47 protein-coding genes (1 of these 47 running past the window's edge) are annotated in these 57,671 nt (G+C 37.3%); 23 read left to right on the forward strand and 24 right to left on the reverse strand.

The genetic code is table 11. The annotated features are described in order from the left end of the window. The 10 genes from MM236_RS12995 to MM236_RS13040 form a co-directional block, all read left to right on the forward strand. The coding region (locus MM236_RS12995) for a T9SS type B sorting domain-containing protein (protein WP_241275417.1) at nucleotides 1-1,334 on the forward strand (1,334 nt) is incomplete at its 5' end. Between the two features lie 151 nt (nucleotides 1,335-1,485). Further along, nucleotides 1,486-2,175, forward strand: coding sequence for a hypothetical protein (locus MM236_RS13000; protein ID WP_241275418.1), 690 nt, complete (start codon nucleotides 1,486-1,488; stop codon nucleotides 2,173-2,175). Nucleotides 2,176-2,226: 51 nt separating this feature from the next. After that, the gene (locus tag MM236_RS13005) at nucleotides 2,227-4,665 is read left to right on the forward strand and encodes a heavy metal translocating P-type ATPase (protein ID WP_241275419.1); all 2,439 of its coding nucleotides are present in this window, start codon (nucleotides 2,227-2,229) and stop codon (nucleotides 4,663-4,665) included. A 2-nt stretch (nucleotides 4,666-4,667) separates the two neighbouring features. Then, nucleotides 4,668-4,850 (forward strand): cbb3-type cytochrome oxidase assembly protein CcoS, encoded by a 183-nt coding sequence (gene ccoS / locus MM236_RS13010; RefSeq protein ID WP_241275420.1) that lies wholly within the window; start codon nucleotides 4,668-4,670, stop codon nucleotides 4,848-4,850. A gap of 2 nt (nucleotides 4,851-4,852) precedes the next feature. After that, the gene (ccoN, locus tag MM236_RS13015) at nucleotides 4,853-6,985 is read left to right on the forward strand and encodes a cytochrome-c oxidase, cbb3-type subunit I (RefSeq protein WP_241275421.1); all 2,133 of its coding nucleotides are present in this window, start codon (nucleotides 4,853-4,855) and stop codon (nucleotides 6,983-6,985) included. Nucleotides 6,986-6,996: 11 nt separating this feature from the next. Next, nucleotides 6,997-7,188, forward strand: coding sequence for a cbb3-type cytochrome c oxidase subunit 3 (locus tag MM236_RS13020; RefSeq protein WP_241275422.1), 192 nt, complete (start codon nucleotides 6,997-6,999; stop codon nucleotides 7,186-7,188). After that, nucleotides 7,175-8,119, forward strand: coding sequence for a cbb3-type cytochrome c oxidase N-terminal domain-containing protein (locus MM236_RS13025; RefSeq protein ID WP_241275423.1), 945 nt, complete (start codon nucleotides 7,175-7,177; stop codon nucleotides 8,117-8,119). The genes MM236_RS13020 and MM236_RS13025 overlap by 14 nt, the downstream gene beginning before the upstream one ends. Nucleotides 8,120-8,131: 12 nt before the next feature. Continuing rightward, nucleotides 8,132-9,550, forward strand: a complete 1,419-nt coding sequence (gene ccoG / locus MM236_RS13030; protein WP_241275424.1) for a cytochrome c oxidase accessory protein CcoG — start codon at nucleotides 8,132-8,134, stop codon at nucleotides 9,548-9,550. Between the two features lie 210 nt (nucleotides 9,551-9,760). After that, nucleotides 9,761-10,186 carry a FixH family protein gene (locus MM236_RS13035; RefSeq protein ID WP_241275425.1) on the forward strand — a complete coding sequence of 142 codons (426 nt, stop codon included), beginning with the start codon at nucleotides 9,761-9,763 and terminating at the stop codon, nucleotides 10,184-10,186. Continuing rightward, a complete protein-coding gene (locus MM236_RS13040) occupies nucleotides 10,187-10,891 on the forward strand; it encodes a sulfite exporter TauE/SafE family protein (RefSeq protein ID WP_241275426.1) in 705 nt (234 codons plus the stop codon). A 490-nt stretch (nucleotides 10,892-11,381) separates the two neighbouring features. Here the strand turns inward: MM236_RS13040 and hemN are convergent, their stop codons facing one another. The 3 genes from hemN to yidD form a co-directional block, all read right to left on the reverse strand. Further along, nucleotides 11,382-12,740 (reverse strand): oxygen-independent coproporphyrinogen III oxidase, encoded by a 1,359-nt coding sequence (hemN, locus tag MM236_RS13045; protein WP_241275427.1) that lies wholly within the window; start codon nucleotides 12,738-12,740, stop codon nucleotides 11,382-11,384. Between the two features lie 318 nt (nucleotides 12,741-13,058). Continuing rightward, nucleotides 13,059-13,589 carry a hypothetical protein gene (locus tag MM236_RS13050; protein ID WP_241275428.1) on the reverse strand — a complete coding sequence of 177 codons (531 nt, stop codon included), beginning with the start codon at nucleotides 13,587-13,589 and terminating at the stop codon, nucleotides 13,059-13,061. A gap of 24 nt (nucleotides 13,590-13,613) precedes the next feature. Continuing rightward, on the reverse strand, nucleotides 13,614-14,732 hold the full coding sequence (gene yidD, locus MM236_RS13055; RefSeq protein ID WP_241275429.1) for a membrane protein insertion efficiency factor YidD: 1,119 nt from the start codon (nucleotides 14,730-14,732) through the stop codon (nucleotides 13,614-13,616). A 164-nt stretch (nucleotides 14,733-14,896) separates the two neighbouring features. On the opposite strand from yidD, the gene MM236_RS13060 reads away from it, so the two are divergent. Beyond that, nucleotides 14,897-15,454, forward strand: a complete 558-nt coding sequence (locus MM236_RS13060; RefSeq protein ID WP_241275430.1) for a pentapeptide repeat-containing protein — start codon at nucleotides 14,897-14,899, stop codon at nucleotides 15,452-15,454. 63 nt (nucleotides 15,455-15,517) lie between these two features. After that, the gene (locus tag MM236_RS13065) at nucleotides 15,518-16,891 is read left to right on the forward strand and encodes a Gfo/Idh/MocA family protein (RefSeq protein WP_241275431.1); all 1,374 of its coding nucleotides are present in this window, start codon (nucleotides 15,518-15,520) and stop codon (nucleotides 16,889-16,891) included. 94 nt (nucleotides 16,892-16,985) lie between these two features. Here the strand turns inward: MM236_RS13065 and MM236_RS13070 are convergent, their stop codons facing one another. The 4 genes from MM236_RS13070 to MM236_RS13085 form a co-directional block, all read right to left on the reverse strand. Then, a complete protein-coding gene (locus tag MM236_RS13070; RefSeq protein WP_241275432.1) occupies nucleotides 16,986-17,849 on the reverse strand; it encodes an ROK family protein in 864 nt (287 codons plus the stop codon). 92 nt (nucleotides 17,850-17,941) lie between these two features. Further along, a complete protein-coding gene (locus MM236_RS13075) occupies nucleotides 17,942-20,269 on the reverse strand; it encodes a glucosamine-6-phosphate isomerase (protein WP_241275433.1) in 2,328 nt (775 codons plus the stop codon). A 148-nt stretch (nucleotides 20,270-20,417) separates the two neighbouring features. Continuing rightward, nucleotides 20,418-21,875 carry a DUF294 nucleotidyltransferase-like domain-containing protein gene (locus MM236_RS13080; protein ID WP_241275434.1) on the reverse strand — a complete coding sequence of 486 codons (1,458 nt, stop codon included), beginning with the start codon at nucleotides 21,873-21,875 and terminating at the stop codon, nucleotides 20,418-20,420. A gap of 345 nt (nucleotides 21,876-22,220) precedes the next feature. Then, entirely contained in the window at nucleotides 22,221-22,412 is a 192-nt protein-coding gene (locus tag MM236_RS13085; RefSeq protein ID WP_241275435.1) for a cold-shock protein, read from the reverse strand. Nucleotides 22,413-22,501: 89 nt separating this feature from the next. Here MM236_RS13085 and MM236_RS13090 point away from each other — a divergent pair, with 89 nt between their 5' ends. Continuing rightward, nucleotides 22,502-22,993 (forward strand): SixA phosphatase family protein, encoded by a 492-nt coding sequence (locus MM236_RS13090; RefSeq protein ID WP_241275436.1) that lies wholly within the window; start codon nucleotides 22,502-22,504, stop codon nucleotides 22,991-22,993. A gap of 347 nt (nucleotides 22,994-23,340) precedes the next feature. Here MM236_RS13090 and MM236_RS13095 read toward each other — a convergent pair whose 3' ends face one another. The 10 genes from MM236_RS13095 to MM236_RS13140 all read right to left on the reverse strand — a co-directional run bounded on the left by MM236_RS13095 (nucleotide 23,341) and on the right by MM236_RS13140 (nucleotide 37,651). Further along, nucleotides 23,341-24,084, reverse strand: coding sequence for an SDR family NAD(P)-dependent oxidoreductase (locus MM236_RS13095; RefSeq protein ID WP_241275437.1), 744 nt, complete (start codon nucleotides 24,082-24,084; stop codon nucleotides 23,341-23,343). A 123-nt stretch (nucleotides 24,085-24,207) separates the two neighbouring features. After that, complete coding sequence (hslU, locus tag MM236_RS13100) at nucleotides 24,208-25,611, reverse strand: ATP-dependent protease ATPase subunit HslU (RefSeq protein ID WP_241275438.1); 1,404 nt, start codon at nucleotides 25,609-25,611, stop codon at nucleotides 24,208-24,210. A 93-nt stretch (nucleotides 25,612-25,704) separates the two neighbouring features. Beyond that, the gene (locus MM236_RS13105) at nucleotides 25,705-25,941 is read right to left on the reverse strand and encodes a hypothetical protein (RefSeq protein ID WP_241275439.1); all 237 of its coding nucleotides are present in this window, start codon (nucleotides 25,939-25,941) and stop codon (nucleotides 25,705-25,707) included. Next, nucleotides 25,938-28,415, reverse strand: coding sequence for an endopeptidase La (lon, locus tag MM236_RS13110; RefSeq protein ID WP_241275440.1), 2,478 nt, complete (start codon nucleotides 28,413-28,415; stop codon nucleotides 25,938-25,940). Before lon ends, MM236_RS13105 begins: the two co-directional genes overlap by 4 nt. 130 nt (nucleotides 28,416-28,545) lie before the next feature. Beyond that, the gene (locus tag MM236_RS13115; RefSeq protein WP_241275441.1) at nucleotides 28,546-30,600 is read right to left on the reverse strand and encodes a Kelch repeat-containing protein; all 2,055 of its coding nucleotides are present in this window, start codon (nucleotides 30,598-30,600) and stop codon (nucleotides 28,546-28,548) included. A 4-nt stretch (nucleotides 30,601-30,604) separates the two neighbouring features. Continuing rightward, nucleotides 30,605-31,780 (reverse strand): outer membrane beta-barrel protein, encoded by a 1,176-nt coding sequence (locus MM236_RS13120; protein WP_241275442.1) that lies wholly within the window; start codon nucleotides 31,778-31,780, stop codon nucleotides 30,605-30,607. An 11-nt stretch (nucleotides 31,781-31,791) separates the two neighbouring features. Further along, complete coding sequence (locus MM236_RS13125) at nucleotides 31,792-33,813, reverse strand: Kelch repeat-containing protein (RefSeq protein WP_241275443.1); 2,022 nt, start codon at nucleotides 33,811-33,813, stop codon at nucleotides 31,792-31,794. Continuing rightward, nucleotides 33,810-35,057 (reverse strand): hypothetical protein, encoded by a 1,248-nt coding sequence (locus tag MM236_RS13130; protein ID WP_241275444.1) that lies wholly within the window; start codon nucleotides 35,055-35,057, stop codon nucleotides 33,810-33,812. Before MM236_RS13130 ends, MM236_RS13125 begins: the two co-directional genes overlap by 4 nt. A 104-nt stretch (nucleotides 35,058-35,161) precedes the next feature. Next, nucleotides 35,162-36,481, reverse strand: a complete 1,320-nt coding sequence (gene rseP, locus MM236_RS13135; protein WP_241275445.1) for an RIP metalloprotease RseP — start codon at nucleotides 36,479-36,481, stop codon at nucleotides 35,162-35,164. Between the two features lie 3 nt (nucleotides 36,482-36,484). After that, complete coding sequence (locus tag MM236_RS13140) at nucleotides 36,485-37,651, reverse strand: 1-deoxy-D-xylulose-5-phosphate reductoisomerase (protein ID WP_241275446.1); 1,167 nt, start codon at nucleotides 37,649-37,651, stop codon at nucleotides 36,485-36,487. A 223-nt stretch (nucleotides 37,652-37,874) separates the two neighbouring features. Here MM236_RS13140 and MM236_RS13145 point away from each other — a divergent pair, with 223 nt between their 5' ends. From MM236_RS13145 to tnpA, 8 genes are all read left to right on the forward strand, one after another. Continuing rightward, nucleotides 37,875-39,317: a S1C family serine protease gene (locus tag MM236_RS13145; protein WP_241275447.1), complete on the forward strand. Its 1,443-nt coding sequence runs from the start codon at nucleotides 37,875-37,877 to the stop codon at nucleotides 39,315-39,317. A 372-nt stretch (nucleotides 39,318-39,689) separates the two neighbouring features. After that, the gene (locus tag MM236_RS13150) at nucleotides 39,690-40,103 is read left to right on the forward strand and encodes a nucleotidyltransferase substrate binding protein (RefSeq protein WP_241275448.1); all 414 of its coding nucleotides are present in this window, start codon (nucleotides 39,690-39,692) and stop codon (nucleotides 40,101-40,103) included. Between the two features lie 103 nt (nucleotides 40,104-40,206). Then, nucleotides 40,207-41,493: a hypothetical protein gene (locus MM236_RS13155; RefSeq protein WP_241275449.1), complete on the forward strand. Its 1,287-nt coding sequence runs from the start codon at nucleotides 40,207-40,209 to the stop codon at nucleotides 41,491-41,493. Further along, the gene (locus MM236_RS13160) at nucleotides 41,494-42,093 is read left to right on the forward strand and encodes a hypothetical protein (protein WP_241275450.1); all 600 of its coding nucleotides are present in this window, start codon (nucleotides 41,494-41,496) and stop codon (nucleotides 42,091-42,093) included. Between the two features lie 50 nt (nucleotides 42,094-42,143). Further along, nucleotides 42,144-42,857 (forward strand): ABC transporter ATP-binding protein, encoded by a 714-nt coding sequence (locus tag MM236_RS13165; RefSeq protein WP_241275451.1) that lies wholly within the window; start codon nucleotides 42,144-42,146, stop codon nucleotides 42,855-42,857. Continuing rightward, nucleotides 42,850-44,496 (forward strand): putative ABC exporter domain-containing protein, encoded by a 1,647-nt coding sequence (locus tag MM236_RS13170; RefSeq protein ID WP_241275452.1) that lies wholly within the window; start codon nucleotides 42,850-42,852, stop codon nucleotides 44,494-44,496. The genes MM236_RS13165 and MM236_RS13170 overlap by 8 nt, the downstream gene beginning before the upstream one ends. Before the next feature lie 304 nt (nucleotides 44,497-44,800). Then, nucleotides 44,801-46,168, forward strand: coding sequence for a cystathionine beta-synthase (locus MM236_RS13175; RefSeq protein ID WP_241275453.1), 1,368 nt, complete (start codon nucleotides 44,801-44,803; stop codon nucleotides 46,166-46,168). A gap of 1,382 nt (nucleotides 46,169-47,550) precedes the next feature. Continuing rightward, the gene (tnpA, locus tag MM236_RS13180; protein WP_241275454.1) at nucleotides 47,551-48,003 is read left to right on the forward strand and encodes an IS200/IS605 family transposase; all 453 of its coding nucleotides are present in this window, start codon (nucleotides 47,551-47,553) and stop codon (nucleotides 48,001-48,003) included. 1,066 nt (nucleotides 48,004-49,069) lie between these two features. Here tnpA and MM236_RS13185 read toward each other — a convergent pair. The 3 genes from MM236_RS13185 to MM236_RS13195 are packed head-to-tail and all read right to left on the reverse strand — an operon-like array spanning nucleotide 49,070 to nucleotide 51,876. Beyond that, nucleotides 49,070-50,116 (reverse strand): vWA domain-containing protein, encoded by a 1,047-nt coding sequence (locus MM236_RS13185; protein WP_241275455.1) that lies wholly within the window; start codon nucleotides 50,114-50,116, stop codon nucleotides 49,070-49,072. Beyond that, a complete protein-coding gene (locus MM236_RS13190) occupies nucleotides 50,103-51,005 on the reverse strand; it encodes a hypothetical protein (protein WP_241275456.1) in 903 nt (300 codons plus the stop codon). Before MM236_RS13190 ends, MM236_RS13185 begins: the two co-directional genes overlap by 14 nt. Further along, nucleotides 50,998-51,876, reverse strand: a complete 879-nt coding sequence (locus MM236_RS13195) for a DUF58 domain-containing protein (protein ID WP_241275457.1) — start codon at nucleotides 51,874-51,876, stop codon at nucleotides 50,998-51,000. Before MM236_RS13195 ends, MM236_RS13190 begins: the two co-directional genes overlap by 8 nt. A 90-nt stretch (nucleotides 51,877-51,966) precedes the next feature. Between MM236_RS13195 and MM236_RS13200 the strand changes: the two genes are divergently transcribed. Together MM236_RS13200 and MM236_RS13205 are read left to right on the forward strand one after the other, a co-directional pair. Continuing rightward, nucleotides 51,967-52,329, forward strand: coding sequence for a DUF4296 domain-containing protein (locus MM236_RS13200; protein WP_241275458.1), 363 nt, complete (start codon nucleotides 51,967-51,969; stop codon nucleotides 52,327-52,329). Continuing rightward, on the forward strand, nucleotides 52,313-54,700 hold the full coding sequence (locus MM236_RS13205; protein WP_241275459.1) for an endonuclease MutS2: 2,388 nt from the start codon (nucleotides 52,313-52,315) through the stop codon (nucleotides 54,698-54,700). Before MM236_RS13200 ends, MM236_RS13205 begins: the two co-directional genes overlap by 17 nt. A 92-nt stretch (nucleotides 54,701-54,792) precedes the next feature. On the opposite strand, the gene MM236_RS13210 is transcribed toward MM236_RS13205, so the two are convergent. The 4 genes in view from MM236_RS13210 to MM236_RS13225 are tightly spaced (at most 51 nt apart) and all read right to left on the reverse strand, a layout consistent with a single transcriptional unit that may run on beyond the window. Then, on the reverse strand, nucleotides 54,793-55,290 hold the full coding sequence (locus MM236_RS13210; RefSeq protein WP_241275460.1) for a hypothetical protein: 498 nt from the start codon (nucleotides 55,288-55,290) through the stop codon (nucleotides 54,793-54,795). 51 nt (nucleotides 55,291-55,341) lie between these two features. Further along, the gene (locus tag MM236_RS13215; protein WP_241275461.1) at nucleotides 55,342-55,977 is read right to left on the reverse strand and encodes an ABC transporter ATP-binding protein; all 636 of its coding nucleotides are present in this window, start codon (nucleotides 55,975-55,977) and stop codon (nucleotides 55,342-55,344) included. A gap of 3 nt (nucleotides 55,978-55,980) precedes the next feature. Next, the gene (gene lpxA, locus MM236_RS13220; protein ID WP_241275462.1) at nucleotides 55,981-56,760 is read right to left on the reverse strand and encodes an acyl-ACP--UDP-N-acetylglucosamine O-acyltransferase; all 780 of its coding nucleotides are present in this window, start codon (nucleotides 56,758-56,760) and stop codon (nucleotides 55,981-55,983) included. Beyond that, nucleotides 56,757-57,671, reverse strand: the 3' portion of a protein-coding gene (locus MM236_RS13225; protein ID WP_241275463.1) for a bifunctional UDP-3-O-[3-hydroxymyristoyl] N-acetylglucosamine deacetylase/3-hydroxyacyl-ACP dehydratase. The gene runs 480 nt beyond the window's last position; 915 of the gene's 1,395 nt are visible here — the last part of the coding sequence; its start codon lies off the right edge, out of view; its stop codon occupies nucleotides 56,757-56,759. Before MM236_RS13225 ends, lpxA begins: the two co-directional genes overlap by 4 nt.

Consider the following 57,671-nt stretch of genomic DNA (forward strand, 5'->3'; position numbering starts at 1 on the left):
GCACCGCAACAGTTTCCTTTACCGAAACTAGGGCAGATGGAGCATGTTCAAACAGCTATATCCTAACCAGAACTTGGACAGCAGTGGATGAATGTGGCAACGAAACCACGCACGTTCAGACCATCACGGTAGAAGATGTCACAGCGCCAGTCTTCAACGAGACCTTGCCGACAGACATCACTGTTTCCTGTGAATCAGTACCTGCGGCGGTTGTACTTACGGCTAGTGACAATTGTGGTGAAGTAAAAGTTGAGTTTAGAGAGGAAGTTAAAGGTGAAGGATGTGGTAATGAGATCATAAGGACATGGGTTGCAATAGATCTATGTGGTAATTCAGTTGAACATATTCAAACCATTACTATATTGTCTCCTGCCATCATTGCCAATGATGATGATTTTGGTGTACTTCAATTTGATTATAGTGGTATTGTAGGGAATGTGTTTATAAATGATTCACTAAATGGAAATTCAATAGACCCGAGTTTAGTAGAAGTTAAGATTGTCGATTTTGGAGGTCTAAATGATATTACGATCGACTCTAATGGTATCTTAATGTTGGTTTCAGCAGGGACAAATACTCCTGGAAATTACATTGTAGAATATAGTGTTTGTGAGGTGGCAAATACTTCAAACTGTGATACTGCTTTGGTCTATTTGAGCATAGATACACCAAAGGTTGATATATCGGTAGAGAAAACTTCCAATAATGTAGTGATTTGGGAAGGAGATGAATTTGACTATCAGATCACTGTGAAAAATATAGGTGGGACGATTGCAACAGATGTAGTGCTTGAAGATGTTTTGCCTGTAGGTGTTTCGTTAATCAGTCAGGAAATTGAATTTGCTAATTTTGAGGTTGATTACAGCTTTGATGTTCAAGGGTCAAGGATCTTGTGGAGTATTTCAAAATTGCCAGTTGAAGCTGAGGTCGTTTTCAAGGTTAGAGTTAAGGCACTTCCATTGTATGGTGAAGAATCATTAATCATCACTAACCTTGTGACAGTATCATCAAAAGAGGAGGATATAGACTTGGCAAACAACACAGATACAGATGTCAATACTATTAGTTCCTTCTTTATTCCGAATGTTATCACTCCAAATGGAGATGGAAGCAATGATAGTTTTGTGATTAAAGGCTTGGGAAAATATGTAAGTCACTCATTGGTTTTGTTCAATAGATATGGAGATAATGTCTTTGAATCTGAGAATTATCAAAATAACTGGAGTGCAGAAGGCCTTCCTCCGGGTACTTATTATTACATTCTAAAAGGAACTGATGATAATGGAAGGGAACACATCTTTAAAGGTTGGATTCAGGTTATTAAAGAGTTTTAATTGAAACATTAGTTTGATTCTAGTAATTTTAAACAGTATCGAGATCGTCTCGGTACTGTTTTTTTTTGACTATTTATAAGGAGGGTTAAATATGTAATTGAAAAGAAATGCATGATACAAATATGATAATAATCATGTTTTGAACTTATTCATGTCATTAATTAGTGAAGTGACAGAGATTAGCTTTGTACAAAATAATACAAAAGCTATGCAACTAAAAGAAGGTGTTGATTTGAAGCTTGCAATCCCTGAAGCATTGATTGAAAAATTTTATTGCAATCATTTACCTTTTGATTTTATTGGATATCTGGGTTCGTGTGGTGGATTTCTATGCAGTGAAAGCCAATACCCAAGTCTTATAACAGCACATCTTCCAAAAGTATTGGATTGGTTGCACGAGATTGACATGCCACGAGTTTTTGAAGAGACTCCCTGTGGGATACCAGTGCTTTTGTTTGATGGTGAGTTTTCAACTGAATCGCTTCTTTTTCATTATGATGGAACTACAGCATCGGCTGATTTGATCAAAAAATTCATAGAGCTCTTCCAAAACAATATTAGAGGTAGTAAGGCTACCATCATTTCACCATCATTTATCCCAAAGTCAAAGCAAAGAGATGAGCAAGAGCTCATCCAATTGATCACTGAGCACACTTGCGAAACATCTTTCATCAAGTTTAATTTTACAAGGATTGGCGATTTTTGGTCTTATGCTGTCAAGCATAAATGCACAGTGCTAGTGACATCCAAAAACTATCAAGCAGACTTGGCAGAAGTTCTTTTCCATTTCTACAAAGGAGGGATGTGGTATAATAACCTATCGTTTTATTTATCCTATTGATTTTTTCTATTACAAGGAGCATGATCCAAATTATCAAATCAAGACACCAAAATGGGTAAGGCAAGTAAAATATATACTCCAATAGCAAAAGCAAACTGCTACCACTGCGGAGAAAGTTGTGTAGATGAAGTCTTGCATTTTGATGAAAAAGAGTTTTGCTGCTCTGGTTGCAAGCTTGTATATGAGGTTTTGAATGAAAATGACTTGTGTGCTTACTATGAAATAGCCGAAGCTCCAGGTACTAGTTTGGGGAAATCAAAAGCAAAGGATAATCGCTTTGATTATTTGGATGATCAGGAGATTATTGACTGCTTGATTGATTTTCAAAACGATTCGGAAGTTCACATCACATTCACTATTCCATTGATCCATTGTGCATCCTGCATTTGGTTGCTAGAAAATCTTCAAAAGCTTCACAGTGGTGTGATCTCTGGACGAGTTGACTTTATCAAAAAGAAAGTTCAGGTAAAATATTCAAAAGGTGAGATTAGCCTTAAAGAACTGGTTCAGTTGCTTTCAAGAATAGGATATGAACCTTCACTCAACTTAGCTGACATTGACAAGAAAAATGCTTTGCCTACAAATAGAAAATTGATTTTCAAATTGGCAGTAGCTGGATTTTGCTTTGGAAATATGATGCTTTTCAGCTTGCCAGAATACTTCGCAGAGGCAGAGTTGCTAGGGCAAGGTTTCAAAAAGACATTCAATTATCTAAATGTACTACTTTCTTTGCCTGTGTTTTTTTATGTCGCCACAGACTATTACAAATCTGCCTGGCTTTCCTTGAAAAACACTGCCGTAAATATGGATGTACCAATAGCTTTGGGCATAGTTACACTGTTTTTTTATAGTCTGTATGATATTTTTCTTCTTGGTAATGAAGGGTATATGGACACCTTGGGTGGGTTGTTATTCTTCTTGTTGATTGGGAAATATTATCAACAAAAGACTTATGACACCTTATCATTTGACCGTGACTATAAATCATATTTTCCTGTAGCAGTCACCAAGCTGGTCAAAAACGAAGAAGAGGTAATTCCCCTGATCAAATTGAAGGTTGGAGATATCATCAGGGTTAGAAATGAGGAGTTGATCCCTGCGGATAGTATTTTGTTGGATGGTGAAGCTTATATAGACTACAGTTTTGTAACCGGTGAAGAAGTGCCAGTGGCCAAAAAACAAGGAGAGCTTATCTATTCTGGAGGAAGGCAAAAGGGAACTGTCTTGACTTTGACAGTCCAAAAATCTCCATCTCAAGGATATTTGACAGATTTATGGAACAATGAATCCTTCGAAAAAGAGAAGGTAAACAGTCTTGAAAATTTAGCAAATAAGGTTTCTGGAAAGTTCACTATAGTTGTTTTGCTTTTAGCAATATCAGCTTTGATTTATTGGGTACTCCAAGGACAAGTTAGTTTGGGAGTTTTGACATTCACATCGGTTTTGATTATTACATGCCCTTGTGCTTTGGCAATGTCCACTCCATTTACTTTGGGAAATACGCTCAGGGTGTTTGGAAAAGGGAAATTTTACTTGAAAAATTCTCAGACGATAGAGAAAATCGCAAAAGTTGATACGTTAATTTTTGATAAGACAGGCACCTTGACTGATCCTAATAAAGCAAAGGTTAAATATATAGGAGAATTGCTTTCTGATGAATCTAAGCAAATCATTAAGGCCATGGTCATGCACTCTACGCATGCTTTGAGTAATAGAATCAATTCATATTTGGATAAAATTACTCCAGTGCAGCTTCAAAGCATAGACGAGACTCAAGGAAAAGGTTTGGTTTGTCAATACAAAAGCCAAGAGTTTCGCTTGGGGTCCATGGAGTTTGTAGGAGCTTCAAGTAATGGATTGCCTGAAGGGGGAAACTTAGTGTTTTTTGCTGTAGAGGATTATGTTTTAGGTTATTTCTTTATCCAAAGTGGTCTTCGTGAAGGAATCCAAAATGTGGTTTCAGAAGTGCGTCAAGAAAGGGCAGTACATCTTCTTTCAGGAGATCAGGATCATGAAAGGGTTAATTTGAACAATATTTTTGGTGAAGGCATATCCATGAATTTCAATCAAGGACCTAGTGACAAGCTTGCTTACATCAAGCGATTGAATAACAAAGGAGCGAACACCATGATGGTAGGTGATGGCTTGAATGACGCTGGGGCACTTCGAGAAAGTCATGTAGGGATAGCAGTAACTGATAAGGTGACAAACTTCTCTCCTGCATCAGATGCGATTATGGATGCATCGGTCATTTCTAAGCTTCCTGCTTTTCTTGATTTCGCAAAGACTAGCAGAAGTATTATCAAAGCAAGTTTTGGGTTAAGTTTTACCTACAATGCGGTTGGGGTTTACTTTGCTGTGCAAGGTTTGGTAAGCCCTGTTTTCTGTGCGATTCTAATGCCTATCAGCAGTATTTCGGTGGTGATTTTTACAACAATCACTACGAATTATCTAGCATATAAGCGCGGTCTAAAAGATAAAATCTGGTAAACATGGAAGTCATATTCATCTTAATAGCAATCAGTTTAATCCTGGCCGGTTCATTTCTCTACCTATTCTTCAGAGCGATGAAAGATGGTCAGTTTGATGACAATCATACTCCAGCGATTAGAATTCTATTTGAAAATAAACAGTCAAAAATCGATAAAAAAGTACCAACAAATAAAATAAAGTAAGTATGTCAGGGACAACATTGGAACAGTTCAGTTACGACAATAAGATCGTAAAATACTTTGGCGTAGCCACAATTGCTTGGGGTATCGTCGGAATGTTGGTCGGGGTATTGGCAGCTACCCAGCTGTTTTTGCCCGAAGCCAATTTAGGGAATCCTTATACTACATTCGGTAGGATTAGGCCATTACACACCAATGCGGTAATTTTTGCATTTGTGGGTAACGCAATTTTTGCTGGAATTTATTATTCCATGCCAAGGTTGTTGAAAACACCCATGTGGAGCAAAGCACTTAGCTGGTTTCATTTCTGGGGGTGGCAACTGATCATTCTTTTGGCAGCGATTACCTTGCCTTTAGGGCTGACAAGTTCCAAAGAATATGCCGAATTGGAATGGCCAATTGATATCTTGATTGCAGTGGTTTGGGTTGCTTTTGGAGCAAATATGATTGGTGCTTTGATCAAGAGGAGAGAGAAGCATATGTATGTTGCGATTTGGTTTTATCTGGCTTCCTTCATTACTGTAGCAGTACTCCATATTTTTAACTCGCTTGCACTCCCTGTTTCTTTTTTCAAAAGTTACTCTGCGTATGCAGGGGTTCAGGATGCTTTGGTTCAGTGGTGGTATGGGCATAATGCAGTGGCATTTTTCTTGACCACACCATTCCTTGGCTTGATGTACTATTATTTACCAAAAGCGGCAAACAGACCTGTTTATTCCTATAAACTATCGATTATCCATTTCTGGTCTTTGATTTTCCTTTATATCTGGGCTGGACCTCACCATTTGCTTTACACAGCTTTGCCAGAGTGGGCTCAGATTCTAGGTGTGGTATTTTCAGTGATGCTGATAGCACCTTCTTGGGGAGGTATGGTCAATGGTCTTCTGACTTTGAGAGGAGCTTGGGACAAAGTACGAGTTGATCCTGTTTTGAAATTTATGGTAGTGGCTGTGACAGCCTACGGTATGGCCACTTTCGAAGGCCCATTGCTTTCTTTGAAAAATGTAAATGCTATCGCTCACTATACTGATTGGATTGTAGCACACGTGCATATTGGAGGATTGGGCTGGAATGGTTTCTTCACTTTTGCGATGCTTTATTGGTTATGGCCAAAAATGTGGAAGACCAATTTATACTCGACTAAGCTCGCTACCACGCACTTTTGGTTGGGCACAATAGGGATTTTATTCTATGCACTTCCAATGTATGTAGCAGCCTTGACTCAATCATTAATGTGGAAAGAATTCTCAGATGCAGGCAGATTGGTTTATCCTAACTTCTTGGAGACAGTGGTGCAGATTGTACCAATGTATATGCTCAGAGCGTTTGGTGGAGTGTTGTATTTGTCTGGTGTATTCTTGATGGTGTACAATATGTTCAAGACAGCCAGCCAAGGGACTTTCGTGCCAGAAGAAGCAGACGAAGCTCCTGCTTTGGTACCTCACAAAGAAGAAAAAGGAGAGTTTTGGCACAGAGCATGGGAAAGGAAACCTATTTTCTTCACAGTCCTTGCTACAATCGCAATTTTGATTGGAGGTGCGATTGAGATAATCCCTACCATTTTGGTAAAATCCAATGTGCCTACTATTTCTAATGTAGAACCTTATACACCTTTAGAACTTCAAGGAAGAGATCTTTACATATCACATGGTTGTGTAGGTTGTCATTCTCAGATGATTAGGCCTTTCAGATCGGAGACGGAGCGTTATGGAGAGTATTCTAAAGCGGGCGAATTTGTCTATGACCGTCCATTCTTGTGGGGTTCCAAACGAACAGGTCCAGATTTGCATAGAGTGGGAGGCAAGTACCCTGATAGCTGGCATTATCATCACATGGTAGATCCTCGAAGTATGTCACCTGGTTCTTTGATGCCACCATATCCATGGTTAGCCACCAATATGATGTCGCATAATGATGTTCCTGCTAAAATCAGGATCTTACAAAAATTGGGTGTCCCATATTCTGAGGGGTATGATCAACAAGCAAATGCGGACTTGGATGCTCAGGCAGATCAGATTGTAGCAAACCTGCAGTCTGCAGGAGTGGAAGTATTGCCACAATCAGAGATCGTTGCTTTGATAGCATATCTACAACGATTAGGTACGGACATTAAAAAGACAACAGCTTCTAACCCTTAATCCACAGAACTATGAAAAAAGATATCTTAAGTTCCATCGAGAACATAGAAATCTACCCCATCATCTCCCTCTTGATCTTTGTACTCTTCTTTGTAGGGATGTTTATTTGGGTAGTCAAAGCAGATGAAAACTACATCGACCACATGAAAGATTTGCCTTTCGATGACGAAACACAAAAGAAAAGCGGCTATGAAAAAGTTTAAAATCTTATTAACTGTCCTGATAAGCTTCTTTACAACGCTTTCAGCATTTGCTCAGACTAGTGAAATGTCCTGGGTAAATAAATTCCGAGAAATGGATAGTAGCCAACTAACACTTTTAGTGATTTTGGCAGTGGTACTAGGAGTTATTTTATTGCTTTTGGTTTTAATGATTTACCTCATGTCATTTATGGTGACTGTTTTGAAAAAGGATAGTCCTCAGACAGAGCCAGAGCCATCTTGGTGGGATGAGTTTAAGCTAAAGTACATCGTAGGTAACATGAAGCCTGTGGGTGGTAAAGAAGAGAAAGAAATGATGCTTGACCACAGCTATGATGGCATTGTGGAGCTTGATAACCACATGCCGCCTTGGCTTGCTAATGTGTTTTATGTAACGATCGCTTTTGCTATAGCCTATTTTACATATTATTCAGTATTAGGACTTGGTAAGACTCAACTAGAGGAATATAAGGAAGAATTGAAAATTGCCGCTTTTCAAGCTGAAGAATACAAACTCTTGGCCTTGAGTTCTATTGATGAAAATACAGTGGTGTTCGACTCCTCGACTCCAGCTATCAATTCAGGAAAATCTATCTATGATACTAACTGTATCGCCTGTCATGCTGCTGATGGTGGTGGTGGAATAGGTCCAAATTTGACAGATGAATATTGGATTCATGGTGGAAGTATTTCGGATATATTCAAGGTGGTAAAGTATGGAGTCGTCGAAAAAGGTATGGTTCCTTGGCAAGATCAATTGAGCCCAGAAGAAATGCAAAATGTGTCCAGCTACATTTTGACACTAACTGGATCTACTCCTGCAAATCCAAAAGAACCTCAAGGCGAGAAGTATGAGCCTGCTATTGAAGAGCCATTGGATGCTTTGACTAAAGATGAGCTGGAATTGGTACCAGTAGAGGAAGAAGAAAATTAGATATAAAAGAAGATGAATAACAAAAAAGGGACTTTCGACCCAAACAGCTTTAGGGATTCTCTGGGGACAGTTCAGGAGGATGGTAAAAGGAACTGGATTTACCCGAAAAAGGTATCTGGGAAATTTTACCGTTGGAGAACCTACCTGTCTTGGGTTTTGCTGGCAATATTCTTTGCTGGTCCATTTATCCAAGTTGGCGGAAGACCTTATATGCTATTCAATATCTTCGAAAGGAAATTCATCATCTTCGGTGCAGCATTTTGGCCACAGGATACTCACTTACTGATCTTTCTGCTTCTTATTTTCTTTGTATTTATCATTCTATTTACTGCTGTTTTTGGACGGGTCTTCTGCGGGTGGGCCTGTCCACAAACGCTCTTTATGGAAATGGTTTTCAGGAAGATTGAATACTGGATAGAAGGTGATGCCAATCAGCAGCGTAAACTCAATGCAATGCATTGGAATTCAGAGAAAATCTGGAAGAAAGGTTCTAAAATGGCGATTTTCACTTTCATTTCCCTATTGATCTCCCACACTGTCATGGCTTATTTGATAGGAGTGGATCAAGTGAAAGAAATCATAAGCCAACCGCCTTCAGCACATTTGTCTGGCTTTATTGGTTTGATGGCATTTACAGGAATCTTTCTATTCGTTTTTTCATGGTTTAGAGAGCAAGCTTGTATCGTGGTCTGCCCTTATGGAAGGTTACAGGGTGTGTTGCTTGATGCGAATTCGATCAATGTCACTTATGATCATATCAGAGGGGAGCCAAGAGGGATGATCAGAAAAATCAAATTGGAAGAAACACCAAAAGGTGATTGCATAGATTGTAGTCTTTGTGTGCAAGTCTGTCCTACCGGGATTGATATAAGAAATGGTGTTCAGATGGAATGCGTAAACTGTACCGCTTGCATCGATGTCTGTGACGAAGTAATGGTCAAAGTGGACAGGCCAAAGGGTTTGATTCGTTATGCCTCAGACAATAGCATATTGAAGCAAACACAAAAATTATTGACACCAAGAGTGAAGATTTATTCTTTCCTTTTGATCATTTTGATGGGAGCTTTTGTGGCGCTGATCGCGACGAGAGATGATTTGGGAGCGACAATTACAAGGTTCAGGGGAATGACTTATCAGGCGAGAGATACTGGTGAGATTAGTAATTTGTATGAAGTTTCCTTTATCAATAAAACATTCGATGCGCAGCAAATAGAATTGAAAGCTGAAGATCCCCTATATCAAGTAGAAGTAGTAGGAGATCAGAACTGGACTTTGGAAGGGCAATCTAAGTTTGACGGAAGATTCTTTCTTGTAAAAAATCAAAAAGATGTACTAGTAAACCAAGATAATGTGGTGCTACTGCTGCTTCAAAATGGAGAAGTTATTGACAAGATCAAGACAAGCTTTGTAGGGCCGATTTCAAGAAATTGATACTTTGGTGTTTAAGCTAGTGTCATTTTAAAAGTCAAATGATGGCTGGACAGAACGTTCTAAGTTAAATGTTAATTGTGGCTTACGCTAAATCCATTGAGACGGACAAGCTGATTTAACATTCAATACTTTTAATCAACTGATTATTTGGAATAGGAACCCAGCTCACCCTAATGTAAATTATCAATAAACATATTAATCAAGAAAAAAATGGATTGGGGAAAAGGAATAGTTATAGTGATTGCTGTCTTTGTAATGCTCATGGCAGGATTAGTTACAATCTGTGTGAAACAGGATGATATACATTTGGTTACGCAAAATTATTACGAAGAAGAAATCAAGTATCAAGATCAAATTGATAAAATTGTCAATGCAAACACATTGGACTATGAAGTATTGACCTACAACACACAGGTCAAAAGAGTGGTGATGAACTTGCCTTTAGGCTCAAAAGGCACATTGCACCTATTCAGGCCATCAGATGCTCGGCTTGATAAGAAAATTGAATTTCAATTGATTAACCTTGATGAAAACACAGTGGATGTTTCTTCATTGAAGTCAGGCTATTGGAAGGTAAAGTTGACTTGGGAGGAGAATGGAATAGCGTATTATGAAGAGAAAAAAATCAATATCTAAATGATTTGGACTGCATTTTTACTGGGGTTTTTGGGTTCTTTCCATTGTCTTGGAATGTGTGGACCTATAGCTTTGGCGGTTTCTGCCAAGGATAATGCTCCTTTTCTCCGCAACAAAATCATCTATAATCTTGGAAGAACACTCACCTATTCTGTATTGGGTGCAGTCATAGGTATGATAGGATTTTCTTTGGCTTTGGCAGGAATACAGCAATGGGTTTCAATCATAATGGGAGTTGTTATTTTGTTAATGGCATTTTTTTACAAACGTTCTGAGCAGATTATTACACAGTCGGGATTGTTTGGAGCTGTATATAAGCTGAAATCTTCCTTGGGGTATTTTTTGAAAAAAGGCGGAAGCACAGCCTTTTTTGCATCGGGTTTGTTAAATGGGCTTTTGCCTTGTGGGATGGTTTATATTGCACTGATTGCTTCATTGGCTTTGCAAAGCCCATTGCTAGGTGCAGTTTATATGTTTTTCTTTGGATTGGGAACCATTCCAATGCTGATTGGAGTGATGGTTTCTGGAAAAATCCTTTCCTTAAAAATTCGAACCAAACTCACTTCTGTCTTGCCATACTTCGCAATGTTTATAGGTATTTTGTTTATTGTCAGAGGTTTGGGATTGGGGATTCACTATGTGAGTCCGAAGTTGCAGGTCTTTGATTATGGAAGTGATCAAGTGGAGATTACAATGTGTCGATAATCATCGAAATCTTAAACTTTATTTTCTCGCAAAAACCTGTTCCGTAGAATTCACGTGAGACGCCTAAAAAGGAAAGGTTTACAAAGAAATTTACTATAACAAGATCCTTTTTTTAAACTTTAAGGTGAAAAATCTTTGATAACCCGCAGCGTATCAAACGTCACTTTACTTGCTCCTTTCAATTCTTTAAATGATTGTCTTGTCGCGTCATGAAAATAGTTGACACTTTATTTATACATTTCTCTTTATTCTCTATAGCTATTCAATTGCCCCGTCAGGGCAAAAGTGAATCAGGCATTTACCATTGCATTGGGTTTCAACCCAATGTTAGTGTCAGTTGCCTCCCGAAATTATCGGGACAGGCTCTACAGGGCATGTTTTCATTTCTTTATCAGGACATGACACTAAAATCTAAAATCTAAAATTTAAAATCTACAATCTAAATTCTACAATCTACAATCTAAAATCTAAAATCTAAAATAACTTCCCCCTAAATCGCTTTGCTAAAACCAAATAGTTTTACCTCATTTTCCTGCATGCGTTTGTCAAACACATTGCAAATGTTTCTTTGGAAAGGAAAACCAGCAGGTAGGATCCTCAGACCGGTTGTGTTGAATTTCAAAAGACCTTCTTTTTGAAAGGTGTTGAGCTTGTTGAGGTTTGTTTTTCCGAGTTTGCAATAGAAGCTAAAATCCCATGCTACAACCTGATTGCAAATCAATTCCAAGATCAAATTTCTAATATTCACATCTTCGTTACTCATTGAATGGGCTTTTTTGACATCAATAAGTCCATCGAGGGTTTGTTTTTTATATGTTTCTATGTCTTTGGCGTTTTGCCTGTAACCATAATAGACATCTGAGATAGCACTGTTTCCCAACCCAATAAGGATTTTTGATGGTGAGGTAGTGTAGCCCATAAAATTACGATGTAGTGTTTTCTTGTTTTTTGCTTGATACAATGGGTCATTGCTCAATGCAAAATGGTCCATTCCTACTTCTTTGTATGCCATTGAAGCCAAGATTTCTTTCCCTTTTTCATAAAGTTCTCTTTTTTCGGTTTCCAATGGAAGGTCTTTTTCGAAACTCTTTTGTGCAGGAAATGCTGTAGGTAAATGTGCATAACTGTAATAAGCAATTCTATCCGGTTTCAATAGAGATACTTTTTCGAAAGTATCCTTAATCGTATCGGAAGTTTGCATCGGAAGTCCATAGATCAGGTCAAAATTTATTGAATTGTAACCTATTTCCCGTGCGGTTTCTGTAGCTTCTTTGACCCGCTCAAAAGGCTGGATTCTATGGATGGCTTTCTGAACGTCTATATCAAAATCCTGGATTCCGTAGCTTACTCTCCGAAAACCTAAATCAAATAGTGTCTGCAAATGCGCTCTTGTAGTATTATTTGGATGACCTTCAAAACTTAGTTCTGCATTCTTCATCAATATAGAAGTCTCAAGGATAGATGAAATCATCCAATTCAATGATTCTGGAGAAAAAAATGTAGGGGTGCCACCACCTAAATGGATCCCCGCCAGTTTAGGAGATTTTTCCAATACAGCTAGGTATGCTTGCCATTCTTTGATGACAGTTTCGATGTATGAAGTCTCCACAGTGTGGTTCTTTGTGATTCGCTTGTTGCATCCACAGTAGGTACAGAGACTTTCACAATAGGGAAGGTGAATGTATAAGGTTAATCCTTCTGAATCCCCAAAATCTTCATATGCCAATTTGACAAGTTTTTTCCATTTGTCCTGATCCAAATCATTAGCCCAAAGTGGTACAGTGGGATAAGAAGTATATCTTGGGACTGGCACATTGTATTTTTTGAGAAGGAGGGACTTGCTTTCCATATTTGATTTAGATTACTTCACAAATCTCTCGGAATTCTGCTAGTCTTTCAATGATCAAAATTTGATGGAAAACTGATAAAAATCATATTTTATGAGTATCCGCAATGTTGCACGGAGAGTAAGAAGTAGCTTTGTAAGTTGCGGATACTCGTCAGCGGACAACAGCTCACAGTCAACATAGAAATCGTTCATCCGAGAATCTATTGTTTGGTTTCGTGCAAGAAAGCGGATACTCATATCATATTTATAATAAAATCAGATAAACAAAAAAACCTGCCAAAAACTGGCAGGTTTTATTAATGTACCATTTCGAATGATTTATTCTACTGAAATTTGAACATCTGAAGCGACTCTACCATCAACAGAGAATCCTGGAGGTATCACTGCATTTTTTCCTTTTTTGGTCAAAAACAAAATGCAAACCAATACACCTAACAAAATTGCTGCGGTCTGTCTGTCTTCGCCTTCTTCATATACTCTTGCGCTAGTAAGTCTTACTTCAGAACCATCAACAGCCTCTACGGATTTGATTTCTACTTCTACAGAACCTTCTTTTCCAAGACCTTTTGCTTTGTTTACTCGTGTAACTTGTGCTTTAGCTTTTGCTCCCCTTCTGATAACAGTCTTGTTGTTTACTTTGACATCATCAACTACGAAGAAATCCAAGGTTTGACCAGCGATTAAGTTTTCGGAATTGATTTCTGTTGCATTTTCAACCGAAATAACTGTTCCTGCCTTTAATGAAAGAGTTTCCATGTTCTTTGAGGCAAATGACATGGTAAGCATAGAAATTGATAGCATTACGCTAAAAACTTTAACGAATCTTGAGTTTTGGATAAATTTTATCATAGTTTTCTTTTTAAGGGGTTTGATTTAATTGAAAGAGTACATTAATTTTTTTCTTTGATTGTTTTTTTGGTTTTTGTTGTATCGTTTGGCTGCTTTATAACCACCAGAAATATTTCCTATATAAAAAGCGGTAGAAAACATCCCAGTCAGTATCCCAATGCCATAATTTTCAGTTTTGAAACTTGTGTAGGTTGCATAGCCTAAGAGTCCGTTGAGCACAAGTGAAGAAATCCCCGTTGTGGTATGTCCAGAATAAACATACCCTGCTCCTGGAATAATCCCCAAAAGTCCTGCTACTACCGGTTTCTTTTCCTTTAGATTGGACATCGATTCGATCGTCTGAAGGTTTTTTGTCAAATATTCTCTATAGAGGTATGCCTCCGAAACCATAGAGTAATTTGTTTTTACTTGATCAAAATCTTCCAATTGTGCATAAATATATCCTCTGAAAGCATACCTTCTATCTGATAATTCCTCCCAGTCCATTTCTTTTTCTAAGACTTGCAATGCTTTTTCCGGTTGGTTCAAATTGTACCAAGCTTCGCTTAGCTTCAACAGTATATGAGGGTTGTTTTCTAATTCCGTCCCAACAAGATTGTCATATTCGAAAATTATTTTCTCGTACTCTTCCAAAGACATAAGCGCCTTGAAATAATTGTATTCCAGCGTAAGGTCAAGCGAAGGGTCAAAAAATTTGATCCTATTGTATTCAATAATTGATTCTTGATACAAGTTATTGTCAATCAAGTGAAGAAAAAACCTTACTGTATCATTGACTGCTTTGGTTTGGAATTTTTTGGAAAATTCAATCTCTTTTTTGATTAAAACTTTATTTTCAGGGTCTTCTACAAGGTCTACAAGTTTATAATCCTCAGTAGAAATTGTTAAATCATACAATTTATGTTCATGACCGCACCTCATTAACCTATCTGAGGTCATTATCAATCCTTGACCGAATCCTTTTTCTCGAAAAGCCTGCATGGAGTATTTGGAGCAACTAGGATACATTGGGCAGCTTTGGCTTCTAATGTCACTGATGAATTTTTGATAAAAATTATACATATCTCCAGGACTTTCATCTTGAGAATAAGAAAAATTCAAAACGAAGAAAAATGATAAAAAAAAGATAATCTTTTTTGACATTATACTGATGCGTTTTGTTTAATTAATTTCGAACAAATATAAAACTATTCTTCTCTTTTAATAAGGTTTGAGATAAGAATTCAATATTATTTTAAATTAAAAATAATTGCAAATATTTTAACATTGCCATTAAAATTAATAATCATTTACCTAAGGAATGCATCATGTACCAAAAGAATTTTATCCAAAAAAATTATACAAATCAACAGATAGAAAAAGGGGAATACGAAAACTGTGTTTTCAACAATTGTGAATTTTCCAACGCAGATTTGTCGGGCGTTGTATTTATTGATTGCCAGTTCATTGGGTGTAATCTTAGCATGGCCAAACTTTTCAAAACTTCCTTACAGGATGTTACATTTAAAGATTGTAAGCTACTAGCCTTGCGGTTTGACAAATGCGAACCTATCGGATTGGCTTTTGAGTTTTCGAATTGTGTAATTGACCATGCATCTTTTTACCAATGTAAAATCAAGAAAACAAAATTTCAAAAGTGCAGATTGATTGAGGTTGACTTTGTTCAAGCCGATCTTGCGGGTTCAATTTTCGACAATTGTGATTTGTCTGGAGCTATCTTTGAGCGAACGAACTTGGAGAATTCTGATTTCAGATCCGCATTCAACTTTAATATGAACCCGGAAGCAAACAGAATGAAAAAAGTAAAGTTCTCTTTGGAAGGAGTCAAAGGACTATTGGGGAAATACGGTATAGAGATTTCCTAAACTACAGGATAGTTTTTTTGGATGAAATTGATATTTTAGGAAATCCATTAAACCCAAAATGATATGAAATCCAATCAATCAGATGCTTCTCGAAGAAGTTTTCTATTAAAATCATCTACGTTTCTCACAGGTTCTGTATTCTTGAATAGTATTGCCGAAGCCTTGGCCATGCATGACAATCCCAATGAAAAAATGCGGATTGCGCTAGTTGGCTTAGGTGTGAGAGGTGTCAATATGTTTGGAAAACAAGTAAAACAGGACTATGATGATGAAATTGAATTTGTAGGCTTCTGTGATATCAACCCCGGTAGACTTGAATTTGGTAAAAAATATATCGGAGCGAGCTGTCCTACTTTTGCAGATTTTGACAAGATGCTTGTCGAGACCAAACCTGATGTAGTCATCGTCACCACTGTAGATAATACCCATCATACATTTATAGTAAAGGCACTGGATTTTGGTGCAAATGTCATCACTGAAAAACCAATGACTACAGATGAAGACAAATGCCAACAGATTTTGGATGCAGAGCGGAGGACTGGAAATAAGGTGATTGTAACATTTAACTACAGGTACTCACCCCACAGACAGCGGATTTATGAAATTCTTAGAAATGGTGAAATTGGAGATGTGACTTCAGTAGATTTTCATTGGTATTTGGACACTTCCCATGGGGCTGATTATTTCAGAAGATGGCATGGGTTCAAAGAAAAGGGAGGGACATTGCTAGTTCATAAATCAACCCATCATTTCGATTTACTCAATTGGTGGCTAGACTCTGATCCTGAGGAAGTTTTTGCTTATGGAGATCAGGAATTTTATGGAAAGAATGGGCCATTCCGTCATACCAATTGCCGACCATGTCCCCATAAGAATAAATGTGATTTTTATTGGGACATTACCAAAAGCGAACACATGGTAGACCTTTATGTGAACAATGAGCATCATGATGGCTACCTCAGGGATGGATGTGTATTTAGGGAGGAATTAGATATTTATGACAAGATGGCTGTGCAGATTCGGTACATGAATGGAGTCCAAGTGAGTTATTCCCTCACTTCCTATTCTCCATATGAAGGTTACAGGATTGCATTTAATGGAACCAAGGGAAGAGTAGAGGCTTGGATAAAGGAAAAGCAACCATGGGAAGAAAAGGAAGTGGATGAACTCAGGTTGACCAAAAACTTTGGAGAAACAGAAATCATCAGTATTCCTCACGGTAAAGGTGGACACGGTGGAGGTGATGTCAGGTTGAAAGATAAACTATTCAAAGATCCTTCTATGGAGGATCCTTATCGTCAATCTGCAGGGACTAGAGATGGAGCACTTTCTATTTTGGTCGGAATCGCTGCTCGAAACAGCATCGAATCCAATAAGCCAGTGAAAATTGCAGACTTGACTGATATCAAATTGAAAAAAACAGGTCGAGGAGCTTAAGGTTTCTTGCGGTTTTTTTTACAAGAGTGCTGAATAATTTTCAAACCTTCAAATCAATCAATAATTCTTGATTGATTTGAAGGTTTTTTTTTGGTTAGGAATCAAATTCTATATATTCTTCTACAAGCGCTACAGCACCCGAAATCCCAGTTTCATCTAATTCAGAAATCACGATTTTCAGGTTTTCCTTTACCGAAGGATAGAGAAACGAATCTAATGTTTCAAACATGCTATCTTTAAAATAAGGGAAAGCTTTTCTGATTGAACCCCCAAAAACAATTGCTTCAGGAGCTAAAGTATATAGGATGTTTTTGACAAGCTCACCTAGATGTTTTCCATATTGTGCAAAAGCATCCAAAGCCATTTGATCACCAGCCTCAGCCAATTTGGCCATTGATTTTGGCTTTTTGCCATATGCGGTAATGAAAAATTTACTACTGCAATAATCTTCAAACGTATTGTCTAGATATTTCACTGAGCACCATTCTCCAGCCGCGGAATTGACACCATTGTAAAGATGATTGTTTACGATTATCCCTGAACCTAACCCAGTTCCTAGAGTGATTCCTACCAGATGTTTAAATTTTTTGGCAGAGCCAAACCTGTGCTCACCCAAAATAAAGCAGTTTGCATCATTGTTGATAGTCACTGGTAGATTGAATCTGTTTTCCAAAAAATCTTTCAGATTTACTTTTTTAAATGAAGGGATGTTGCAGAGATTCAGGACAATCCCTTTTTCAATGTCAATTAACCCAGGAATCCCGATACCAATTGCTCCTATACCATGGTGATGGTAAGTAGCTATAAAATCAGCAATGGCTTCCAAAACTACCTCCTGACTTCCATTTGCAGGAGTGGGTACGCTTCTGATGTCTAGAAGTGTCTCTCCAATAAGGACTCCTCCTTTGATATTGGTACCACCAATATCTAATCCCAAAATAGGTTTATCGAATTTCATCAGAATTAATTTTTGTAAACAACAAGTTTGAATTAAAAGGAGAAAGTGAAAATCCACCTTCTCCTTTTGAAATAGGTTTGAGGTTAATATTGTTATAAAAATCCTTCAATAGATTTTTCCAACTCGCGTGCATGTGCAAGGAATTCTTCCACATTCATGTCTTTGAAGAATATCAATCCATGGCTTGAACGGACTTTTGCAGTCTCATGGAGGTAGAAATAATTCTTGCCCAAGAGCAATTGTATATCCTGTAGTTGATTTACCCAGATTCTTTTTGCGACAGTGCTGAATTTGCCGTTATGAGAATAGCTAGGAAAAGAAGCATTTACCTGGCTGAGATAACAGTTGCTAAAAGAGTCTTCCATTACTGACATGTCTCCCAACGATACAGGGACGATGACATTTGCCTCGTGAGGCTCGAATTTGAACCATACGTTTCTATATCCGAGGATTCGTAATTTGCTCAAATCTTCTTCTTGACTCCACTGTCTCACTGCCTCAGCAGTTGCTTGCAATACCTTGTAGTGAGTATCTGGGCCAGAACCTTCCGGGTCTAATGTAAGGCTGAGTTTGGTTGGTCTTACTTTTCGGAACATTTCCAAAATAGGCTCTACATCCCTCTTTTTGTCAGGCTGCTCTGTGAATATATCTCCCGTATAGAATCCCAATCTTAGGTGGTGCACGTTTTTTACTTGGACACCAAAGTGAGCCCACACCAACTCTTCTTCAAACTCACGGATCATCCCTTTGAGTTTTTGGATTTTTGGCGGATTCTTTTCCCCGTCATATGAATTCCTCAAAATGCTGATGATATCATTGATGGTTTCTCTAAGCTTTTGCTTGTTTTGTACTTCAAAGATTGTAACTATGGCTCTGATCACACGATGGCATAATCCACGCAACCTTTGGCTTAGGTTTTCTGAAGCTACATTTGTCAAGAAGTGATAAACATCTTTATCAGTTTTTAGTTTGTATCCAGACTCGAAAAAGTCTTCATAATGTACCATTTGGATCTCACCACTGTCCAAGAGTTTTTTGGTGTGCAGCAATGTGTCTATTACGAATGAATTCGTCACAGCGGTAAATCCTGAAGTCAATACCGAGAAATGTGCTTCGTTTGAGTTTTCTTGAAGCTGATTCGTGATATGCGGGAGAATTCCCAAAGATATATCATCATGGTGAGGGCCTGTGTGAAGCAATACTTCATCTTGCTCCTTTGCTGTGCCTCTGTTGAGTTTCTCGACCATACTTTCCATCACTTTACTGACAGTATCGTCTGATAGGTCTGGGATCAAGGATGCGTATTTATCATTTTTGAGATCTTCTACTTTTAGACGATGCCCGTATTTTTTCAATTTTTTACAAAGGTCAATTACCGCTCGCTCGGTCTTCTCCCATGTCCATTCTCCTTGCTGATAGTAAGCGTCTATTGAGTCTGTAAGTTTTGTGGCGGCACCTTTGGTCAGGTAAAACCTTCCGTTTTTTAATTTTTGCAGAGAAGTGGCTGGATAGATATTGTCCAGTGGGGTTTCCAATGATTCTTTGACAATCTGTGCTTTGGCTTCTCCGGCAGCGATGACTATGGCTACGGAGTCTGGATTATAGGTAATGGTTTCCAAACCAATGGTAATAACCAGCCTGTTTGCAGAAACTTCTATTCCTCCAAGGTCACCTGCTGCCACGGCTTGCGTTTCGAAATTAGTCTCAGTTAATCTTGTTGTCGAAAAAATATGTGATCCACGAGTATTGAAAGCAATATGTCCATCAGGACCAATCCCTCCCAAAAAGAAACCAATGCCCCCTTTATCCCTTATTTTTTGTTCGTAATCTCCACACCATTTGTCTATAAGGTATATAGATTCTTGTTGGATTTTCTCTTCTGTTGTAATAGGTTCCCTAAATCTAAGGGAAAGGTCAACTTTAAGATCTGGAAATACTTCTTTAAAGTTTTTACCTCCTGAAAGTGGTATTTCATTCGAGTTGATCAGGATTGCATTTTCTTTACTCAATCCAAAGCCCTCAAGATAAAACTTGTTTACATAATGGTAAAAACTGTTGTTTTGGCTTGAAGAAATTGGATAAAACTCGTCAATCTGTACAAATGTCAGATCTTTCAAAACTGGCTTGCTTACTTTATCAAGTCCATATTTTTCCCTTACATCTTTTCCTTTTTTATTATCCCAATTATCTAACAAGAATTTTGTCCATTTGATAAAATACTCGGGGGTTTTTCCCGTAGGTAGACTTATGACTCCTTGTGGGTTGTAAGAGACCCATTCTAAAAATCTACAGGCAGTAATTAAACCTAGTTTAGGGAAATTATCGACCATCAGATATGGAATCAATGTAGAATTATTGATTTGTCCAGATTCTTTCTGAAAGGCTTTTTCTACGTCGGATAGTGGGTAATTGCGAAGCATATGCTAAAAGGATTTTTGGTTTAAAGCTTGTTATGATTTTTCACTATAAGAATTATTATTCCTTAGTGGCTTAATCATGATGTAAATAAACAAAAAAATCATTGATAAAAATAAAGTTTTATAAAAAAATTATAAAAGTTAATTGATTTTAGAAGATGTTTTTCGTAAATTCTACTTTGATTTTGAGTTGAAATTCTTTAATCACCTTAAAGATTTCAACGAGTGTGACCATTTGAACTTTTGTGAGTTTATTGAGACTTACGAAATTTTCAGGCTTTTTCTTTTCTTCAATGATCATCAATGCCTGTTTTTCGAGTCGAAGAGACATTAGGTAGTAATAAGCATGTTGGAGCTCTTGAGCTTCTCTTTCAGTGAAGATTCCTGCTTGTTGTAGTGCTGTGATCCTTTTTCCGGTATTTGTTTCGAATATTCGATTTTTCAAAGCGAATATTCGTGCCAAGTCAACAATAGGCGTCATAGTCTTTTTAATGTCAAAGAATTTCTCCCCCTCTATTTTGAATGTTCTGATATTTTTCAAAAAAGTAAGGGGTGGCTCAAAAAGCAAAGCATTTGTCCCCATGTTCATAAAGAATCTTTCTGTGGGATTTTGAAGTTGCTGATCCATGAAGTTTTTTAATTCCTGCAAAATACCAAAATCTCCATATATGGGTCTGCAATCAAAAAAAGTCGAATATTTCATAACTGTCTCCTGAGTGGATTCTTGAATCCAGCTTTCATAGTTTCTTTTCCAATGGGAAAGAGAGTGAGTCCATTTGGGGTTTTTGGCCATAAATCCACCAAGACAGAAACTGAATCCGATATGATCCAAATCAGTAGAAACACGATTTGAAAAATCAAGAAAATAATCTCTCACCAGTTCTCTTTGCTCGTTTGCTTTATCTTCATATATGATTGCATTATCTTGGTCGGTCTTTAGCGTCTGTTCGCCACGACCTTCACTTCCCATTACGAAGAATACAAACTTTGCAGGTGGATTTCCTACTTCAGAGATTACATTTTCGATTACACGCAAAGCAATGGTATCGGAAACTGTAGTGATGATTTGATTGATGATTTCAGATTTGAGGCCATTCTGTACAAGTTGATGGATGATCTTCGGGACTAGGCGCCACTTTTCCCTCAATTCATCGACATTCATGGCTTGTTTTACAGATTGGATAAATATAAAAGGTCCTTGAGACTGTTCTGTTAGAATCTTTGTCCGGCTGATCCATCCAAAGTATGAGCTTTCGCTTTTTACCAACAAATACCTGGTCTTGGTTTGAAACATCAAGAGCAAGGCTTCATAAAGATATGCATCTCTGGAAATTGCTACTATTCCCTTATCCATAATATCTTGGATAGGATTTGAAGGGTTCATTTGCTTCGCGATTACTTTGTCACGCAATGTAATGTCCGTCACAAATCCTTGGATTTCCTCATTCGAATCACCGATGAATAAGCAGGAAATCTTTTCTTTGGCCATGATTTGGGCAGCTTGAAAAATAGGGGTGTCTAGCTTACAGATCCTTAAGTTCCTATAATGTAGGTCACCTACTTTTTTGGAATAGAAGCTGTCTGTGCTGATTTCTGTAGTTTCTATCATTACTTTTTTCTTGCTTAGGTGAAAATACTCAAAATAATTAAATTTGACTAAGCTTTATTCTTTCTTTCGGCAGTAAAAAATAAGGAAGTCTTTCGGTATGAGAACTTTTGGAATTATGGAATATGATTATACGCTTCTTTGCCAGTAGCTTTAATTCCAATGTTGACTGCTTGCTTATGTTCAATATCTATGAGTATCTAATATCAATTAATATCGGATCTAAGCTAAATCAGGCTTTTTTTTAGTTAGTGGCAAAGTTCCGTATATCCGTATTATGGAAATAAAAAAAGAGCGATGAATCTTCTTCATAGCTCTTTTTTTTCAACCTAATGCTGGGTATTAAATCTATGCTTTTTTTACATTTATAGCATTCAGGCCTTGTTTGCCCTCCTTAACATCATAGGTCACTTTGTCATCTTGTGCAACTTTGTCAACTAATCCAGTTGCGTGCACAAACACGTCTTTTTGCGATTCGTCATCGACTATAAAACCGAATCCTTTCGCATCATTGTAGAATTTTACTGTTCCAGTAAGCATAATAAATTATTAAAATATGTGGTTAAATGTTCAATAAATGTAATTAAACCTATTTTAAAAACAAAAAAATATTTTGCTAAATTGGCAAAATGAAAAAGCTTATAATAATAAGGCATGCAAAATCATCTTGGGATGACCCTTTTTTGGATGACCACCAAAGACCTTTGGCAGAGAGAGGCTTGAGGGATTGTCCTCGTATGGGACAGCGTTTGAAAAGGCGAGGGGTGATGCCTGATTTGATAATATCTTCTGACGCTGAGAGGGCAAAATCCACCGCTTTGATTATCTCCGAGCAGCTTCAATTACCTAAAAATCAAATCCAATTTACACGAGAACTTTACCACGCAAGTTCTTCGGAAATAATGAACGTTATTAAGAAAGTGAACAATGATTATGACACATTAATGATTTTTGGACATAATCCTGGACTCAATGATTTGATATGGGATTTGGGGAAGGAGATTGAAAACCTTCCCACCTCAGGGCAGTTTGGATTTATGTTTGAAGTTGATTCTTGGGATAGAGTAGGGAAGTGCAGTGCTAAAATGTGGTTTTATGACTTCCCGAAAAATCAAGAATGATTATCCGCAACTTTGCCAGTAAGAAAATTTAATAAGGCATAATCAAGCGGATAATCGTCAATAGTCGGCCGTCATCAGTCAACAGATTGGATATATCTCCTTTTAGGCATATTTATAATGGTTAGTGTAGCAAGAAAGTGTATATACATAAACGGATATATGATTATACGCTTCTTTGCCAGTAGCTTTAATTCCAAGGTTGATTGCTTATGTTCAATATCTATGAGTATCTCATATCAATTAATATCGGATCTAAGCTAAATCAGGCTTTTTTTTAGTTAGTGGCAAAGTTCCGTGTATCCGTAAACGGATAAAAAGAAATCTGACTTCTTTCCTCTTTTGAAACTTTATTTCTCAAATACAGAATCCCTCACATCTTGAATGACTTCTGGGAACTTGCTATGGTTTTCTATCAGAAAGAGAATTTTTTCTGCTACATCGATCGCAGTGTTTAATTGACCATTTTTCTTCAAATCCAAAAAATTAGGCAAGGAGGTGAAGCTTTTTTCTGAAGAAGCCCTTATGGCTGATTGCATTTCAGTATCTACCACACCAGGTGCCAAGGCATAAAACTTGATTCCAGTTTTGTTGATTTCAGCTTCTCTTTGAGCTGTTTGTGTCATCATATTGAGGGCTGCTTTAGAAGCCGAATAACCTGACCAACCATCGATTGCTTTCTTGGCCGCACCTGAGGTTATGTTTACTACCATTCTTTCAGCGTTTTTCAAATCGCTGTATTTGTGAACAAATTCGTTCATTAAAAGTGCAGGAGCGATCGTGTTGATATTGAAAATATCTCTGATGTTTTTTGATTTCAATTTTCCAAAATGTTCAATCTGCCCAATCCACCCAGCATTGTTTATCAATACATATCGATCAAAATCTCCCTCAGTAAAAATTTCATCAAAACTTTGCCGAACCATATCAAAATTGTTGAGATCGAGAGGGATATTTTTGAAATTTGAAGATTTTGATTTGACTTCTGATCTTGATATTCCTATGATCTGATTCTCTGAATTTATAGAAAGCAATTCAACGAGGGCTTTTCCAATCCCCTTGCTGGTGCCTGTTATGATGAAGAGTGATTTCATTTTTTTGAATTTAGAACTGAAGTTATGAATATTCACTTAAAGAATAAACAGGCTGCCAAAAATATTGACAGCCTGTTTTGACCTTGATTTACAAGAATTGGTTTGTGCTATCAGAAAAAGATATCACAGAATGTATTGAGATAAATCTCTGTTTTTGACCAATCCACTCAATCTTTCATTCACCATTTCTTTGGTTATCATTATTTTTGAGTTGGCTTCAATTGTATCTGGAACTTCAAACAGGAAATCATTGAGCAAATGACTCATGACAGTATGCAACCTTCTTGCACCGATATTTTCCACTTCTTCATTGATTTGGAAAGCAAGTTTTGCGATTTCTCGGATAGCTTCGTCGTTGAAATCTAGATAAACTTCTTCCGATTCGAAAAGTGCTTGGTACTGCTTAGTCAAGGCATTCTTTGGATCCTTGAGAATTCTGTAGAAATCATCCTCAGTCAGGCTACTCAATTCGACTCTGATTGGGAATCTACCCTGAAGTTCTGGAATCAAATCTGATGGTTTTGCAACATGAAATGCTCCTGCAGCGATAAACAAAACGTGGTCGGTATTGATGATGCCATATTTCGTGTTTACAGCCGAACCTTCTACGATGGGTAACAAGTCTCGTTGTACACCTTCTCTCGAAACATCAGGTCCACTGCCGCCTTTGCCACTTTTAGAAGCGATTTTGTCAATTTCATCTATGAAAATGATTCCATTGTTTTCAGCAAGTTTGATCGCTTCTTCTTTTACGTCATCGAAATCTATCAACTTACTCGCTTCTTCTTCCAAAAGTACTTTTCTGGCCTCGGAGATTGTTACCTTTCTTTTTTTCGTTTTCTTCGGCATCATTCCGCTAAGCATATCTTGGATTCCAGCCATGCTGGCATCATCCATCATGCCATTACCTATCATTCCTATACCTACAGGAGGACTTTGCTTGACATTGATCTCAATCTTTCTATCTTCAAGCTCTCCGTTTCTTAGTTTTTCTCTAAAACGATCTCTAGTTCTTTCATTCAACTCCTCATCAGAAGAGCTTTCAGGATTGAACTCTGTGGCTGAAGTGTTGATGTTTCTCGTAAAACCAGCAGACTTTACTGGAGGTATCAATATATCCAAAATAGACTCTTCAACTGCTGCCGCTGCTTTTTCTTTAACCTCTTCGTTTTTTTGGGCTTGAACAAGATGTACAGATTGCTCTACCAAGTCACGTACCATGCTTTCTACATCACGACCCACATAGCCGACTTCTGTAAATTTGGAGGCCTCGACTTTTGTAAATGGTGCATTGGCTATTTTAGCCAATCTTCTTGCTATCTCTGTTTTTCCGACACCAGTGGATCCGATCATCAAGATGTTATTTGGCACTATATCTTTCTGAATATCGGTCTTCACCATCAAACGTCTGATTCTATTTCTAAGCGCTATGGCTACATTTCTTTTTGCATCATGCTGACCAATAATATATTTATCAAGTTCAGCGACAATTTGTTTCGGTGTTAAATCTTTAAAATCACTTCTCATATTTTCTTAACGTTAAAACGTCCTTGATTTATTATTTACTGTGAAAATCCCAAATTTGATGAGAATAGAAGGACTTTGATGGGGAATTGATACTCATACCAATGTTGTAACATGCAAACCTTCAAAATCAAATTCAAAAGTAGCCACACTATTTTTCCTTAGGAAATCGAAATCCGGGATTAAGAAGTCTGCAGCTATCCTAAAGTGCTTGATTATAAACATCAAAGGATGATTTTCCAAAATAAGTTGGGTACTTCCAATTTTTTCATAATGGGATTTTTGCAAAAATCTCAGCAAAGTCAATCTGTTAACTAGGGACTTTAGATTCAATTGGATTTGTTTTCATTCGTAAAAGTGAATTTCATAGGGTCATTCACTTTTGCATTCATCAAAGCTATTTCCAAAACATCTTCAACTTTATCGACAAAATGGAAAGTGATTCCTTTGATGTATTGTTCATCAATTTCCTCAATGTCCCTTTTGTTTTTTTGGCAAAGGATAATTTCTTTCAGTCCGGCTCTTCTTGCAGCCAATATCTTTTCTTTGATTCCTCCAACAGGCATTACTTTGCCTCTCAAGGTAATCTCCCCAGTCATGGCGATTTTGTTTTTCACTTTTCGCTGAGTAAATAAAGAAGCCATTGCTGTAAGCATAGTGATACCGGCAGATGGCCCGTCTTTAGGAACAGCACCAGCAGGAACGTGTACATGCAAATCGTATTGGTCAAATACCCGGTAATCAATACCGAGCTTTTCAGCTTTTGATTTCAGATATGATAGAGCCGTCATGGCAGATTCTTTCATTACATCACCTAATTGGCCAGAAAGGGTCAATTTGCCTTTTCCACGACTCAAAGCAGTTTCGATAAATAAAATCTCACCACCAACTGATGTCCAAGCCAAGCCTGTCACGACTCCAGCGACACTATTGTCCTGATACATTTCTTTGTCAAAGATCTCTCCTCCCAAGATTTTACGAACGGCCTCTGTTGTGATTTTTTTATTGTATTCCTCTTCCATAGCAATGGATTTGGTGATGTTTCTCACTACTTTTCCTATCGCTCGCTCAAGACTTCTTACTCCAGACTCTCGTGTGTAGTCTTCGATGATTTTTACAATGGCATTTTTGTCAAAATTGATATCAGTAGCTTTTAGGCCATGCTCTTTTCTCTGCTTAGGAATCAAATGCTTCTTGGCTATTTCCAACTTTTCTTCCATTGTGTATCCGGTTACTTCGATGATTTCCATTCTATCGCGCAAAGCGGGCTGTATGGAATCTAGTGAGTTGGCAGTGGCAATGAAAAGAACCTTCGACAAGTCGTATTCCACTTCAAGATAGTTGTCGATAAATGTACTGTTTTGCTCTGGATCCAGCACTTCCAAAAATGCTGAAGAAGGATCTCCCCTAAAGTCAGAATTCAATTTGTCAATTTCATCCAATACATAGACAGGGTTGCTTGTTTTGACCTTTTTCATGTTTTGAATGATCTTGCCAGGCATTGCTCCAACGTAGGTTTTTCTGTGACCTCTGATCTCAGCTTCGTCATGGACGCCACCTAGCGACATCCTGATGTATTTTCTTCCCAAAGCTTTAGCAATTGATCTACCAAGAGAGGTTTTACCTACCCCAGGAGGGCCATATAAGCAAAGTATTGGTCCTTTCAGGTCGTTTTTCAATTTGAGAACTGCCAAGTATTCAATCACTCTTTCCTTGACTTTTTCGAGTCCATGGTGGTCTTTGTCCAAAATAGATTTGGCTCTTTTCAAATCAAAATTATCAACTGTAAACTCATTCCAAGGAAGCTCTACAAGTGTCTCGGCGTAATTGAGCGCTATCGGATATTCTGCAGCTGAAGGGTTGATTCTTAGTATTTTATCCAATTCTTTTTCGAAATGCTGCTCTACGGATTTCGGCCAGTTTTTGACAGCGCCTTTGATCCTAAGCTCCTCTACTTCCTTTTCCGGTCCTTCTTCTCCAAGTTCAGTTTGAAGGACTTTCATCTGTTGTCTTAAGAAATAATCGCGCTGTTGCTGATCGATATCTGTATGTACTTTCTTTTGAATTTCACTTTTCAACTCCAGCATCTGGATATCCTTCATCATGAACTCCAACAGTAAAGTAGCTCTTTCTACACCGTCATTGATTTCCAGCAATTTCTGCTTTGCTTCTACAGGAGCATTGATGTTGGAGGAAAGGAAGTGAGTGAGAAAGGGTGTATTGTCAATATTGTCAAGGGCGACTTGTGCTTCTCTGGGGATCTCTGGATTCAGATGCAGGATTTTAGCAGCAGAATCTTTCAAAGATTCCTCCAAAGCTTGGATTTTTTTGCTGTTTTTGGGGAAAGATTCTTCCAGATAATCTACTTTGGCAGTGAAATAAGGGTCTTCAGTAAGTGTTTCTGTGATTTTGAATCGTTTTTTTCCTTGTATAATGATCGTGGTATTTCCGTCAGGAAGTACGATCATCTTGATGATTTTTGCCAAAGTACCCACATGGTAGATGTCTTCCCAGGATGGGTCATCGTTGTTGGGGTTGATTTGAGCACAGACTCCGATAAGTTTATCACCTTTTTGGGCTTTTTTTACAAGCTTGATGGATCTTTGTCGCCCAACTGTAATCGGAATGACTACTCCAGGAAACAAAACAGTGTTTCTCACTGATAAAATTGGGATTTCGGAAGAGTAGTTATCTTGTTGATTGATATCATCACCTTCATCATCTGTAATCAATTGGATAAGGTCTCCCTCTCCAGCATAATCTCCTACCATTATTGATTGGTATAATTGATTTTCAAAGTTGTTCATATAGACAATATGACAGTCAAAATGTCATGTTATTTTTAAAATAAGAAAGAACCCCCAATTTAAGAAGGTTCTTCCAATTAATTCAAGCCTTGTGCCAAGGTTATGTTATTCGGCAATTTGTCAGGGATGGTTAGAGTAGATCTAGGTCTATTTCCATGATATATCCAAAATCATCCACAAAATAAACTTTATTATTCCTTTCAAATAATGTTTTTAAGTTAGTTCGATAATAATAGCTAAATAAGTTAGGGAAGCTTCTTATGTTTAGTTCTTTGGTAAAAGGATCAAATTGAAGAAGCGTCCCGTCATTCGTAAGTAGAGAAGGACTACCGTCTAGATATATGATATTTGAACGATATGAGAAGAAAGTGTTGTTGATTTCCCCAGAGACATTTATCCAATCACCTGAACTTGGATCAAGCTTTACTAACTGAACACTATTTAACAATGTACTCTTGAATGCATAAGTTTCCCCATTGTCATTGAAGCTTATATAAGCGAAAGCGTTGGAGCTTTCACTTAGTTTTTCCCATTCATTTTTAGCTAAGTCAAATTGCCATTTCTCTGTGTACTGATTAGGTTTACCGTTGTGGTAGGAAATATCCGCTGTTAATTTTCCATTCATAAAAGTCGTCCCTAAAAAGATTCCAGCTGAACTTGGGAAATCAGCCATCCTAGAAATACTGTTCGTCTTTGAATCAAATATATAAGTTCTGCCGATAGTTTGGGGAAAACTAAGGGTGGAAGAGCCTAAGATTGCTCTACCATTGTCAATATATTGAACAAAAAGATTGCCTAATCCTATCGTATTCGGAATACTAAGATTGAGTGCTGAAATAGTTTTGTTTTGGTGATTTATTTGCTGTATAATATTGCCATACATTAGGTAGTTTTTCTCCTCAAATTGTAAGACATAAAGTTCTTCTTCAAATCTCCTTGGCAACTTTAAATATGGTACTATAGGGTCAGTTAGTGTGATTTTAATTTTGTTTTTCGAAATAACTCCAAGACTTTTTGCCGAAATCTCAAACTCTCTACCCAACTCTAAAGCTTGGTCTTTGAAATATGTAAAGTCGAAAGTCTGAAGATTTATACTTGATTCATTGATTTCGGAAGCATAAAATAGGTTTGTTAGTGGAATTCTATCATTTATCAAAAGCTTATTGGGATAGAAAATATTGAAATTTGTTCCAAATATTTTAAAAACATCAATAGCTTTTATGCTAAATGATTGGTTCTCCTTTAGCTCAGTTGGATTTACCAAGAATAGGTTATTCAAATTGTACTCTTCCCCTCTGATTGTGAATTTTATTGTGGGGTTGGTGGAGTTTAAATCTGATGGTAAAATCATTGCTATAGTGTCATTGCTGATATAGTTAGGAAGTAATTGTTTTTCGTTTCCTTCTTCGTCAATATACAGGGGGTAATCTTTGGCTGAATATAAAAATGTGCCTGTAACGATGGCTTCTTCATTGAAATTGTAAGTTCTTGGGTTTTGAAGATTGAAGGTGGGTTTTTGAAATGAAAATGCTTTTTTGATAGAAGCGGATTTATCAAAAACTTTGACACCGAGCCTTAGTTCTTTCTCAGAAAAAACATTATTTATATAGTCGAATTCATGTGGCAGCAAAAACTTGAACCCGTGCTCATTAGTTTCAAAAACTTCGACTTCAATAGTATTGCTGATAGTTACGAGATAGTTTTCTTTGAATCGGCTAAAGCCTGTCCCTGATACCTTGATAGTATCCATGAAATATAAAGGTTCAGGGAATTCAATACTTGATATTGTAAAACCTTTACTTCCTCTGCTATCGAATTCAGTACTTCCAGAAAAAGTATATCCTCTACTTGACTTTAGGTATGCTACTACATAATATGTTTTGTTTTCTTGCAATGAATGATTTCCAATCAAAGTAAATCTTCTTGATGGTGAACCTTGCGCACTAATAGTTTCCGCATTTTCTGGTCTTGGAACAGGCTCTGAAGAATACATGAATCCATATTCTTCAATAGGGAATTTTCCAAAATCATAGATTTCACAGCTAAATTCGACTCCTTGGGAGTTGATCTGTCCTATAAACGGGGTACTGAAATTTGGACTGCTAAACTCAAGTTCTGTATCCTCTTTACATGAAAGCTGACTCATCAAAATGATCAAAGACAAAACGAAATGGATTTTCTTCATTTTTTTAAAATTTATATCCCAGAGAAAAAGTGAAAAATTGCCTGCTGAATTTGCTAGAATCTGAGTAGGAGATCAATCGTTGAAAATTTGGAGTGTGTCCGAGGATACTTTCTACCATGATATTATTGTTGATCACTACTCCTAACTTCAACACAGGAGAAAAGGTGAAACCCGAGACGGAAGCTATGTCTGCTGCGCTAAGAGTCTCATATTGATTGCTGCGTTCTAAGCTACTTACAACACCATTTTCACTCTTGCCTACATGAACTGATGGCATCAAACCAAGCCCAATGTAAGGTTGTAAAGTTGCACTTGGAGCAAATGAATAATTGACCGTTAGGGGAATGTTTAGTGCATGTATTTTTGTCTTTTCTTTAGAAGATATAGTGTTGGTGCTGTTCTCTTCTATGACGATCACCTCGGAGTTGAATTGATTCCACAAGATGGAAATGTCTAGACTTATTTTTTTGTATTGCGGTTTTGCGCTTTTGAATCTACCACCAACTTGAATCATCGGGGATATACTATGATTACTCGATGCCCTGAGTCGACTTTCCAAAATTGGCGAAGTTTGAAACATAGTGCCAATTGCTGCTGAATAATCGACATCAATAGTTTGTTTGTTATACGTGGTGTATTTTTCGTTATCACAATCATGTTGTTCTCTAAAAATTGAAATCAATGTTTTATCATTCATTTTGAATTTTCTGTATGGAAAGTTCTTTTCGATTTTACACAGTCCAGATGTGATTGTGAAAAGAGTGTTGTAATTCTCCCTTTTGGCACTTTCTCCGCTATTTGGGTTGAGGAAAATTAGATTTTCATAATAGTCAAAAAGGATGTACTGATTCTTGCTTTTGTAAACTGACAACTTTCCTTCAAACAGTTTTTGTACAAAAATCCCTGATTTGATTTTGGGCTGTTGAACAAAATAGCTTCCGTCGTTTAACCGAATACCTAAAAGATCATCTGTAGTAAATGTTTTTTTATTCCCATTTAGATCTTCATATACAATTGATGTGATTTCATCGTTTGGATCAAATGAAATAATTCCCATAAGGTTTTCTGCATCTTTGGTAATAACATTTCCTTTTGAAGAAATTGTGTTTTGGCAGATTCCTAATTTACTCCCAAGAATTAGGAGGATAAATAGGAGAGTGGTTTTGATAGTTTGATTCATTTTGGAAGTTCCTAAATGTTAGGATTAAATTGAATTAATTTAATTACACCATCTATATTCATAGGGTAATAGAAGGAATCGCCAATAGTAGTGCCTAAATGAAATGTACTTAAGTAATCAAATCCTTGAATAATGTATGGCTCAATTAATAAGGTGTTCATGTTCAATCTGTACAAGTTTTCACTAGTAGCAAAAAAGAGTTGTTCTCCTATCGTAGAGCTTTGGGAATGTTGTCTGATGGATGGCAATGCACTAAATTTCTTGATTTCAATCCATTGATTATTTACAGTGTTGTATTTGAAAAGTGTAGTATGATTATCAAAGGTGTAGTTTCCATGAAGACCATATATTTCTCCATTATGGTCAAATGAATACAAACTTGAACTTTCAGGGAGGATACTTGGTGAAAAGCTTTCCCAAACCTTTGTATTCACATTGTACCTATATGTTTTTTCTACAATTGTGGAGTTATTTTCATGTTGGATATATTCTCCCCCACCAATATAAATATAGTCCCCAAGGGAAAAACTCCATCTTTGAAGGAACGGTTCTGAAGGAATAAAAGGTAATGAAAGCACTTGGTTGCTAATGGGATCGTATTCATAAAATAAATTGAAATTACCTTCATCTGAGTTTATGCTTTCTGAGAAATACAATTTCCCTTTGCTTGCCAAAAAAATTTCAGGGAAATCCAATGGGGAATAAGTAACTGGTATTGGTGCCTTAACCTTTTGAACTTTGCTTAGAATATCGATCTCGTTTATTTGGCCTTCAACTATGTAATATAGTTTATTCCCTATAGTATGAAATTTTTTTACAGAGGAGGGGTTAAGGTCCATTATTGGAGTTCTTGAATCCTTCATATTAATTCGTACTGTAGATGTAGATGTTTCGCCATGAGACACGACAGATAAGTTAAATGAAGTGTTAGCTAATGGTTTCTCAGATAAAAAAACTATTTCAACTTCATTTTCTAGTACATCATGAATATTCATAATAACGTCTTCGTTATCAACTTTGAAAATGTTTAATTCTCTAATGTATGGGTTGAAGTTGTTTCCTTTGATGATCAATTTTTCACCAAATGATGAATTAATCACTTGATTTGGGGCAAAAAATTTAGGAAGCAATTTAAAGTTATTTTCTACAATGTATTCCTTACCTCTAACTTGGACAACTATAGAGGGATTGTCATTGGGGAAAATAGCCCGAGGTTCAAATACAATTGTGGAATCAGTAAATGTTCCAGAAATATGATAATTTGAAGATAGGTTGTTTACTATTCTTATTTCAGACGGGTTGGACCTGAGGTACTTTCCTTTTAAGACTACCGGTTGTGATAAATTAATGAATCTTTCGATATTGATTTCAAACTCAGGTTCTCTGAGTTGGAATGGAAGCTGAAGTGTCAAATTTTTACCAGAGATTTCAAAATCAAACCTTGAAGTCGTACCAAATTGAATGTCTAGGTTGTCTGGGATAATGAATTCAAAATATTCATCTGCCAGCGCTGAAATTCTGGCCTCTAAACCATTCATTTTTGCTTTGTAAGTTCCTAATTTTGGGCTAAGATTTTTGCCATAGACTCTAATCGTGTCATTGAAATATACCTTGTCATTGTATTCAATTCTATCAAAAATAAAACTAGGTGATCCATCACTGACGAAAGTTGTAGGAAGTGAATGGGTAATCCCTTCGGCTGTCTTTATAAAAGCCACTACAGCGTATTGTTTTCCTTTCTCCAGAGAATGAGTAGCCTTGAGTTCAAAAAAACTTTCAGGAGCTCCATCTTTTTTGATTTTATCTCCTGCTTGCAGGATATTTATTACCGATGGTCCATAATAAAACCCGTGTTCTATAATTTCTTGCTTTCCGATATCAATAATATTTGCTGCAAAGACTACGCCTGTGGAATCAATCTCCTGAATGTAAGCAACACTGAGTCTAGGGTTTGTTACTTCAGGTAATTTTTCTTCCTCGCAAGCAAAAAGACCAAAGCAAATTCCAATAGTTATTAGAAGTTTTCTCATCATTTCTTTAATAAAAATGAATAACCTAAGACAAATCCAGTATTGATACCATAGAAGTAAACTGCCCTTGGCAGGTTTACATTTAATTTGTTTGCAGTATAATCAAGGATGAATTCAGCAGAGAGCCTGCTGTTTTTGGACTTTATTAAAATGGCTCCAAGTTTGGCGGATGGACTCAATGTCACAGGGGTTATTTTTACGGTTTCAGCTTCACTGATCACTGTTATGCTCGAACTTTTCGAAAAATTGTCAGTAATGGAATATTCGTTTTCAGATATGTTTATCCTCGTGTTGAATCCAAGACCTGTATAGATGTCTATTTTTCGTGATTTTATAAAGGAATAGTTTGCAAACCATTGAGCTGAAAACACTTGATTCGAATAGATGCTTGTTCCTGTGACACGCTCTCTAATATTCTCATGAAAGTAGTGGATCGTGTTGCTTTGAGGACTAAAACCAACGAGAAAGTCCATCGAAAGTCGTGGGGATTCTCTATATGCACTGATTCTTGTACCGACCATAAAAAGAGGAAATATTGACTTTTCAAGGTTTTGGCTTGTTGGCAAAGAATTGTCCTTTGATTTGCTTATTGAAGTTGTAGCTCCCGCCTGAACTAATAGGCTAGCCTTGAACCTAGGTTTGTTATTTGAGTATAATTTATAAGCTACACCCTTACATTCGTGATAATTGATCAAATAGGAAATCAGGCTTTGATCTTTTAGGGTGATTCTGTTCAATTGATCCTTCAATACCAGCTCACATTCTCCTTTGGTGAGAAAGCTGATTATGCCAATGTATTTTCTGATTTTTCTATCACTTTTATTGATAAGGTTTGTACCGGGAATGCTGCCCTCGCTTAGGGAGATGATTTTCCCTTCAGAAGTCTCAAAGTAGTAATCTCCATCTGATTTCAATAGGTCAAACTCTCCTTGAAATAACTTTTGGACTAGTTGGGGCTTTCCGTCTTTTTTGTTTTCATCTAGTACTTTAGAGACAAAAAGTTCATTGTTTTCCAATATCAAGCTATCTATTTCTAATGCTGAGTATAGGTTGGTTGCACCGTTTTGATCTGAAAGTTTGATTTCATAGATCACTTTCTTTTCATTGAAATTTATAGACCCATGCTTTTTTGATCCATCTTTGAGAAACAGTTGGTCTTCAGAAGGCTTGTCTTTTTGTGCAAAGGCATTGTTTGTCAGGCATATGACAATAAGTGCAAAGAGTGTGGTGAGGTAGACTTTTGTCATATGAATTGGAATAATTACACCAATTCTACTCAAAAAATCAATCAAAAAAAATAGGTCAAAGAAATTTTTCTTTGACCTACTAAATGTTTTTTATGTTGACTAGATCAACCGCCTGTGAAAAGCTTCAAAATATCATTTCCAATAGCAAATACCATTAGCGCCAAAAGCATTACCATGCCCACTTTTTGGGCATTTTCAAGGAATTTATCTGATGGGGTTTTGCCTGAGATCATCTCATACAATAAGAATACTACGTGGCCACCATCCAGAGCTGGAATAGGCAACAAATTCATGAATGCGAGTATCATAGAGATCAATCCAGTAATGCTCCAGAATTTTGTCCAATCCCATTTGTTTCCATATATTTTTGCCATTCCGATAGGGCCGGAAACATTCTTTGCAGATACTTCACCTGTAAACATCCGCCCCAAAGCTCTCGCATTGATTATCACAACCCCAAAAGCTTTTTCTGTTCCTTTTGAAATCGATTCTGCAAATCCAAACTTCTTGGAAACAGGCTCTAATAGTGGGTTGGTGATAAACCCAACAGTTCCATCCTCAGCTACTTTGACAGTTTTGTCAATTTCTTGGCCATTTCGATCAATTTTAATTGAAACTTCCGTATTTGCAGCATCAGCTAACGCATTCTGCCATTCGTTAAAATACTTGACAGGCTGACCATTTACCTCGATAAATCTATCTCCTTTTTGTAATCCTACTCTTTCGGCCTCAGTCCCCTTGGTTACTTCAAAAATATCAAAAGGCATCCTAATGTGGATGAAGTTGGACATGCTTTCTTCATTAGAGAAGGAATTGATAAATCCTCTTGGGATTTTCACCTGAATTATCTCCCCATTTCTCTCCACGGTATAATACCCATCTGTACTCAAAAGCGCGTCACCGCCACTTATTTCTGAAAGACTCTGATAGGGCTCTCCATTGATATCGAGTATTTTGTCTCCATCCTGCAATCCTATTTGCTTGCCAATATCATAAGCTACAATCCCGTGCTCTATTATTTGCTCTTTGGAATAGTAAGTCTCGCCCTTTTGATAAACCAAAGCAACAAAGATTAATATACCTGTGATGACATTGACTATGATACCACCAAGCATCACGATCAATCTTTGCCATGCAGGTTTGGATCTAAATTCCCATGGTTGTGGCTCTGAGTTCATTTGCTCAGTATCCATTGATTCATCCACCATCCCAGAGATTTTTACAAAACCTCCGAGTGGAATAGCACCAATTGAATATTCTGTTTCGCCCCATTGGAAACCTATGATTTTTGGAGGAAATCCTATTGAAAATTTTTCTACTCTCATGCCAAACATCTTGGCTGTAAGCAAATGGCCTAATTCATGTAGCCCAACTAAAATAGATAGTCCCAGCAAAAGCTGACCTACCATTATTAATGTATCCATTATTTATTTTTTACTCTTGATTAATTCTTCTGTTACAATTCTGGTCAATTTGTCTGTCTCTACAAAATCTTGCAAGCTTGGATGTTTGATGAAATCCACTTTATCCAAAGAACTTGCAATAAGGTCTGACATTTCGAGAAAACCAATTTCCTCCCGCAAAAATGCAGCCACAGCGATTTCATTTGCGGCATTTAATATGCATGGCGCATTACCACCCCTTTCCAATGATTCAAATGCCAATCTTAAGTTCTGAAATGTATCCATATCGGGCTGTTCGAAGGTCAAACTTGGATATTGTACGAAATCGAACCTTGGAAAATCCGATCGCAACCTTTCGGGAAAGCTCAAAGCAAATTGAATAGGAATACGCATATCTGGAAGTCCAAGTTGCGCTTTGATAGATCCATCTTCAAACTGAACCAAACTATGTACGATAGATTGTGGATGTACAATCACATCTATTTGATTTGCATTGATTCCAAAAAGCCATTTTGCTTCGATGACTTCCAAGCCTTTGTTCATCAGGGAAGCTGAGTCAATGGTGATCTTAGCACCCATGTCCCAATTTGGATGCTTTAGTGCCTGGGCTTTAGTTACTGTTTCTAAGAATTTTTTGTCTTTTCCTCTAAATGGACCTCCCGAAGCTGTAAGGATGATTTTTTCTATGGGATTGTGAAATTCACCTACCAAACATTGAAAAATCGCAGAATGCTCAGAATCTACAGGATATATATTTACACCTTTTTGTCTTGCCAATTTGGTGACCAATTCTCCAGCTACCACAAGTGTCTCTTTGTTTGCCAAAGCTATTTGCTTACCACTTTCTATAGCTTTGATCGTTGGTATCAACCCTGCATATCCAACCAAAGCTGTCAAAACTACATCAATGGTGTCCATTTCCACTACCTGAGCCAATGCTTTTTCGCCTGCATACACTTTTATATCCATGGGAAGAAGTACTTCCTTGACTTTTTCGTAAAGCGATTCATTGGCAATGACTACACAATTGGGCTTGAATTCGATGGCTTGCTGAATCAACAAATCAGCATTGTTTTGGGCTGTAAGCACTTCTACTTCAAACTTGTCTAAGTTTGATTTGATGACATCGAGAGTTTGTGTTCCGATACTTCCCGTAGAGCCTAAAATGGCAACTCTTCTTTTTTCTGACATGAAATAATTTGTATTAGGCAATTTGGGTTTAAATAAGTCAATATTTTTAAATCTAACTTTCTCACCCTTCCTTAAGTCTGACAAAATTACAAGGTTCAAAGACTTTTCCTTGTGATTTTTCAGTCTTTTTGACTTTTCGTCGATTTGGCATGCAAATAGGTGTTTTTTTTACATAATTTAACTTTTCTATTTAACCGAAAAATTGAATAATCGTAAAAATTAGATGATGAAAAATTTCAAGTTATTAGTTCTCGCTTTCTTTGCCGGTATTGGAGGGGCTTGGGTGTTCCAAGAATTTATGGCAACTCCTCAAGTGCAGGATAACGTTCTTCCTAATCAAGAGTCATTTCAGAGACAACAGGTTAATTTTGATACTGAGACATCTCAAACAAATGTCCCCAATTCTCCTGTGTCATTTATTGAAGCTTCCGAAAAAAGCACACCCTCTGTTGTCTTTATCAAGAATTTTTCAGGGACAGACTACAAACGGTATGGGATTTTCGATTATTTCTTCGGTACGGGCCCAAATCAACGTGTAAGCACAGGCTCTGGGGTTATCCTGAGTCAGGATGGTTATATTATTACCAACAATCATGTAATCGATAGAGCAGAGACTATTGAGGTGGTTCATCAAAAGAGAACCTACCAGGCGAAGTTGATAGGTACAGATAAGAATACTGATATTGCTGTATTGAAGATAGAAGCAGGGAATTTGCCTGCTATAAAGCAAGGAAGTAGCCGAGATTTGAGAATTGGCGAATGGGTGATTGCCGTTGGGAATCCTTTCAATTTGACTTCAACAGTGACAGCGGGAATAGTTTCCGCAAAAGAGAGGCAGATAAATATCTTGGGAGGGGATTTTCCTTTGGAATCATTTATCCAAACAGACGCCCCAATCAACCCAGGGAATTCAGGTGGAGCCTTGGTAAATACCAAAGGAGAATTGGTAGGAATCAATACTGCGATTTTGTCAAGGACAGGGTCATATACTGGATATGGATTTGCAGTACCTGTAGATATAGCAATGAAAATCGCCAATGACCTGATCAAATTTAGAGAAGTTCAGAAAGCGCTTCCAGGAGTAGATGTTGTAGAGATTACCCCTGAGCTCGCAGAGGAAATGAAATTAAACACCTTGGATGGGGTTATTGTCACAAATGTCCTTCGTGGAGGAGCTGCTGAAAAGTCTGGAATTCAAAAAAATGATGTGATTACAAAAATAGAAGATTTTAATGTGACTGGAAAAGGGAGCTTTGAGGAAGTTTTGTCTTATTATTATCCTGGTGACCGTCTGAACTTCACATTCCAAAGAAAATCAGATATGAAAAATGCTGAACTTACACTACAAAATTTAGATGGAGGAACGGGAGTCCTTAAGAGGGAATTTTATAGCTCGGCGTTGTTGGGAGCTCGTCTGGAAGCGATCAATGCAATTGAGAAAGATAGGTTGGGTGTAGATTATGGCGTGAAGATAGTAGGCTTGACGAGAGGATATTTGAGAGATTTGGGATTGAATAATGGCTTTGTACTAACCCAAATAAATGGCGACCCAGCCATTAATCCAGAAAAAGTGGGGGCGTTTTTGGAAAAATTCAATGGCAGACTACTTCTTGAAGGATTTGCATCAAATGGACAGCCCTTTATGCAAAGTTATAGCATAAGGTAGGTAGAAGGATGAAGGAGAAATGATGAAGGATGAAAGGGAAATGATCTAGATTACATAGTTATGAAGGGTGAAACTAGAGATGAGATGCGTTTGAGAATCAAGAGAAAGGAAGCAAGAGGCGAGAGGGGTTTGAGACTCAAGATAGCCCTGAAAGCAAGCATCGGGTTATGACCCGATGTCTAAAAAGATTTCAGTTTAACGTTTGCCCTGACGTAGCATTTGAATAGATGAAGAGGATAAAGAAAAATCAAAAAAAGTGTTAACTACTTTCAACATGTGACTTCTGATTGCTTTGCAAGAAACAGAAATATTTAGCTGATTTTTTCGGTGATTGAAAGAAAAAAAACTATCTTGAAAGAAAACAAAATAGCCATGAAAACTGCACCCTTGACCTGTGAAAAATGTTATTCTGACTTTCAAGAAGCTTTGGAAGAATTGAAATTTGTGATCAAAAATGCAAAAAGCAAAGGTTTAGACGCCAAGCAAGAAGCCCAGATAGTTCGGGTATTTGAATTGACTCATGAATTGAGCTTAAAGACAATCACAGAATTTTTCAGAAATCAAGGACACTCGGGGTTTAGTGGTTCCAGAGATATTACAGTGGAAGCATTTCATGAAGATTTGATTGATGATGGCCAAGGTTGGCTGGATATGATTATTCTGAGAATCAAGTACAACCCCATTTATCCGGAAAACACCCAGAATGAATTGGTAGATAGGATAATAAATTCTTTTGTAAAGTTGTTTGAGAATTTCGAGAGGAAGATGGGAAAAAGGCTTGAATAAGTTTTAAATCAAATCTCTTGTAGCGTTTGCATAACATTTTACGTCTTAGAGAAATACGTTAAAAATATTTCCTTAATTCTCTTTTTTCAAAACGATTTATGATATGAAACCTACCTTCCGATTTCCGAACCAACTCAATCTTCTGATCTTTTCAATATTGACGATTTTCATTTTTCCAGCTTGTCAGGATCAGTCTACAAGTACATTTACTTACAGGGCCCAGATCCCGGTGTATCTGCAGATGAATGATTTCAGAACAACTGAAGCTGTGATTGAGCCAGGAAAGGAACTGGAAAATCCTGGGAAGATTTATATCTATGGAGATTTTTTGTTTATCAACGAACCACAAAAAGGAATTCATATCCTTGACAATTCAAATCCATCAAACCCCATCACTGTCAATTTTCTCAAAATCCCTGGAAATGTTGACTTGGCAGTGAACAGCAATATGCTTTATGCTGATAATTATCTTGATCTTTTGGTTTTTGATATCAGCAATCCAAGAAATATCCATCAAATAAAAAGGGTGGAAGATGTTTTTGAAAGTATGTACACCGAAAGAGGTACAGGGACATTTATGACATTGAAAGATACAGTTATGACCATGGATTCTGAATTCAGTCGCGGATGGGGCTGGGGTTGGGGTAATATTTTTTGGAATAGAGGAGGAATGTTAGCCATGAATTCCGATGCTTCTAGAGGTGGAGGAGAAAGCTACGGGCAAGGTGGCTCGATGGCAAGATTTACATTGATGAATACACACCTTTATGCAGTAGATGAATATTCGCTTAGGGTTTTCAATGTAGAGCAATCAGATAATCCTGATTTTCTTAAAAATATCAATTTAGGTTGGGGAATAGAGACTATTTTTCCTTTTCAAAACAAACTATTTATAGGCTCAAACACAGGCATGCATATCTATGATGCAAGTATTCCTTCAGAGCCTAAGCAAATGTCAGTCTATCAGCATGTGACTGCTTGTGATCCTGTGGTGGTCAATGAAACACATGCTTTTGTTACGTTGAGAACTGGCGTTAATTGTAGATTTGGAGTTGATGAACTTCAGATTCTTAACATAGAAGACCCTTACTCACCTATGTTGCTAAAATCATATCCAATGGAAAATCCCCACGGGTTAGGGATTGCTGGAGATTACTTGTATTTGGCTGAAGGTAAGCATGGGCTGAAAAGCTTCAATGTAGCAGATGTGATGAATATCGATAAGAATCAGCTTGAATATCTCAAATCTTTAAAATCTGTGGATATCATTCCTGGTCCCAAATCATTGATTGTGATAGGTCCTGATGGCGTTTGTCAGTTTGATTATTCGACGCCACACAAACTGGTTCAATTGAGTTGTATAAATGTCAAAAATCCAATAGTAGTTTAAGTGAGGTTATTTTTATTATTTACTGTATTGTTTTTTACGAGCCAATTTTCCTATTCTCAAAGGGAAGTTGGCTCTTATGTTCATCATGCTGAGATTGGAGCCTTACTTGGAACAAGTAACGAAGGTGAAAGAGTAAATTTTTCATTACAATCTTTCCATGGGGTTCAAATCGATAAACTCAATACAATTGGGTTTTTTGTAGGATTTGATACCTATCCTGATTTTAGCCTTATGCCGATTGGTTTTGGTTGGAAACATACCATAACTCCTGAGAAAAAATATTCTTTATATAGCAGTTTAGATCTCGGGTATGGTTCAGCTTGGTTTCAGAAGAAAGAGACAGAAAATGGGTTTCAGTCTTGGGATGAAGGAGGTTTTATGGCTAGTCCAGCCATTGGATTGAGAAAGAAGGATAAATCCGGGAATGATAAGTATTCTTTTGCAATAGGCTTCAAGAAGCAATATGCCAGATCGTATGAAGGGCGATTGTCTTCAGGTATATCCGCAACCGTCGAGGGAATTCCACCAGGGTTTGACTCACTTTTTGAAGAAAAATTTGTTTTCAACAATCTATTCATTCGTGTGGGAATGATTTTTTAGTATATATTGATGCCTAATTGTTAAATTGGGCTTTCAAAAAAACATCAGAAATGCTAGAAGTTATCGGTTTAGTTAAGAAATACGGCAAGGCAAATGCTGTGAATGACATAACTTTTTCGCTTCAAGGAGGTGAAGTGGTTGGACTTTTGGGGCCAAATGGAGCTGGGAAAAGTACAACGATGAAATGTATAGTAGGTTTGCTAAGGAAAACTTCTGGTGAAATCTATATTGGTGGAATCGATCACATGCAAGTGGGTGCAAAAAAACTCTTTTCCTATATTCCTGAAACTCCAAGTGTATACGACTTGCTGACTGTCAAAGAGCACATGCAATTCATCGCCCAGGCATATAAAGTAGACAACTGGCAAGAAAAAAGTGAAGTGCTCTTCGAAACTTATGATCTGACAGATAAAAAAGATAAGTTAGGCAGAGACTTGTCAAAAGGAATGCGCCAAAAAGTATCTATATGCTGTGCCTTGCTTCCTGATCCTCAGATTTTATTTTTCGATGAACCGATGATTGGTTTGGATCCGAAAGCTATAAGGAATACAAAAAGGATTTTCAAGGAACTCAAAGAGCAGGGAAAGACCATCTTGGTAAGCACTCACTTGATCGATAGTGTAGAAAGCATTGCAGACCGGATCATGATCATGAAAGATGGTAATATAGTCGGTAACGATACACTTGAAAACCTCAAAATTCAAATGAAAGAAAATGATTCTAGTTTGGAAGATTTATTCTTAGAATTGACAAAAGATGAATGAAATAAAATTACTCTTCCGAAAAGATTTCTTTATAATCATCAATAATATTAAGCTGATTCTCAAAAATCCTTTGAGACTTTTGCCTTATATTTTTGTGTTGGGATATTTCAGTTTTTTTTATTTTAGGAAAACAAGAAAATCCTCTGAAAGTGTCAATCCTGAGGATCTTGAAAAGCTACAAGAAGCAGCCGAAGGAGCTGTTGATATAAATTATGGGATGGCTGTTCTGGTTGGTGGTTTGACTTTTTTGGCATTGGTATTTCTGGTTTTCCAGTTGTTTAGGGCTACCAAAAAGAATGTGAGTTTCTTTAGTATGGCAGATGTGAATTATTTATTTACAGGGCCATCCTCACCAGCCAATATCTTGGTCTATTATATGATTAGGTCACTTTTGCCGGCTATTGGTGGAAGTGTTTTCTTTATGATCTATGCCAGTTCGCAACTGGTGGAGACCTTTGACTTAGAAGTTTGGCAGATCTGTATCATGGCGATAGGATTGGCACTATTTATATTTATCCTTTCACCCATCAAGTTCTTGGTTTACACTTTGCATACCAAGTACAATATACTTGGATATTTCAAGACGGGTGTTTTTGTTTTGGGTATAATACTGGGGTTGATGATCCTGATTCCCGGATTGATGGCAGAAAAATTTTGGCAGGGAATGTTTCTTTGGATAGCATCACCATGGTTTGATTTCTTCCCATTGATAGGTTGGAGCCGTGCAATATTAATGTTTGCAGGACATCAGAATGTCTGGATTGTCTTGGGGTTTGTTGCAGTCTATGCGATTACCTTTTTCATTATCCTCAAGTTGGTCTTGGTACATTCGGGATACTATTACGAAGATGTGTTGGAATCCACCCAGTCCAAAGAAGAGCTAAAAGAAAAAGCCAAAGGCAAAAGCCAAGCCTCGGAATCTACCATGAGTTTGAACACCAAAAAGCAATTAGATATTCCAAACTTTGGATTTGGTGGGGAAGCACTCTATTGGAGGAATTACGTCCATAGTTCCAGACAAGATTTTCATCCTTTGTTTGGCTTGTATGGTTTGGGTTTTGCTGGACTGGGGGTAATTTTCGCAATACTTTCTAAATTTGATTGGTTTGCACATCAGGTGATCTATTTCTATTTGCTGATGTTGATCTTCATCTACTTTATTGCAGGGATGGGGAGAAACAATGTTGGTGATTTGAAAAAGCCTTTTTTCATTCTGATACCTGCAAGTTGGTCATCGAAGTTCTGGAACATGATCAAGCTGGATGTGATGCAGACTTTGATTTTTGCTACTATATTGATCGTACCGACAGTTTTGATAGCATCTTTAAGCCTTTGGTTGATTCCGACATTTATCTTCTGTATGCTTGCGTTTTATATGTCAGGATTTGCCATGACACTTTGTACGAATGTAGGGTTTGATGAAGGATGGGACAGGAAGTTGATTAAGCCTGTTTTGATTATTGGTGTATTGATGTTTGGAATACTTCCAGCAATTGGCGGAGGTTTTTTTGTATACATTGTATCCAAACAATTTGCCTTAGGGATGTTGGGTATTTCGCTGGGGATGTTCATAGTCACAGCAGTGATGTTGCATGTCGCGATGGATTTGGTGAGAAGGGTGGAGTTTAAGGAGCTTTGATATTGGGGCAAAATTCTATAATTAACTACCTTGGATATTTAATTTGATGATCCTTATTCTTTCAAAACAATATATGAGTATCCGCATTGTTGCACGTTGGGTAAGAAGTAGCTTTGAAGTTGCGGATACTCGTCAGCGGACAAAAGCTCACAGTCAACACATAAATCGTTCATCCGATAATCTATTGTTTGGTTAGGTGCAAGAAAGCGGATAGTCATGAAACAATATTTTTAAAATTCAACACCCCAACCGATCCCCTTTAAAAATATTTGTAACTTGCATTCAAATTAGCAATAACGATCTTATGATTTATAATTCAATAATTGAAACAATAGGAAATACACCTTTGGTCCGCCTGAATAAAGTCAATCAGGGCATCAAAGGCGAGATTTTGGTAAAAGTGGAATACTTTAATCCAGGTAATTCTATGAAAGATAGAATGGCCATCAAAATGGTAGAGGATGCGGAGAAAGAAGGTATTCTGAAACCAGGAGGGACGATCATTGAAGGAACAAGTGGTAACACTGGGATGGGGCTGGCCTTGGCAGCAATCGCCAAAGGGTACAAATGTATCTTCACCATGGCTGACAAGCAGTCAAAAGAAAAAATCGATATTCTTAAAGCTGTAGGAGCGGAAGTAATCGTCTGCCCGACTAATGTGTCCCCAGAAGATCCAAGGTCTTATTATTCTGTAGCAAGGAAATTGAACAAAGATATTCCCAATTCTTTTTACCCAAATCAGTACGATAACTTATCCAACTGGAAGGCGCATTATGAAACTACTGGCCCTGAAATTTGGAAAGATACAGAAGGCAAAATTACCCATTATGCTGCTGGTGTTGGTACTGGTGGTTCTATGTGTGGCACTGCCAAATATTTGAAAGAGCAGAACCCAGATATCATCACTGTGGGAATTGATACCTATGGTTCTGTATTCAAAAAATTTAAAGAAACAGGCATATTTGATGAAAATGAAGTTTATCCATATCTGACTGAAGGTATTGGTGAAGATATTTTGCCCAAAAATGTAGATTTTGACATGATCGATCACTTTGTGAAAGTGACTGATAAGGATTCGGCAGTGATGACAAGAAGGTTGTCGAGAGAAGAAGGTCTTTTTGTTGGTTGGTCATGTGGATCGGCTGTGCATGGAGCTTTGGAATATGCCAAGGAGCACCTTAAAGAAGGAGATAGAATGGTCATCATTCTTCCTGACCACGGCACAAGGTATTTGGGGAAAGTTTATAATGATGATTGGATGAGAAATCATGGCTTCTTGGAAGATAGATCATTTGGAACTGCAAGAGATATCATTGCATCTAGAAATGGAAGCTATCAGCTAGTAGTTACCCAAAAATCAGACAAAGTAAGAGAAGCGATTGCATTGATGAATAGTACAAGTATTTCTCAGATTCCAGTAATGGACAATGGAAATGTTGTCGGATGTATTACAGATAACAAGCTTTTGAGCAAGATCATCGATAACCCAAATCTCAAAGATTCTCCTGTATCAGAAGTTATGGAAGACTCTATGAAATTTGTGGCATTGGATAGTACGCTGGATGTACTTTCATCGATGGTGGACAAAGAAAAAGCTGTTTTGGTACGTGATGATAAACATCAGATTCACATAATTACAAAACATGATATATTAGAAGCTATTACGAAGTAAGGATAAGATTTTAGATTCCTAGGAATAGAACGCCTACTGAAAGATGCTATCTTTCGGTAGGCGTTTTTTTTTATAATCAGACGATTACTACACCCTTTCAGGGTTTTTTGGGAGATTCTAGCTTGGTTATCGATGGGTTTTACCCATCGTTAATGTCACTAACCCTTTCAGGGTTTTTGAGTTTAAGATTCTCTTATTTTGTAATGAATTTTAACTGTTAGATTCTTATATTCTTTCATGGTTTTTGGGGTTTAAGATTTTCTTTTCAGTGAATTTTAACCGTTAGATTCCTACACCCTTTCAGGGTTTTTTGGGAGATTCTCGCTTGGTTATCGATGGGTTTTACCCATCGTTAATGTCACTAACCCTTTCAGGTTTTTGAGTTTAAGATTCTCTTATTTTGTAATGAATTTTAACTGTTAGATTCTTATATTCTTTCATGGTTTTTGGGGTTTAAGATTTTCTTTTCTGTGAATTTTAACCGTTGGATTCCTACACCCTTTCAGGGTTTTTTGGGTAGATTCTAGCTTGGTTATCGATGGGTTTTACCCATCGTTAATGTCACTAACCCTTTCAGGGTTTTTGAGTTTAAGATTCTCTTATTTTGTAATGAATTTTAACTGTTAGATTCTTATATTCTTTCATGGTTTTTGGGGTTTAAGATTTTCTTTTCCTTGAACTTTAACCGTTGGATTCCTACACCCTTTCAGGGTTTTTTGGGAGATTCTCGCTTGGGTATCTCGATGGGTTTTACCCATCGTTAATAGCATTAACCCTTTCAGGGTTATTAGATTATATCCAAATGAAAAAAGATGTCTAGCTTTTAAAACTTTTGAAGTATCGTAAAATGCAAAATGCCCTGAAAGGGCAGTTGACACTAACAATGGGTAAAACCCATTGATAAAATGAACTAAAGCCTCACCTTGCCCTGAAAGATCACTTGATATTAGCGATAAGTAAAACCCATTGAATAAATGTGTTATCAAACTAGTGCCTCCTTGCCCTGAAAGGGTATTTGATAACAACAATGGGTAAAACCCATTGCACAAATAGACAAAGAGCTCCGCTTGCTGAAAGGGCATTTGATAACAACATTGGGTAAAACCCATTGACCAAATAGAGTCATAGAGATTCGCTTGCCCTGAAAGGGCAATTGATATTAACAATGGGTAAAACCCATTGAATAAATGTATCGTCACGCTACCTCCCCAGCCCTGAAAGGGCTATTGAAAAGATGTTAATTTCAATTTTGGAATTTAAAACATTTAAATTAAATTAATGGAGCATTAAAACAGATAATATCAAAGTAATTTGGTACATCGAAAATTAAGCTTCTCTTCTCAGTATTTTTAATCTAAAGCCCTTTTTCAGGGATTTGTTTTATGGGACAATCATTAGTAAAAAATTATATCCATATTGTATTTAGCACTAAGCATAGAATGCCGCTTATTAAACCAGATATTGAAAGCCGCATTCATAGCTATTTAGGAGGAATTTGTAATCATTATGAATCACCTCCAATTATTGTAGGTGGGTATGTTGATCATGTTCATATATTGTGTATGCTCTCTAAAAAGATTGCTTTAATGGAGTTTGTAAAAGAATTGAAATCTAAATCTTCAAAATGGGTGAAAACAATAGATCAAGACCTTGATTCATTTTATTGGCAAGATGGGTATGGTGCATTTTCTGTAAATCCAAGCGAGATTGATATAGTGGTAAAATACATTCAAAATCAACATCAACACCATTCCAAAAAATCTTTTCAAGATGAATACAGGTCATTCCTAAAGAAATATAAAGTTGAGTATGATGAAAGATATGTCTGGGACTGAATTTGTTTCGGTCGTATTCCTACATCCTTTCAGGATTTTTTTCGGATATTCGGGCTTGGGTATCGATGGGTTTTACCCATCGTTAGCGTCACTAACCCTTTCAGGGTTTTTGACTTTAAGATTCTCTTATTTTGTAATGAATTGTAACTTTTAGATTCTTATACCCTTTCAGGTTTTTTGGGGTTTAACATTTTCTTTTCTGTGAATTTTAACCGTTGGATTCCTACACCCTTTCAGGGTTTTTTGGGAGATTCTAACTTGGGTATCTCGATGGGTTTTACCCATCGTTAATAGCATTAACCCTTTCAGGGTTATTAGATTATATCCAAATGAAAAAAGATGTCTAGCTTTTAAAACTTTTGAAGTATCGTAAAATGCAAAATGCCCTGAAAGGGCACTTGATACTAACAATGGGTAAAACCCATTGATAAAATGAACTAAAGCCTCACCTTTCCCTGAAAGGGCAATTGATATTAGAAATAAGTAAAACCCATTGAATAAATGTGTTACCAAACTAGTGCCTCCTTGCCCTGAAAGGGTACTTGATACTAACAATGGGTAAAACCCATTGACCAAATAGGCTAGATCGGCCTTGCCCTGAAAGGGCAATTGATATTAGCGATAAGTAAAACCCAATGAATAAATGTGTTACCAAACTAGTGCCTCCTTGCCCTGAAAGGGCACTTGATACTAACAATGGGTAAAACCCATTGACCAAATAGGCTAGATCGGTCTTGCCCTGAAAGGGCAATTGATATTAGCGATAAGTAAAACCCATTGAATAAATGTGTTACCAAACTAGTGCCTCCTTGCCCTGAAAGGGCACTTGATACTAACAATGGGTAAAACCCATTGACCAAATAGGCTAGAGCTCCAACTTGCCCTGAAAGGGCAATTGATATTAGCAATAGGTAAAATCCATTGAATAAATGTGTTACCAAACTAGTGCCTCCTTGCCCTGAAAGGGCACTTGATACTAACAATGGGTAAAACCCATTGACCAAATAGGCTAGAGCTCCACCTTGCCCTGAAGGGGCAATTGAATGGTAAATGAATAAGATATACCTTAATCCAACAAAAAATTGTTAAAGAACGTGCTTTTCATTCCTAGCCAAACAAAAAAGAAGAGTAATCCCCAAAATAAGTAAACCCTATAATAATCCATGGTTTCTTTGTATCGGGATTCGATAATCTCAGCTTTTTCAAGTGTATCGATTTCTTCAAAAATCCTTTCTAATGCATTGTCATCGGAAGCTCTGTAGAATTGACCACCTCCAATCTTTGCGATTTCTCTCAAGGTAGTTTCATCTAAATAACTTTCTATCATCTGTGGTCTTCCAAAAAAGTCCACACCATAAGGAACCATCCCATCTTTTCCTACTGCTATAGAGTATATCTTGATATCAAAAGCAGTTGCCAATTCAGCTGCAAAAATAGGATCTACATTCCCTGCATTGTTCTCTCCATCACTTAGAAGGATCATAACTTTGGATTTTGATTCTGCTTCGCGCATTCTGTTAGTCCCTGAAGAAATCGCACTTCCAATTGCTGTTCCTTTCGCATCCATCATATTGAAGGAAATATCTTTGATTAAATCAGTCAGTAGGCCATAATCAGTTGTCAATGGTGCCAAAGAATACGCCTCTCCTGAGAAAATCACCATTCCAATTCTATCTCCAAGCCTTCCGTTTATAAAATCAATGGCCGTTTCTTTTGCGGCTTCTAGCCTGTTAGGTTTGAAATCTTGCAAATCCATGGACTCGGAAATATCCATCACCAGCATGATATCTATCCCCTCCGTGTATTGCTCGACCCTTTCGTTGGTCTTTTGTGGACGGGCAAGTGCTACCACTACCATCCACAAGGTCAAAAGAAAGAAAAGGGTCGGGATCAATCTTAAATATGTCCAAGGATTGCTTTGGGCAACGCTTTTTGGAAGGGAGATTTCCAATACAGGATTTTTGAGAAATTTTATGAATTTCCTCAAAAGCATCAGCAAGGGCACAGCCCATATCAGGTGTAATGCCCATAGATTTTCCCATTCAAATCCACGAAGCGTTTCTGGAAAAAACCAATACAAGGATAAAAAATCAGATATACTATTTGCGCTCATCTTTCTGGGTAATTTTTTGTTGATAGGTATCCGCACATATTCCCTTTAGGTTCTGACATGCTTGTCCTATATCCTTGCCTTCCTTTCCGGCATAAATGATCATTTCTATTTCTCTGAAGTCCTTGATGATTTCCTTGTTTTCCAAGAATTCTGAAATCTCTACAGTAGTCCACTCTCTGAAAGGTTTGTTTTTGAGGTGCTCCATGTAAGCCTTCCATAACCCCAGCATTTCATCTGCATTGGACATATCAGGATTGCTGGAGAAAGCTTTTTCTGCCTTTTCCCAACGTAGTAAGAATCTTTTGTATTTCTGCTTTTCCAGCCACAGAATCCATCTTTTTTGGATAGGTTTTCCAAAGAAGAAGAGAAGAACTGATACCACAATCAATGCAGCAACCAAAATACCTATCAATAGTGGATAATTAAAATCCTTTTCAATAGGCTGATACACATTGTTGTCTTTGAAAGCAAGCTCTTCTGGAAGTGGGTTGATGGTAAGTTTGAGTGCCAAGTCGGCCTCGTCAGTCATGTATGTAATACTGTCGTATTTGAGGATCTCGTAAACAGGTAGGGAGAATTTTAGTACTGGATCTAAAGAGAAATTAGACAGATAGTAAACTGCACTATCCAAAGTTTGACCTTCTTTTGTATTGGAGATGTAGGTTTTCTTTTCCAAAAAAACCAAAGGACTAAAGTCATAAGTAGAATCTGGGAAAATGATATTGTATCCTTTTCCATAAGTAGCCTTGAGGACATACGGTATCCTCTCTCCAAGTTTTGCTGAATCTTGCAAGAAATAACCTTCCACTTTCAAGTCTTGTCCCAAACTCAAAGTGCTTGAAATCAGCATGATTGCAAATCCGAGTAAAATTATGCGAATTTTAGCCACGTTTCATGGTTTTGTTACGAGTTTTGAATAATTCGATCAAAGGTAGTACGATATCTTGTCTTGTATCGATGCCTAGATAATTGATTTGGTTTTTTTTGCAGATATTTTTCAGATGGTCTCTTTCTGTAGTGAAAGTTCCAGAGATTTTCTTGGAAAATGATCCAAATGCAGTATTTACCCAAGTAGTGTTACCTTGTTCTTTGTCATATACGGGAATGATACCCAACGATGGTAATTTGGATTCTCTAGGGTCAGTCAATTGTATCGCTACCAAATCATGTCTTTCGGCAAGTGCTTTGAATGGCCTTTCATATCCTTCATCGATAAAATCTGAAATGATGATAACAATGCTCCTCTTTTTGATCAAGTTGAGAGCAAAAGTGAACATTTCGTTCAGATTTGTCTTCAGGGATTTGTTTTCGTGGTTGAAAACACCCTTTATGATTTTCACACCCTGTTTTGGGCCTTTTCCTGGTAAGATGATTTTTTCCTTTTCATCAGAATAAGAAATCAGTGCTACTTGGCTTCCTTCAAAGATCGCAGCCAAAGTCAACACACCCGCAATTTCTTTTCCAAGATCTATTTTTTTTCTGCCAACTTCTCCAATATCTTGCGATCCACTGACGTCCAAGAGGAAATAGACACATTGGTCTTTATCTTCTTTGAATGTTTTGACGAAGGTTCCGTGGCCTTTGGCAGAAACTTTCCATTCTATAGTCCGTACATCATCTCCATACTGGTAAGGTCTCAAATCATCAAACTCCAAGCCAGCGCCTTTGAAAATTGACTGATAATCTCCTTGAAGGTGGTTGTTGGCTACCTTTCGGATCATTATCTCATATTTTCTTAATTTCTTTAGCAGTTGGTTCATATTCGTCGTTTTCGGATGACTAATTTAAGGCAGTCTTTTGAATAATAAAATTTATATGATGATCTCTATTAAATGTATTAATTTTGAAACGTGAAAAAGCTAATATTCATTATACCAATTATCATTTTACTTTACGGCTGTAAGGATGGAAATATTCCCTCAGGGGTCTTGGATGAAGACAAAATGGTCAGTGTTTTGATCGATATCCACCTTGCAGAAGGGTTTGCGAGCACCTTCCCAATCAATTATGATTCTTCAAGGACTATTTACCCTATGTTGGAAACAGATGTTTTCAGGAAACATAATGTCTCTGACACAGTTTTCCACGAGAGTTTGGAGTTTTATTTGGCCCATCCTAGAAAGATAGATAGGATTTATGCCAGAGCAATAGATTCCCTTAATGTAATAGAAAAAATAGGAAATACGAAAGAGACGGATGATTTACCCCAATAGTGTAGAAGACAAAATTAATTTTGATAAAATTAAAGAATTGATCAAAGCGGAGTGTAATAGCTCCCTTGGTGTCGATTTTGTAGATAAAATGAATTTTTCAAAAGACTTGAGGCTTATCACAAGACTTTTGGATCAGACAGAAGAGTTTAGGCAGATTTTGGTTTCTGGGGAGTCATTTCCATCATCGAATTTTACCAACATCTATCCCTATCTGGAAAAAGCAAAAATAGAAGGTACTTTTTTGTATGAAGATGACTTCCACGAAATCAAGCTTTCTTTGATGACTCTTAGTGGTTGCGTTGCATTTTTTAACAAGTTTTCTGAAGAGTATCCCAATTTGCATCAACTACTGGGCTTGGTAAGTCTAGATCAGACTTTACTGAAAGCTATTGAAAGAATCATTGATGAAAAAGGGAAAATCAGAAACAATGCATCAAAGGATTTGTCTTTGATCAGGTCGCAGATTATTTATGAAGAAAGCAGATTGAGAAAAGTCCTTGACAGGATTTTTAGGGAGGCAAAAGCCCAAGGTTTGACACCAGATGATGCTTCAGTGACTATAAGGGGAGGGAGAATGGTTATTCCTGTGTTGGCAGAGAATAAAAGGAAGATCAAAGGCTTTATCCACGACGAATCAGCAACTGGTCAGACGGTATTCCTAGAGCCTGCAGAGGTTTTGGATATAAACAATGAACTGAAAGACCTCGAGTATATGGAGCGTCGGGAAATTCAGAAAATCCTTACGCAACTTACTGATCTCCTTAGAGGATATATTCCGGAATTGAGAAAAGCTTATCAATTTTTGGGTTTGGTCGATTTTATCCGCGCCAAAGCCAAATTCGCTGTTAAAACCTATTCCTCACGTCCAATACTCGAGAAACAAAGACAGATAGAGTGGTACAATGCTACTCATCCTCTATTGCAATTTGCTCTGAAGCAACAGGGAAAGCAGGTGATACCACTGAATATTCAACTTGACCACAATAGAAGGTTGCTGGTAATATCAGGACCAAATGCGGGAGGTAAATCCGTGACGCTTAAGACTGTCGCAATGATTCAGTACATGCTTCAATGTGGTTTGCTTGTGCCCGTAGATTCCCATTCAAAGTGTAGTATTTTTGATCACTTTTTTATCGATATTGGAGATGAACAAAACATTGAAAATGATCTGAGTACATACAGTTCTCATTTGATGAGTATGAAGTATTTCACGCAGTTTGCGGACAAAAAGACGATATTATTTATTGATGAATTTGGTACAGGTACCGAACCGCAATTTGGGGCAGCTATTGCTGAAGGTATTTTGCTTTCTTTAAATAAGTTAGGGGCTTATGGTGTGATTACTACCCATTATGGAAACTTGAAGGAAATAGCTTCCAAAAATCAGGGCCTCGTCAATGGAGCAATGCGCTATGATGTCGATAAGTTGGAACCGCTTTACCAACTAGAGATTGGTAAGCCTGGAAGTTCTTTTGCTTTGGAAATAGCTTCGAAGATTGGTATTTCCAAAGAGATCATCAACTATGCAAAGGAAAATATTGGCGAGGAGCGAGTACGATATGATAAAATGCTCAACAAGCTGGAAAATGAAAAAGTCAGGTATGAGCAGTTGATCAATGAAAATGCCAAAAAAGAGCGTCTTCTTGATATCAGAATGAAGGAGTACAATTCTCTGAAAGAAACGATAGATTCTAACAAGAAACAATATATCCAAGAAGCCAAGAATGAAGCCAAGCAGCTTTTGGATGAGGTAAACAAAAAGATAGAAACCACTATCAGGTCAATCAAAGAAAATAAAGCTGACAAAGAAGCTACTAAGAAGCTAAGGGCGGATTTGGAGTCGTTCAAATCTAAGATCAAGCCTGAAAAGGTTTTTGAAAAAGCACCGGAAATCAAGGTTATAGATGGGGAGATTGTAGTGGGAGATTTTGTAAGACTGAAGGATAACGGAGCTGTAGCTGAGGTGCTTGCAATTAAAAATAAAGACATCGAAATAAGTATTGGGGATTTGAAATCCAATGTGAAAATCAAGCGTCTAGAGCGGATTTCGAGTACGGAAATGAAGAAAGAGAAAAAGTCTTTTGCCAAAAGAACTGGATTCGATACTAATGCCAAAATGATGGATTTTTCTCCAAACTTGGATATCAGAGGAAAAAGGGGAGAAGAGATCCTTCCTTTGGTTCAGAATTTTATTGATGACGGCTATATGTTGGGAATGAAGGATCTGAGGATTGTTCATGGAAAAGGTGATGGGATCCTGAAAGATATTACAAGAAACATCCTGAAAAACATGAATCAAGTAGCAAAAGTATCAGATGAACATGCCGACCGTGGAGGTTCAGGTGTTACATTGGTTGAGATGAAAGCTTAGGTTTGCTTAGTTTTTTTTCTATTTGAGAAAAAAAGGGGTTGGGTATCGTAAGAATCCCAACCCTTTTTTTGATGCTTTATATTGTATCGTTCTTACTGTTTACGCTTGAGGTTAAACCTATAGCTCCCAGCCAGAGCTGCTCCTTGGTTTCCTTTGTTTTCGGCTCCAGGTGCTACGATGCTGAATGCTAATACTAGGTCGTTTACTGTAGGTTTGGTGTGGGATATTTCAGGTCCTGATGCAGGTCTGGTTCCTGCCAAGGTGATTTTGGTTAGGTCGCTTGCTACAAAATTCCAGTTTCCTGAGCTGTCAAAGAGATCACCACCATTGCTGACAGAATAAGTTTTACTGTTTTGGTTGGCAGAAAAAGTAATTTCAAAATTTTGGTAAATGTTAGTCTCTGATCTTCCATCCCTAACTACTTGACCTCCGCCAGCCACTGTCCATGTAGTAGAAGATTCCCCCGCTAGAGATTCTATTGCAAGTTCTTCAGGAGTTTTGGAAGGGGCTGGATCATCATTTTTTTTGCAGCTTAATAGAACTAATCCAATGCCTGAAACAAGAAGAAGCTTTATAAAGAATTTATTCATAATAGGGTTTTATTAATTGTCAATCGTAAATTTAATGATATCCTCTAATTATCAAAGGTTTTGCTTCAGCTTATAGTCTTCAATGTTAATTATATTTTCACAGGATTGATATTCTCGTGGGTCGTTTGAACAAATTACCAGCGTTCTGTTGAGCCCGAATCTCTGAATCAAATCCAAATACCAATCGACTCCTTTTTGATCTAAGTTGGAAGTAGGTTCATCCAATAGAATTAGAGGTACTTGAGAAAAAAAGCAAAGACCAAGCTTAAGCCGTTGTTTCATTCCTGAAGAAAATTGATTTATTGGTTTGTTTTCATGACCGATTAAATACATTTCTTCAATCATTTTTTCGAAAGAAAACCCTGAAATAGCATTTTTGAATTTAAAGTGAAATTTCAAAAGCTCCACGAGTGAAAATTCTTCCGGCAATTCCAGATAAGGTGCGGAAATCGTAAGATAATTGTATACTTCTTCTGCCGTTATTTTTCTTTTTTCAAAAAAGTAGGACAAAGAGCCCTCTGTGACAGGACTCAAACCCGCAATTGCTTTTATCAATGTTGATTTTCCTGAACCATTGCTTCCGGTGATAGCAAGTTTTGATGCCGCAGGGACAGTTAAGCTTAGATTTCTGAAAATCCATTCATACTGAAATCTTTTAGCGGCATTTTCAAGCTTGATCTCAATCATGAATTAGTTGATGTAACCTTTCATGACACCTCTTTCCGATGAGCGAATAAAGTTTACAATCTCGTCTCTTTCTTTTGTTGCTGGAAGGTTCACTTCGATTTCTTCAAGCGCACGGCTATTGTTGAGGCTGTTTAAGAATAAAAATCTATAAACATCTTGAATATGACTGATCGTTTCGCTTGAGAATCCTCTTCTTCTAAGTCCTAGACTGTTTACTCCAGCATAGCTAAGCGGTTCTCTAGCTGCTTTTGTAAACGGAGGTACGTCTTTTCTCACCAATGATCCACCTGAAATCATAGAGTGCATTCCAACTTTTACAAACTGATGTATAGCGCTGCTTCCACCAATTATTGCCCAATCGTCAACAATGACATGTCCGGCTACTTGGACAGAATTTGCGATGATGACATTGTTACCTACAATGCAATCATGTGCGATGTGTACATAAGCCATTAGAAGACAGTTACTTCCGATTTTTGTGGTTTTTTTATCGATAGTGCCTCTGCTAATTGTAACACATTCCCTGATAGTAGTATTGTCACCAATTTCTACAAGTGTTTCCTCTCCTTGAAATTTCAAGTCTTGAGGAATGGCTGAGATTACAGCACCAGGAAAAATTTTGCAGTTTTTACCGATTCGAGCTCCTGGAAAAATCGTAACGTTCGATCCGATCCAAGTACCTTCTCCGATGACCACATCTTCGTGTATCATGGTAAAAGGATCGATTTGTACGCCTTCTCCGATTGCAGCGCTCTCGTTAATATGGGATAAATTGCTGATCATGATTCTTTTCTAACAATACTTGCAGTCATAACGGCCTCACATACCAATGTGTTGCCCACATAGGCTTCGCCTTTCATTTTTGCTATACCTCTTCTGATTGGTGCAAGTAATTCACATTTGAATACCAAGGTGTCACCAGGGACAACCATTTTTCTAAATTTACAGTTCTCTATTCCTAAAAAATAAGTCCAATAATTTTCAGGGTCTTCAACTGTACTCAAAACCAAAATTCCACCTGTTTGCGCCATAGCTTCCACTTGTAAAACTCCTGGCATTACAGGATTGGCAGGAAAGTGACCCATAAAGAATGGTTCATTGATGGTAACATTTTTAACTCCAGCAACTACAGTTTCGTCCAAATATATAACTTTATCAAGCAATTGGAAAGGATATCTATGTGGTAAGATGTTGCTTATCTGTGCAATATCCATTACTGGAGGTAGCTTTGGATCGTAATGTGGAATATGGCTTGGGCCAGCTTTTTCCATTGCTCTTTTTAGCTTTTTTGCGAAGGCTACATTGGCAGCGTGTCCAGGTCTAGCGGCAAGAATTTGGGCTTTGATCGGTCTGCCTACCAAGGCCAAGTCTCCTACAACATCCAAGAGTTTGTGTCTTGCAGGTTCGTTTTTGTACCTTAATTCGACATTGTTGAGAATCCCTTCTTTTCTGACTTCGACTTTTTGTTTGTTAAACATTTTTGCCAAATGTTCCAATTCTTTTTCCTCTACAACTCTATCTACAACGACAATTGCGTTGTTCAGATCACCTCCTTTTATCAGGTTTTGATTATAAAGCATTTCCAATTCATGCAAGAAGCAAAAAGTCCTACAAGAAGCAATTTCCGTCCGGAATTGGCTGATGTCTGTGATAGAAGCGTGTTGAGACCCAAGCACAGGTGAATTATAATCCAC

The sequence above is a fragment of the Belliella calami genome, assembly GCF_022549695.1.
GTDB classification, from domain to species: Bacteria; Bacteroidota; Bacteroidia; order Cytophagales; family Cyclobacteriaceae; genus Belliella; species Belliella calami.

Bases quoted from the DNA above. Each gene is read 5' to 3' on its own strand.
- MM236_RS13000 (WP_241275418.1), top strand. From the start codon at position 1,486: ATGTCATTAATTAGTGAAGTGACAGAGATTAGCTTTGTACAAAATAAT.
- MM236_RS13005 (WP_241275419.1), top strand. From the start codon at position 2,227: ATGGGTAAGGCAAGTAAAATATATACTCCAATAGCAAAAGCAAACTGC.
- ccoS (WP_241275420.1), top strand. From the start codon at position 4,668: ATGGAAGTCATATTCATCTTAATAGCAATCAGTTTAATCCTGGCCGGT.
- ccoN (WP_241275421.1), top strand. From the start codon at position 4,853: ATGTCAGGGACAACATTGGAACAGTTCAGTTACGACAATAAGATCGTA.
- MM236_RS13020 (WP_241275422.1), top strand. From the start codon at position 6,997: ATGAAAAAAGATATCTTAAGTTCCATCGAGAACATAGAAATCTACCCC.
- MM236_RS13025 (WP_241275423.1), top strand. From the start codon at position 7,175: ATGAAAAAGTTTAAAATCTTATTAACTGTCCTGATAAGCTTCTTTACA.
- ccoG (WP_241275424.1), top strand. From the start codon at position 8,132: ATGAATAACAAAAAAGGGACTTTCGACCCAAACAGCTTTAGGGATTCT.
- MM236_RS13035 (WP_241275425.1), top strand. From the start codon at position 9,761: ATGGATTGGGGAAAAGGAATAGTTATAGTGATTGCTGTCTTTGTAATG.
- MM236_RS13040 (WP_241275426.1), top strand. From the start codon at position 10,187: ATGATTTGGACTGCATTTTTACTGGGGTTTTTGGGTTCTTTCCATTGT.
- hemN (WP_241275427.1), bottom strand. From the start codon at position 12,740: ATGGAAAGCAAGTCCCTCCTTCTCAAAAAATACAATGTGCCAGTCCCA.
- MM236_RS13050 (WP_241275428.1), bottom strand. From the start codon at position 13,589: ATGATAAAATTTATCCAAAACTCAAGATTCGTTAAAGTTTTTAGCGTA.
- yidD (WP_241275429.1), bottom strand. From the start codon at position 14,732: ATGTCAAAAAAGATTATCTTTTTTTTATCATTTTTCTTCGTTTTGAAT.
- MM236_RS13060 (WP_241275430.1), top strand. From the start codon at position 14,897: ATGTACCAAAAGAATTTTATCCAAAAAAATTATACAAATCAACAGATA.
- MM236_RS13065 (WP_241275431.1), top strand. From the start codon at position 15,518: ATGAAATCCAATCAATCAGATGCTTCTCGAAGAAGTTTTCTATTAAAA.
- MM236_RS13070 (WP_241275432.1), bottom strand. From the start codon at position 17,849: ATGAAATTCGATAAACCTATTTTGGGATTAGATATTGGTGGTACCAAT.
- MM236_RS13075 (WP_241275433.1), bottom strand. From the start codon at position 20,269: ATGCTTCGCAATTACCCACTATCCGACGTAGAAAAAGCCTTTCAGAAA.
- MM236_RS13080 (WP_241275434.1), bottom strand. From the start codon at position 21,875: ATGATAGAAACTACAGAAATCAGCACAGACAGCTTCTATTCCAAAAAA.
- MM236_RS13085 (WP_241275435.1), bottom strand. From the start codon at position 22,412: ATGCTTACTGGAACAGTAAAATTCTACAATGATGCGAAAGGATTCGGT.
- MM236_RS13090 (WP_241275436.1), top strand. From the start codon at position 22,502: ATGAAAAAGCTTATAATAATAAGGCATGCAAAATCATCTTGGGATGAC.
- MM236_RS13095 (WP_241275437.1), bottom strand. From the start codon at position 24,084: ATGAAATCACTCTTCATCATAACAGGCACCAGCAAGGGGATTGGAAAA.
- hslU (WP_241275438.1), bottom strand. From the start codon at position 25,611: ATGAGAAGTGATTTTAAAGATTTAACACCGAAACAAATTGTCGCTGAA.
- lon (WP_241275440.1), bottom strand. From the start codon at position 28,415: ATGAACAACTTTGAAAATCAATTATACCAATCAATAATGGTAGGAGAT.
- MM236_RS13115 (WP_241275441.1), bottom strand. From the start codon at position 30,600: ATGAAGAAAATCCATTTCGTTTTGTCTTTGATCATTTTGATGAGTCAG.
- MM236_RS13120 (WP_241275442.1), bottom strand. From the start codon at position 31,780: ATGAATCAAACTATCAAAACCACTCTCCTATTTATCCTCCTAATTCTT.
- MM236_RS13125 (WP_241275443.1), bottom strand. From the start codon at position 33,813: ATGATGAGAAAACTTCTAATAACTATTGGAATTTGCTTTGGTCTTTTT.
- MM236_RS13130 (WP_241275444.1), bottom strand. From the start codon at position 35,057: ATGACAAAAGTCTACCTCACCACACTCTTTGCACTTATTGTCATATGC.
- rseP (WP_241275445.1), bottom strand. From the start codon at position 36,481: ATGGATACATTAATAATGGTAGGTCAGCTTTTGCTGGGACTATCTATT.
- MM236_RS13140 (WP_241275446.1), bottom strand. From the start codon at position 37,651: ATGTCAGAAAAAAGAAGAGTTGCCATTTTAGGCTCTACGGGAAGTATC.
- MM236_RS13145 (WP_241275447.1), top strand. From the start codon at position 37,875: ATGATGAAAAATTTCAAGTTATTAGTTCTCGCTTTCTTTGCCGGTATT.
- MM236_RS13150 (WP_241275448.1), top strand. From the start codon at position 39,690: ATGAAAACTGCACCCTTGACCTGTGAAAAATGTTATTCTGACTTTCAA.
- MM236_RS13155 (WP_241275449.1), top strand. From the start codon at position 40,207: ATGAAACCTACCTTCCGATTTCCGAACCAACTCAATCTTCTGATCTTT.
- MM236_RS13165 (WP_241275451.1), top strand. From the start codon at position 42,144: ATGCTAGAAGTTATCGGTTTAGTTAAGAAATACGGCAAGGCAAATGCT.
- MM236_RS13170 (WP_241275452.1), top strand. From the start codon at position 42,850: ATGAATGAAATAAAATTACTCTTCCGAAAAGATTTCTTTATAATCATC.
- MM236_RS13175 (WP_241275453.1), top strand. From the start codon at position 44,801: ATGATTTATAATTCAATAATTGAAACAATAGGAAATACACCTTTGGTC.
- tnpA (WP_241275454.1), top strand. From the start codon at position 47,551: ATGGGACAATCATTAGTAAAAAATTATATCCATATTGTATTTAGCACT.
- MM236_RS13185 (WP_241275455.1), bottom strand. From the start codon at position 50,116: ATGAGCGCAAATAGTATATCTGATTTTTTATCCTTGTATTGGTTTTTT.
- MM236_RS13195 (WP_241275457.1), bottom strand. From the start codon at position 51,876: ATGAACCAACTGCTAAAGAAATTAAGAAAATATGAGATAATGATCCGA.
- MM236_RS13205 (WP_241275459.1), top strand. From the start codon at position 52,313: ATGATTTACCCCAATAGTGTAGAAGACAAAATTAATTTTGATAAAATT.
- MM236_RS13210 (WP_241275460.1), bottom strand. From the start codon at position 55,290: ATGAATAAATTCTTTATAAAGCTTCTTCTTGTTTCAGGCATTGGATTA.
- MM236_RS13215 (WP_241275461.1), bottom strand. From the start codon at position 55,977: ATGATTGAGATCAAGCTTGAAAATGCCGCTAAAAGATTTCAGTATGAA.
- lpxA (WP_241275462.1), bottom strand. From the start codon at position 56,760: ATGATCAGCAATTTATCCCATATTAACGAGAGCGCTGCAATCGGAGAA.